At 54.9% G+C, this 57,671-nt stretch carries 46 protein-coding genes (1 of these 46 running past the window's edge); 17 read left to right on the top strand and 29 right to left on the bottom strand.

Annotation, left to right across the window (positions count from 1 at the left end; all coding sequences use genetic code 11):
- The 4 genes from nrfA to JIN87_RS07380 all read left to right on the top strand — a co-directional run.
- Window positions 1-504, top strand: partial view of an ammonia-forming cytochrome c nitrite reductase gene (gene nrfA, locus JIN87_RS07395; protein ID WP_200354904.1) — the final stretch only. It extends 1,008 nt beyond the left edge of the window; the window shows 504 of its 1,512 coding nt (coding positions 1,009-1,512); its start codon lies beyond the left edge, outside the window; its stop codon occupies window positions 502-504.
- A gap of 292 nt (window positions 505-796) precedes the next feature.
- Entirely contained in the window at window positions 797-2,056 is a 1,260-nt protein-coding gene (locus JIN87_RS07390) for a cytochrome c biogenesis ResB family protein (RefSeq protein ID WP_200354903.1), read from the top strand.
- Window positions 2,057-2,167: 111 nt separating this feature from the next.
- Complete coding sequence (gene ccsA, locus JIN87_RS07385) at window positions 2,168-2,953, top strand: cytochrome c biogenesis protein CcsA (RefSeq protein WP_200354902.1); 786 nt, start codon at window positions 2,168-2,170, stop codon at window positions 2,951-2,953.
- A gap of 183 nt (window positions 2,954-3,136) precedes the next feature.
- The gene (locus tag JIN87_RS07380; RefSeq protein ID WP_200354901.1) at window positions 3,137-3,592 is read left to right on the top strand and encodes a bifunctional nuclease family protein; all 456 of its coding nucleotides are present in this window, start codon (window positions 3,137-3,139) and stop codon (window positions 3,590-3,592) included.
- A gap of 49 nt (window positions 3,593-3,641) precedes the next feature.
- Here the strand turns inward: JIN87_RS07380 and acuI are convergent, their stop codons facing one another.
- Window positions 3,642-4,631, bottom strand: coding sequence for an acrylyl-CoA reductase (NADPH) (acuI, locus tag JIN87_RS07375; protein WP_200354900.1), 990 nt, complete (start codon window positions 4,629-4,631; stop codon window positions 3,642-3,644).
- Between the two features lie 2 nt (window positions 4,632-4,633).
- Window positions 4,634-5,302, bottom strand: a complete 669-nt coding sequence (acuR, locus tag JIN87_RS07370) for an acrylate utilization transcriptional regulator AcuR (protein ID WP_200354899.1) — start codon at window positions 5,300-5,302, stop codon at window positions 4,634-4,636.
- Between the two features lie 99 nt (window positions 5,303-5,401).
- Here acuR and JIN87_RS07365 point away from each other — a divergent pair, with 99 nt between their 5' ends.
- The 4 genes from JIN87_RS07365 to JIN87_RS07350 all read left to right on the top strand — a co-directional run bounded on the left by JIN87_RS07365 (window position 5,402) and on the right by JIN87_RS07350 (window position 8,269).
- Window positions 5,402-6,115: an alpha/beta hydrolase gene (locus JIN87_RS07365; protein ID WP_200354898.1), complete on the top strand. Its 714-nt coding sequence runs from the start codon at window positions 5,402-5,404 to the stop codon at window positions 6,113-6,115.
- Between the two features lie 187 nt (window positions 6,116-6,302).
- Window positions 6,303-7,244: a hypothetical protein gene (locus JIN87_RS07360; RefSeq protein ID WP_200354897.1), complete on the top strand. Its 942-nt coding sequence runs from the start codon at window positions 6,303-6,305 to the stop codon at window positions 7,242-7,244.
- Entirely contained in the window at window positions 7,245-7,850 is a 606-nt protein-coding gene (locus tag JIN87_RS07355; protein ID WP_200354896.1) for a TetR/AcrR family transcriptional regulator, read from the top strand.
- Entirely contained in the window at window positions 7,847-8,269 is a 423-nt protein-coding gene (locus JIN87_RS07350) for an ABA4-like family protein (protein ID WP_200354895.1), read from the top strand. Before JIN87_RS07355 ends, JIN87_RS07350 begins: the two co-directional genes overlap by 4 nt.
- Window positions 8,270-8,304: 35 nt before the next feature.
- Here the strand turns inward: JIN87_RS07350 and JIN87_RS07345 are convergent, their stop codons facing one another.
- The 6 genes from JIN87_RS07345 to JIN87_RS07320 form a co-directional block, all read right to left on the bottom strand.
- Window positions 8,305-8,487 carry a hypothetical protein gene (locus tag JIN87_RS07345; RefSeq protein WP_200354894.1) on the bottom strand — a complete coding sequence of 61 codons (183 nt, stop codon included), beginning with the start codon at window positions 8,485-8,487 and terminating at the stop codon, window positions 8,305-8,307.
- Complete coding sequence (gene nhaC / locus JIN87_RS07340) at window positions 8,480-9,886, bottom strand: Na+/H+ antiporter NhaC (protein ID WP_200354893.1); 1,407 nt, start codon at window positions 9,884-9,886, stop codon at window positions 8,480-8,482. The genes JIN87_RS07345 and nhaC overlap by 8 nt, the downstream gene beginning before the upstream one ends.
- Window positions 9,883-10,431 (bottom strand): AlkZ-related protein, encoded by a 549-nt coding sequence (locus JIN87_RS07335; protein WP_200354892.1) that lies wholly within the window; start codon window positions 10,429-10,431, stop codon window positions 9,883-9,885. Before JIN87_RS07335 ends, nhaC begins: the two co-directional genes overlap by 4 nt.
- Before the next feature lie 118 nt (window positions 10,432-10,549).
- Entirely contained in the window at window positions 10,550-11,146 is a 597-nt protein-coding gene (locus JIN87_RS07330) for an LURP-one-related family protein (protein ID WP_200354891.1), read from the bottom strand.
- A 100-nt stretch (window positions 11,147-11,246) separates the two neighbouring features.
- Entirely contained in the window at window positions 11,247-13,649 is a 2,403-nt protein-coding gene (locus JIN87_RS07325) for an ABC transporter permease (protein WP_200354890.1), read from the bottom strand.
- 202 nt (window positions 13,650-13,851) lie between these two features.
- Window positions 13,852-14,748 (bottom strand): LysR family transcriptional regulator, encoded by an 897-nt coding sequence (locus tag JIN87_RS07320; protein ID WP_200354889.1) that lies wholly within the window; start codon window positions 14,746-14,748, stop codon window positions 13,852-13,854.
- Between the two features lie 151 nt (window positions 14,749-14,899).
- Here JIN87_RS07320 and JIN87_RS07315 point away from each other — a divergent pair, with 151 nt between their 5' ends.
- Window positions 14,900-15,595, top strand: coding sequence for a pirin family protein (locus tag JIN87_RS07315; RefSeq protein WP_200354888.1), 696 nt, complete (start codon window positions 14,900-14,902; stop codon window positions 15,593-15,595).
- A gap of 67 nt (window positions 15,596-15,662) precedes the next feature.
- A complete protein-coding gene (locus JIN87_RS07310; protein ID WP_200354887.1) occupies window positions 15,663-16,121 on the top strand; it encodes a DoxX family protein in 459 nt (152 codons plus the stop codon).
- 122 nt (window positions 16,122-16,243) lie between these two features.
- Here JIN87_RS07310 and JIN87_RS07305 read toward each other — a convergent pair whose 3' ends face one another.
- Both JIN87_RS07305 and JIN87_RS07300 read right to left on the bottom strand, forming a co-directional pair.
- Window positions 16,244-17,404 carry an ADP-ribosylglycohydrolase family protein gene (locus JIN87_RS07305; protein ID WP_200354886.1) on the bottom strand — a complete coding sequence of 387 codons (1,161 nt, stop codon included), beginning with the start codon at window positions 17,402-17,404 and terminating at the stop codon, window positions 16,244-16,246.
- Between the two features lie 129 nt (window positions 17,405-17,533).
- Window positions 17,534-21,337 (bottom strand): hydantoinase B/oxoprolinase family protein, encoded by a 3,804-nt coding sequence (locus JIN87_RS07300; protein ID WP_200354885.1) that lies wholly within the window; start codon window positions 21,335-21,337, stop codon window positions 17,534-17,536.
- A gap of 123 nt (window positions 21,338-21,460) precedes the next feature.
- On the opposite strand from JIN87_RS07300, the gene JIN87_RS07295 reads away from it, so the two are divergent.
- On the top strand, window positions 21,461-22,207 hold the full coding sequence (locus tag JIN87_RS07295; protein WP_200354884.1) for an SDR family oxidoreductase: 747 nt from the start codon (window positions 21,461-21,463) through the stop codon (window positions 22,205-22,207).
- A 115-nt stretch (window positions 22,208-22,322) separates the two neighbouring features.
- Window positions 22,323-23,369, top strand: a complete 1,047-nt coding sequence (locus tag JIN87_RS07290; RefSeq protein ID WP_200354883.1) for a lactonase family protein — start codon at window positions 22,323-22,325, stop codon at window positions 23,367-23,369.
- A gap of 171 nt (window positions 23,370-23,540) precedes the next feature.
- Here JIN87_RS07290 and JIN87_RS07285 read toward each other — a convergent pair whose 3' ends face one another.
- Genes JIN87_RS07285 through JIN87_RS07250 form a run of 8 tightly spaced genes read right to left on the bottom strand, consistent with a single transcriptional unit; the run spans window position 23,541 to window position 33,677 of the window.
- On the bottom strand, window positions 23,541-24,371 hold the full coding sequence (locus JIN87_RS07285) for a sugar phosphate isomerase/epimerase family protein (RefSeq protein WP_200354882.1): 831 nt from the start codon (window positions 24,369-24,371) through the stop codon (window positions 23,541-23,543).
- Window positions 24,368-26,653 (bottom strand): heparinase II/III domain-containing protein, encoded by a 2,286-nt coding sequence (locus JIN87_RS07280; protein ID WP_200354881.1) that lies wholly within the window; start codon window positions 26,651-26,653, stop codon window positions 24,368-24,370. Before JIN87_RS07280 ends, JIN87_RS07285 begins: the two co-directional genes overlap by 4 nt.
- The gene (locus JIN87_RS07275) at window positions 26,643-27,410 is read right to left on the bottom strand and encodes an SDR family NAD(P)-dependent oxidoreductase (RefSeq protein WP_200354880.1); all 768 of its coding nucleotides are present in this window, start codon (window positions 27,408-27,410) and stop codon (window positions 26,643-26,645) included. Before JIN87_RS07275 ends, JIN87_RS07280 begins: the two co-directional genes overlap by 11 nt.
- 17 nt (window positions 27,411-27,427) lie before the next feature.
- Window positions 27,428-29,374 (bottom strand): DUF2264 domain-containing protein, encoded by a 1,947-nt coding sequence (locus JIN87_RS07270; protein WP_200354879.1) that lies wholly within the window; start codon window positions 29,372-29,374, stop codon window positions 27,428-27,430.
- A 12-nt stretch (window positions 29,375-29,386) separates the two neighbouring features.
- Window positions 29,387-30,373, bottom strand: a complete 987-nt coding sequence (locus JIN87_RS07265) for an NAD(P)-dependent oxidoreductase (protein ID WP_200354878.1) — start codon at window positions 30,371-30,373, stop codon at window positions 29,387-29,389.
- Between the two features lie 34 nt (window positions 30,374-30,407).
- On the bottom strand, window positions 30,408-31,484 hold the full coding sequence (locus JIN87_RS07260; protein ID WP_200354877.1) for a class I mannose-6-phosphate isomerase: 1,077 nt from the start codon (window positions 31,482-31,484) through the stop codon (window positions 30,408-30,410).
- Window positions 31,481-33,238: a sodium:solute symporter family protein gene (locus JIN87_RS07255; protein WP_200354876.1), complete on the bottom strand. Its 1,758-nt coding sequence runs from the start codon at window positions 33,236-33,238 to the stop codon at window positions 31,481-31,483. Before JIN87_RS07255 ends, JIN87_RS07260 begins: the two co-directional genes overlap by 4 nt.
- Window positions 33,239-33,263: 25 nt before the next feature.
- Window positions 33,264-33,677 (bottom strand): hypothetical protein, encoded by a 414-nt coding sequence (locus JIN87_RS07250; protein WP_200354875.1) that lies wholly within the window; start codon window positions 33,675-33,677, stop codon window positions 33,264-33,266.
- A 247-nt stretch (window positions 33,678-33,924) separates the two neighbouring features.
- Between JIN87_RS07250 and JIN87_RS07245 the strand changes: the two genes are divergently transcribed.
- Window positions 33,925-34,998: a LacI family DNA-binding transcriptional regulator gene (locus JIN87_RS07245; RefSeq protein WP_200354874.1), complete on the top strand. Its 1,074-nt coding sequence runs from the start codon at window positions 33,925-33,927 to the stop codon at window positions 34,996-34,998.
- 244 nt (window positions 34,999-35,242) lie between these two features.
- On the opposite strand, the gene JIN87_RS07240 is transcribed toward JIN87_RS07245, so the two are convergent.
- The 4 genes from JIN87_RS07240 to JIN87_RS07225 all read right to left on the bottom strand — a co-directional run bounded on the left by JIN87_RS07240 (window position 35,243) and on the right by JIN87_RS07225 (window position 43,008).
- Entirely contained in the window at window positions 35,243-38,392 is a 3,150-nt protein-coding gene (locus JIN87_RS07240) for a TonB-dependent receptor (protein ID WP_200354873.1), read from the bottom strand.
- Window positions 38,393-38,609: 217 nt separating this feature from the next.
- Window positions 38,610-39,146 carry an iron-sulfur cluster assembly protein gene (locus JIN87_RS07235; RefSeq protein WP_200354872.1) on the bottom strand — a complete coding sequence of 179 codons (537 nt, stop codon included), beginning with the start codon at window positions 39,144-39,146 and terminating at the stop codon, window positions 38,610-38,612.
- An 18-nt stretch (window positions 39,147-39,164) separates the two neighbouring features.
- Complete coding sequence (gene sppA / locus JIN87_RS07230) at window positions 39,165-40,961, bottom strand: signal peptide peptidase SppA (RefSeq protein WP_200354871.1); 1,797 nt, start codon at window positions 40,959-40,961, stop codon at window positions 39,165-39,167.
- Between the two features lie 154 nt (window positions 40,962-41,115).
- Window positions 41,116-43,008 carry a carbon starvation CstA family protein gene (locus tag JIN87_RS07225; RefSeq protein ID WP_200354870.1) on the bottom strand — a complete coding sequence of 631 codons (1,893 nt, stop codon included), beginning with the start codon at window positions 43,006-43,008 and terminating at the stop codon, window positions 41,116-41,118.
- 247 nt (window positions 43,009-43,255) lie between these two features.
- Between JIN87_RS07225 and JIN87_RS07220 the strand changes: the two genes are divergently transcribed.
- Window positions 43,256-44,764 (top strand): TonB-dependent receptor, encoded by a 1,509-nt coding sequence (locus JIN87_RS07220; protein WP_200354869.1) that lies wholly within the window; start codon window positions 43,256-43,258, stop codon window positions 44,762-44,764.
- A 71-nt stretch (window positions 44,765-44,835) separates the two neighbouring features.
- Window positions 44,836-46,341, top strand: coding sequence for a hypothetical protein (locus JIN87_RS07215; RefSeq protein ID WP_200354868.1), 1,506 nt, complete (start codon window positions 44,836-44,838; stop codon window positions 46,339-46,341).
- A gap of 275 nt (window positions 46,342-46,616) precedes the next feature.
- On the opposite strand, the gene JIN87_RS07210 is transcribed toward JIN87_RS07215, so the two are convergent.
- Window positions 46,617-47,276, bottom strand: coding sequence for a ribbon-helix-helix domain-containing protein (locus tag JIN87_RS07210; protein WP_200354867.1), 660 nt, complete (start codon window positions 47,274-47,276; stop codon window positions 46,617-46,619).
- A gap of 462 nt (window positions 47,277-47,738) precedes the next feature.
- Here JIN87_RS07210 and JIN87_RS07205 point away from each other — a divergent pair, with 462 nt between their 5' ends.
- The gene (locus JIN87_RS07205) at window positions 47,739-48,863 is read left to right on the top strand and encodes an ABC transporter ATP-binding protein (protein WP_200354866.1); all 1,125 of its coding nucleotides are present in this window, start codon (window positions 47,739-47,741) and stop codon (window positions 48,861-48,863) included.
- Here the strand turns inward: JIN87_RS07205 and JIN87_RS07200 are convergent.
- A complete protein-coding gene (locus JIN87_RS07200) occupies window positions 48,853-52,293 on the bottom strand; it encodes an MFS transporter (protein ID WP_200354865.1) in 3,441 nt (1,146 codons plus the stop codon). The genes JIN87_RS07205 and JIN87_RS07200 overlap by 11 nt on opposite strands.
- Window positions 52,294-52,442: 149 nt before the next feature.
- On the bottom strand, window positions 52,443-53,969 hold the full coding sequence (locus JIN87_RS07195; protein WP_200354864.1) for a sigma-54-dependent transcriptional regulator: 1,527 nt from the start codon (window positions 53,967-53,969) through the stop codon (window positions 52,443-52,445).
- Between the two features lie 155 nt (window positions 53,970-54,124).
- On the opposite strand from JIN87_RS07195, the gene JIN87_RS07190 reads away from it, so the two are divergent.
- On the top strand, window positions 54,125-54,337 hold the full coding sequence (locus JIN87_RS07190; RefSeq protein WP_200354863.1) for a hypothetical protein: 213 nt from the start codon (window positions 54,125-54,127) through the stop codon (window positions 54,335-54,337).
- 110 nt (window positions 54,338-54,447) lie between these two features.
- Here JIN87_RS07190 and JIN87_RS07185 read toward each other — a convergent pair whose 3' ends face one another.
- The 4 genes from JIN87_RS07185 to JIN87_RS07170 all read right to left on the bottom strand — a co-directional run bounded on the left by JIN87_RS07185 (window position 54,448) and on the right by JIN87_RS07170 (window position 57,612).
- Window positions 54,448-55,383 (bottom strand): outer membrane lipoprotein-sorting protein, encoded by a 936-nt coding sequence (locus JIN87_RS07185; RefSeq protein WP_200354862.1) that lies wholly within the window; start codon window positions 55,381-55,383, stop codon window positions 54,448-54,450.
- A gap of 47 nt (window positions 55,384-55,430) precedes the next feature.
- Entirely contained in the window at window positions 55,431-55,871 is a 441-nt protein-coding gene (gene secG / locus JIN87_RS07180; RefSeq protein WP_200354861.1) for a preprotein translocase subunit SecG, read from the bottom strand.
- 142 nt (window positions 55,872-56,013) lie between these two features.
- Window positions 56,014-56,982: a ParB/RepB/Spo0J family partition protein gene (locus tag JIN87_RS07175; protein WP_200354860.1), complete on the bottom strand. Its 969-nt coding sequence runs from the start codon at window positions 56,980-56,982 to the stop codon at window positions 56,014-56,016.
- A gap of 18 nt (window positions 56,983-57,000) precedes the next feature.
- Entirely contained in the window at window positions 57,001-57,612 is a 612-nt protein-coding gene (locus tag JIN87_RS07170; protein ID WP_200354859.1) for a lytic transglycosylase, read from the bottom strand.
- Window positions 57,613-57,671 lie beyond the last annotated feature (59 nt).

The raw sequence follows: 57,671 nt of genomic DNA, 5'->3' as shown, positions 1-57,671 counted from the left end.
ACCGACGTCTACTCTCGCCAGGACAAGGTCATGGAACTGCGCGGCATCGTAGAAGACGCGCTCGCCAAGGCTCACATCGAAGCCAAGGCCGCCTGGGATGCCGGAGCCACCGAAGCAGAGATGAAGCAAGCCCTCACCCACATCCGCCACGCTCAATGGCGTTGGGACTGGGTTGCCGCCGCAAACGGCGCTGGCTTCCACGCTCCAAACACCGCTCTCCAAGTGCTCGGCACCTCCATCCAAAAGGCAGGCGAAGCCCGTCAGGAAATCGCCCGCGTCCTCTGGAGCCACGGCGTGACCGAGCCAATCGACTACCCAGATATCTCCACCAAGGAGAAGGCTCAGCGCTACATCGGTCTCGATCCGGAAGCGATGGAGGAAACCAAGCACAAGCACCAGACCGAGCTCTTCCCAGAATGGGACAAGAAGGCCGCGGAACGCCAGGCTGCCATGGGTCTCCCCGCAAACGTCACCGAATCCAAAGCCATCTCCTACGGCGAATAACGCCAAAACGCTAAATTTTCCCAAAGGGCCGCTCGCCAAACGCGCAAGCGGCCCTTTTTATGCCCAGTCGCAATCATCCTCTTCCTCCTAATCCTAATCTTAATCCATCAACCTACCCAAGCGACAGACAGAGGATGATTAAGATTCGATGAGCCTAATCCAAAGGTAGGACGGTCTGGCCCAGACCGCCGCACTGCCCACCCTCAACAACCACTACCCAACGGTCATCAGACCGTACACAGCGCCCCAATCAGCATTCGCGAAAATTAGCGGCCATTAGCGGTTAAAAACAATGCCTGACCAACCACCCCAAGCCACTTTCACCTTCCGCTCCGACTACCTCATCGGCGCCACCATTTGCCTAGCCACTAGCCTCGCCGCCTCCACCGTATCCATAATTCGAGACGGAGCGCCCCTCACCGCCCCGCCCTGGCCAGCCAACGCCATCGTACTCGGCCTCGTTGCCGCCTGGCTCTTCTTCATCGGCCTCAAAGGCCAGCGCTTCGCCCCGACTCGCCTGCTCGGCGGCCTCCCTTTCGCCATCTGCGTCATCGGACACTTCTTCCTGTGGGTCCTCGTCGCCGGAACCCTCCCCGCCAGCGACGGCAGCCAACTCCCCACCCTCGTCCGCAAACTCGGGCTCAGCAGCCCCATCACCTCCATCCCCTTCAACGCCGCCCTCCTGCTCTTCCTCCTCAACCTCGGCCTCGCCACCGCCGGCCGCATCACCAAGCTCAAGAAGGCTCGCCTCAAATTCTACGTCAGCCACGGCGGCATGTGGCTGCTCATCGCCGCCGGCCTGCTCTCCTCCAGCGATCTCGAACGCTGGGAGCTCATCGTTTCCGAAGGCGACGCCACCGCCGAAGTCAGCAACGCGGACGGCACCCAAACCCGCTACCTCCCCTTCGGCGTCCTGCTCGCCGACTTCGACATCGAGTTCTTCACTACCCAGCTCACCCTCGTCGACGTCGACGAAACCGAAATCATCTGGCAAAAAGGCGAACCCCTCATCGACCTCGAAAAAGGCAACATCGCACGCATCCGAGGCTGGGAGCTCGAAGTTCTGGAGAGTTACGAAGCGGCCGTTCCCCTCGGCAAAACAGCCTACCAGCCACACGACTCCCCCTTCGCTCCGCCCGCCGCCCACCTCCGCGCCACACACCTGGAAACAGGCAGGACCGTACAAGGTTGGACCACCTGCGGCAACGATCACGTCCCCACCACCACAATCCTCGCCGAAGGCAGCGACTTCCGCTTCGCCATGGCCCTCCCCCGCCCCAAACGCTTTTCCTCCCAAGTCACTATCCTCAAAAAGGGCGAAGAGCCCTTCCCGGTCAAAATCGAGGTCAACAAACCCATCACCATCGACGGCTGGAAGCTCAACCAGCTCTCCTACGACGAAACCGCTGGCAAAGCCTCCCGCTGGACCGTCCTCGAAGCCGTCCGCGACCCATGGATGCCCGCCATCTACGTCGGGCTCGCCCTCCTAGCCCTCGGAGCCCTCATGCACCTCATCGACCGAGTCACCATCGAGAAGCTTACAAAAAACTAAATTGTTCTCACCCACGAAGGACACGAATATCCAAAAAGAAAAGTATCCTGATAAGCCTTCGTGTCGCTTCGTGCAATTCGTGGGCAAAAAAGCAGTGCAGGATCACCCAATATGAACCTCATAAACATCTTCCCCTGGGTCGCCACCGTCGCCCTCGCCACCTGGACGCTCGGCTTAATCGCCTTCCCCAAAAAACGACCCGTCGGCATCGCCCTGCTCGTCCTCGGCACCCTTTCCCTCGGAGCCTGCCTCGTCACCATCTGGATCACCCTAGAACGCCCTCCCCTGCGCACCCTCGGCGAAACCCGGCTCTGGTACTCCTTCCTCCTCCCCATCGCCGCCAGCATCGTCTGCATCCGTTGGAAAATGGTCTGGCCCCTCTACTACGCCATTCCGCTCGCCGGCCTCTTCATCACCATAAATCTCACCAATCCCGAAAGCTGGGACCGCACCCTCATGCCCGCCTTGCGCAGCATATTCTTCGTGCCCCATGTTCTCGCCTACCTGCTCGCCTACGCCTTCCTTTCCGCCGCCTTTGCAGCCAGCCTACGAGGCTGGCGCGCCTTGCCCGGCAGCGAACGCAGCGAGCAAACCCTCGAATTCGCCGACCGCTCCGTACAAATCGGTTTCGGCTTCCTCACCCTAGGCCTCGTCATCGGCGCCATCTGGGCCAAAGAGGCCTGGGGACACTACTGGGCATGGGACCCCAAAGAGACTTGGGCGCTGCTCACCTGGCTCGGCTACCTCGCCTACCTGCACTTCCGCCTGCAGCATCCCCTAGCTGCCAAACCCGCTTTTGCATTCCTAGGTGCCGCCTGGATCGTTCTCCTACTATGCTGGTTTGGCCTCAACATGATGCCCATCGCCGACCAAAGCGTGCACACCTACACACGCTAGGCCTAGGAGGCGTTTAGGCTTTAGGAATTTAGGCGATAGGTTCGAAATCTGTGCAGGATCACCTAAAGCCTAAACACCTAAGTTCTAATCCCCTTTTCATCTTAATGTTTGCCCAAAACAGACGATCCTTGTTTACGCTATCTTGACTCTTCCGCCGCGACGCATTCGCTGCCCTAATCCCGCATGAATACCAGTGTAATCCCAATCTCCGTGAAAGGCGTAATGCCAACCGTAAATGGTTGCGCGATCTTTCTAGGCAACGACGACAAGGTATTCGTGATCTACGTCGACCATAGCGTCGGCAACGCCATTTCCATGGCTCTCAACGGAGTCAAAAAGGAGCGCCCGCTCACTCACGACCTCATCTCCTCCATGCTGGTCGGTCTCGAGGCCAAGATCACTCGCATAATCATAAACGATGTCGAAGAGAGCACCTTCTTTGCCCGCATCTTCCTAGAGATGAGCAACGAGGTGGATACCAAGATCATAGAGCTCGACGCTCGTCCCAGCGATTCCATCGTCCTTTCGCTACAAAACAACGTTCCGATTTTCGTAGCCGAGAAAGTCTTCAACACCACCGAAGACATGAGCTCCATCCTTGAACGCGTCCTCAAGCAGCAGGACGAAGAGAAGGAGTAGCAGGAGAGAACACGCACTCTCCCGTGATCTCTGGATACTCGCGGCCAGTTCAAACCGAGCCCGAAACGGGAACGACGGTTCGACCTCGAATCTTGCCTTCCAGCATCTCCGCCGCGGACCCGATCACGCTCTTGAGGGAGACCTCGTTGATCATGCTTTCCAGTAGCTTCAGATCCAGCTCCCGAGCAAGCTGACGCCACGCGAGCGTACGCTTCACGCGATCGCACATAACGCTATCCACTCCAATGAGCGAGACACTCCTGAGAATAAACGGGGCCACTGTCGTGGGCAAATCCATCCCTCCCGCCAGCCCACACGCGACGACTGTACCACCATACTGGATACCCGCCAAAACGTTCGCCAAGGCAACGCCTCCCACTACATCCACCGCAGCTGCCCACTGCTCCTTCTGCAGAGGACGACCCGGTTCGCTGAAGTCACTGCGCTTGACGATTCGACTCGCGCCAAGCCCTTTCAAATAGTCCTCCTCCTCAGCTCTACCTGTCACGGCCACGACCTTGTATCCACGCCCAGCGAGCAAGGCTGTAGCCACACTACCGACACCTCCAGCCGCGCCCGAAACGAGAATCTCGCCATCCCCTGGACGCACGCCTCGCTCCTCCAAAGCCATCACGCAAAGCATGGCAGTGAACCCAGCGGTCCCGATCGCCATGGCCTGCTTGAGGTCGAGTCCGTCCGGCAAGGCAACGAGACATTCGGCAGGCACTCTCGCGAGCCTGGCCATACCGCCCCAAAAACGCTCGCCCATTCCCCAGCCAGTCATCACCACGCGATCTCCTTTCTTGAACGAGGCGCTGTCACTTCTGGATACGATACCAGAGAAGTCGATTCCCGGCACCATCGGAAACTGACGCACCACCGGAGACCGGCCCGTCATCGCCAAAGCGTCTTTGTAGTTCAACGTCGTCCAAGCGACATCCACGAGGACCTCACCCTTGGGCAGTTCACTCTCGTTGAGCAGAGCCCAACGAGCGGTTTGCCGGTCGCCCGACTTTTCGATCAATATTCCTTCAAACATAGCTATGCTGTTTTCGTGTTGCGTGTAATACCCTTCAAAAACCCGTCGACGAAGGCTCTGAGCGGTGCAGCACTCCGTTCTAATTTCGCCCTGAGCACCGCCCCCTCCCAGCCAATCCAAAAAAAACGGGCCCACTCCTCCGCGCTTTCCTCATTCGAGACCTGCCCCTCGGATTGAGCCAGACGCAGGCAACCTTCCACCCGATCCTGCCAACTCGCAAGGATCTCCAGCAGTTTCGTATCAAATCCCTCCGGCAAAACAGAAGCCTCCTGGCCCAGATTCCCCACAAGACAGCCGCGACGGAACTCGTGACGTGCCATTCCCTCAGCGGCAAGCTCGGCAAAAGCGTTGAACCGATCCAACGGCGCTAACGCCTCGTCTTTAAAGCAGGCGTCCAGCTTGCCAAGAAAGTAGCGATCATACTCCTCCATCAAGGCATCCACAAAATCCGACTTGCTGCTGAAGTAGTGGTAGAACACCCCTTTCGAAATTCCAGCCGCCTTCAAAATCTCATTCACAGCTGAGCCGGAGTATCCCTTCTCCGTCAAATGCGCCAAGCCCGAGCCAATCAGTCGCTTTCTTGCTTCCGCATCCTCTAGCGGACGCGCCGGACGCCCCCGCTTACGAGCGACTCCCGAGGGTTCCTTATGGATTTCGCGTGCCATCTTCATTTAATAGACCTAACGGTCTATTAAAAGCGACGCTTTGGTTGAATAGTCAAAGACATATCGCATAAATCCTCGTTCGTTAGCAGGAACAGACCACACGGCATGCCAGAATTTCATCACACGATCACGAGCCAGAATCTCGAAAACGAGCGTTCGCTCTGGGTCCGCGTCCCAGACACCCCTCCCGCAAATCTCGATCTCCTCGTCATCCTCGACGCCGAGCTCTACCGCAACCGCGTTCAATCTCCCAAAATTCTGGATACGCTTTTCGAAGACGAAACCCTAACCAATCTCCTCGTCGTCCACGTCTCCGCCGTCAACATGGAGACCCGCTTCACGGAGTGCCCCTGCCACCCGCCTTTCGCCTATTTCATCGCCCAGGAACTCATACCTTGGATACACGATAACTATCCTGCGACCCAGCGCGCAAATCGCCGCGTCATCACCGGCCTTAGCTATACCGGACTCGCCGCATCCTTCGCCGCCCTCAAGCACGACAGCCTCTTCACCCACGTCATCTCCCAATCCGGCTCCTACTGGTCAAACGACTGCTGGCTCACCAAAGAGTTCGACGGAGTCCAACCGCCCTCACCTCCGGCCTTCTTCCTCGATGTCGGCGACCAAGAAATCCAAACCAACGTCTGGCATCGAGAAGACCTCATCCAACCCATCTCCCAAATCGAAGGAGTAGAACGCTTCCGAGACATGCTAGAGCGAAACGGCTACAACGTTCGCTTCGACATCTTTCAAGGCAACCATTCCGCCGAAGACTGGGCCCAATCCCTCCCCAACGCCCTCAAGTGGGCATTCGCATAGAGCTTGATCGTGATTCGGCCTGTCGGCCTGCATGATCGACTTCGGCGAGCAAAATAGAATTCACTCTCCAAGAATCCTGCTGCGAAGCATCATGCTCGCACAGCGATCATCATCCTAAAACACATCTCAGTCCCACATCCCCCTTTAGTGTTGACAGTGTTTACATATTAATGTTCTCACTGTTTACATGAAAACGAAATCCGCTCGCTCCCACCTCTCAACGCCTCAAAGCATCGCCTACTGGGCAGGCTTCGCCGTTATGCTCACCGGCCTCGTCCATCTGCTTGCTTACCCCTTCGTAGAGAGCGCGGTTTGGTCCGGTCCGCTCGGCTACCGCAAGCTCGTCGTCTTCGGGCTTTCGGCCGGCTTCACCCTTGTGACAATGGGTTGGCTCCTAAAATTCTACCCACCCAAACCGCGACTCCACAAAGCGATGATGTCCGCCATGAGCGCCGCCCTCGTCCTCGAAATCATCATCATAAACACCCAGCACTTCCGTGGCTTGCCTTCACATTTCAACGTCGGCACCCCACTCGACACCCTTCTCTGGTCAACCATGGGACTTTCCATCCTTTGCTTCGCCATTGTCTCTACCACCCAAGCCATCCTCGCCTTCGGAAAGCTCGTCGGCTCTCCGGCGATGAAGCTAGCCATCCGCACCAGCATGGTCCTCTTCTTCTTCAGCCAACTGTCCGGACAACTAATCGTCATCCATGGCATGAACCACGTTTTGCAAGACGGAGCCTTCCTCATCGAAAACGTGGCCAGCTCAACTACCTACGGAGAAGCCGGAAACCTCAAACTCCCTCACGCGATTTCGCTCCACTCGATCCAAGCCCTCCCGCTGCTCGCCCTCATGATCATAGGCCTTGGCCTGAACAAGCGTCAGCAAGAACTGCTCATCTGGGTCAGCTCAATTGGTTTCGCCGGAGTTACATTCTTTTCCCAAGTCCATGCCTACACCGGGCGAAGTATCTTCGATCTGGATACTTTTGGAACTCTCATCATGATAGTCAGCCTAATCGGCTTTCTAACACCTTTCATCTACGCCACCACCGCCCAAATTTTGCGACTGGCCCAACCAAGCACAAACAAACGCCCCTCATTGCATCAACCACTCTCTGCGTAAATGACCAAGACCTCCTACCACCACGGCGACCTTCGGAACTCCCTGATTTCAGCAGGGCTAAAAGTCCTACGCGAAGACGGACTCGACGCCCTTTCCCTCCGCAGAGTCGCTCGTGAAGCGGAAGTCAGCGCCGCAGCTCCGTATCGACATTTTAAAGACAAACAAGCGCTCCTCGCCGCGATCTCTGAAACAGGGTTTCGAAAGCTACGCTCGATGCTGGTCGCAGCAAACGAAGACAAACCAGGCGACCTCGACAATTCAGGAACAGCCTACCTCGCCTTCGCTCAACAACATCCCGAGCAATACCGCCTGATGTTCACTCACAACCTTATGTGCGCAGATGATGTGGACCAGGAGCTCAAGGACTCTAGCGCCAATGCATTTGGAGCGCTCGTCGAAACCATCGAGGCCGGAATCAAAAACGGCCAAATCGCAAACACCTGCAGTCCCAACCTCGCACTCGCCTCCTGGGCCCTCATTCACGGGATCGCTATGCTCCTCATCGACGGCATCCTAGGAAACGGTCCTTACGGCGAGCTAACCCCAGAAGAAATCCGAAAACTCTGCCAGTCCTACTTCCGCAACGGCTGGAAAAACGTATCATGACACCCGCCTTCCTTTTCTCCGCTTTCAGCACCATCGCCATGCTCGGTTGGCTCTACCTGATCGCTGCCGCTCGCTGGACTCCCCAAACCCTCTCCGTCGTCCGACTCGCCCTCCCCTTACTCATCTCCGTCGGCTACCTCATCTGCCTCGTCCGCTTCTCACCCGACTGGCAAGGAGGCTTCAGCAGCATCGAACAAGTCCGCCTTCTATTCGCCAACGACTGGGCCCTCACCGCCGGCTGGGTCCACTATCTCGCCTTCGACTTCTTCGTCGGTTGCTGGATCCTCGAAAAAGCCAAACAAAGCAACCTCTCCCATTTCCTAGTGATCCCCATCCTACTCGCCACCTTCATGCTGGGCCCAATCGGCTTCCTCCTCTTCTCAGCGGCCAGACGCCCCGACCTAAAGGTTGCGCATTAAATCATGGTGGCGCAGCCATCATCATCCCCCAAAAACTAGCTCTGGTCCGGCGTTCCCGCCTGTCCCTGCGACTCCTTTGCTCCCTTCTCGCTGGCTTCCAACTCCTCCTGTCGCTTCATCTCTTTAATCATATTGCGACGAGCCAAAAGCACCACCACCACCAGCAGGCCCAATCCCAGCAAAGCGGAAAAGACAAACTCAACGAAATCCTCAAGCATCCCTCGACTCTGACGAGTCTTGCTCTGGAGTCGACTTCTCAATCGTCCAACCCTTGAGCCCCACAATCACAGATATCACCGGACTGAGAAGATTGAAAAACGCATAAGGCAAATATGCCATTGGGCTCACAAGTAGTACCGAAAACATGAATACCCCGCAGGAGTTCCAAGGGACAAGAGGCGACGTCACGGTCCCCCCATCCTCCAAAGCTCGCGACAAGTTCTTCGCCGCCAGCCCCTTCTTCGCATACGCTTCCTGATACATCTTTCCGGGAACGATAATCGAAAGATACTGATCCGGAGCCAAGAGATTCATCCCCAAGCAAGTCCCCACTGTCGCCGCCACGAGCTGCCCACCTGACTTGGCCGCTGAGAGAAGCCGTTCCGCGATCACCCGCAACATCCCGCTCGACTCCATCACTCCCCCAAACGCCATCGAGCAAACGATTAAGGAGATCGTCCAAAACATGCTTTCCAAACCGCCTCGCGACAACAGCTCATCGATCTCCGCCACTCCTGACTCCATGACAAAACCGCTCTGAGCCGCCACCAGCATATCGACCAAGGCTCGATCCTGTATCCACACGCCTAGCACAATTCCAATCAGCCCGCCACCCAGCACCGCTGGTAATGCCGGTACGCGCAACAAGATCAAGGCCAACACGCCCACCGGAGCCAGAAGCAACCAAGGCGAAAACTGATACAACTCGTCCAGCTTGCTCGCCAAGCCCTCAATCCCCTGCCCCTCTCCCGTCCCGACCTCTACGCTCAGACCAATAACGGTGTATAAAACCAAGGAGATCAAAATACTCGGACCACTCGTCCACGCCATATGCCGAATATGCTCGATCAACTTCGCCCCCGCCACCGCCGGCGCTAAGTTCGTGGTTTCCGAAAGCGGCGACATCTTATCCCCGAAGTAAGCCCCCGAAATCACAGCCCCAGCAACCATCGGCAACGAAAAGCCGAGCCCTTGCCCCACGCCGATCAGCGCCACACCCACCGTTCCCGCAGTCGACCAAGAGCTCCCCGTCGAAAGCGAAACGATGATGCAAATCACACAGCACGCCGGTAAAAAGACGGACGGCGACAATAGCTCTAACCCCAGAGCGATCAGATAAGGCACCACACCACTCGAAGTCCAAGTACCGATCAGAATCCCGATCGCCATCAAAATCAGAATCGAAGGCATCGCCACCGAAATCCCTCGCACCACCCCCTTCTCCAGCTCCGCATAGCTCGCCCCAAAGCCAACCGCAATACCTGCCGCCACTACCGCCGCTGTGATCAGCGAAATGTGAGGCGATATATCAAAAATTCGAATACTGAAATAGAGAGAGACGACCAAGGCCACAACCGGCACAAGCGCCAACCACAAGCTCGGCCTCACTTGCTTCATTGCGCCGGAGCCTCCAACTCAAGCTCACCGTAAACTTCCTCAAACGGAACCCACGTATCGTTCTTCAAATCCGGTTCGTTCAGACGCACCACATTCAAGCTAATTTGCAACTCCTTCAACGCGGTCTCAAAGCGACTCTTGCTACAACCAAATCGATCCATCGCCTCCCGCCTTACCTCCGCTGTAGTGCCAGGGCTGAGACGCACAATTTCATAGACCTGCTGAGCGAGCTCCCGACACGAAGATACCGGTCGAGCATGCTTCGGATAATGCGTCTCCCGAAAGTACTCCATGCTCATCAGCACCGCATGCCCTCCCTTGATCTTCCCATAGAAAATGTCGTCCGGGTAAAAGGTAGGAAGCTCCGTCTTCCACGCCCAAACCGCTTCCACTCGCTGCCCCCACTTCGTCTGTCCATCACTGTCCGGCAAGTCCACCGCATCCCACAGCGACTGCACATCCCGCGCCTTTCCGCTGAAGATGGTACAGATTCCCACCTCCTGCACAAAATCGAACGCATCCTCGATCGTCTTCAAATCCGCCATGACCAATTCACCCCAAACTTAAAATAAATTCGCCCACAAAGGACACTACGAATCTCGAAGCGACTCGCTTGATATAGAAAACATTCGTGCTTCTTCGTGTCCTTCGTGGGCAAAAAAATCACTCCTTGAGCACCATATCGATGCACATCACCGCCGCCACGATCAGCTTACGCAGCGGATGATCCGCCTCCAGAGAGGGATCGATGCTCAACATGTAATTGTCGGCGGAAGTGAAAAACTCCTTCCCCAAGCCCGACCACTGCTTGTTCACACGCCCAAACTCCACACCGTCGCGACCAAACGAAAAGTCCCATCCCGTCCAGCTGCCGCTCAAGGAACAAAGCACACTGCCGTCCGCCGCGTAGACATCGAACTTCCCGCCAATCGAGAAAAACTTCTGCTTGAAGCGCCCAAGCAACTGCCCCTCGCCATCCAGCACTTCCACATCCGACAAAAACAGAGAAACGCCACGCTTAATCTCGATCAAGGTGCGCCCGCCCGGCTCCCGAATCTCGATATGAAACGGCGTCATCCGCTTGTAGTCCGTAAACCGGAGCATCTTGGTAAAAACGCCCAGCTGGTCTTCCCGGCACTCCAAGACCTGCTCGCCCGACTCCGGATCGAACATATCGAAATTATTCGCGGCCTTAAACAAGCCCACGTGCTCCTTAACGACAAACGCGTTCTTCGAAAGCGGATTAGAAAGGGATTCCATCCCTCAAACAAAACCGCCCCCCGCATCCCCCTTCAACCAGAAAAGACCGCCGCCACTCCGCAAAAATAGTCGCGGCCGTTGTCCCCAACAGCCACAACGTTCACGCGTTCAACGCCACTAGTGGATCTAGCCGAGCCGCCCGCGTCGCCGGGACCCAGCAAGCCACAATCGCTGCCGCTCCGATCACCGCGACCGCCAGAACGAGCGGCGTCAGGCTCAAGCCCTCCATGCCAAAGACCATCGACTCCAGCACCTTGGCCAAGGCGAACGCCCCACCGAGCCCGATCGTTAACCCGATGGCCACCCAGACCGCGCCCTGACGCAAAACCAGTCGCGAGATCTCGCCTCCAGAGGCCCCCAAAGCTCTCCGCACTCCGATCTCCCGTGTCCGTAGCAAGATCGTGTACGACAGCGTTCCGTAAAGCCCGACCGCTACCAATCCGAGGGCAATTCCCATAAAGCTGTTCACCAGCCCTGCCATGGTCCGCTCCCCCTTCGTCGCGTCACCCACGACCTGGTCCATCGTCCGGATATTTTCCAATGCCAACTCTGGATCAACCCCATCGATAACCTCACGAAGCAAAGGAATGAGACTGTTTGCCGGTTGCGAAGTCCGTACCAAGACGTTGATGCGCCTCCCCCAGTGGCCCTTCGGCATGGTGAACATCTCAGGCTGCACCTCCGCATCCGCCCCCCACTGACGCGTGTCTTCCACCACGCCGACCACTGTCGCGGTGTACCAAGGGTCCTCGGGCACATTCGCCCGAATAACCTTTCCCAGCGGATTCTCGTCGGGCCAAGCCCGATCCGCGAGCGTCTGGTTAATCACCACTCCACGCAGTCCATCCTCTGTTGCGATATCCGATTTATCGAGATTCCGCCCCTGCAGCAGCTTGATGCCAAGGGATTCGAAATAGCCTTCAGTGACCGATGAAAACTCGATCTGGATTCGCCGCTGGCTCGGATCGTACACCTCATCGTTGATCAAGCCGTTTGTATTACTGCCCCCTTCGAGCGGCAGCTTGGTCGTGATACCCGCCGAGTTCACCCCCGGCATCGCCGCCAGCTTCTGCTCGATCTCCTCCCAAGCCTGGATCCGCGTACTCTCTTCCTTGTAGCGATCGCCTTGGAACGTAATGCGAGCAGTCAAAACGCGATCCGTTGTGATGATCTTGTTCTTGTCCAAAATCTCGTAATAACTCCCAGAGAAGATCACCGCGCAATTCGCCAAAACGAAGGCCAGCGCGATCTGGGCGATCACCAGACAACGCAGCAGATAGTTACGCGAGCGCGAGCCAATCGCCCCTCTGGCATCGTTGCGTAAGATAGTGGCGACCGAAGTTTTCATCGTCACAAACACAGGCGGCAGTCCCGCCGCCAATGCCACCAACCCGGTCGCTCCGAGAGCGAACAACAGCACAGGACCATCAAGCGCCATCGCCTCCTTGCGGGCGACACTTACCGGCGCGATCGACTTGATAATCTCAATCCCTCCGTACGCAAGAAACACCCCGAAGAACGCGCCTGCCAAGGCCAGAGCCAAACTCTCCGCAAACGCGAGGCGCAACAAATTCCCTTTGGTCGCCCCCAAGGCGACTCGTACCCCAAATTCTCCCTGCCGCTGCGCTCCCCTCGATAGCAGCATACTCGCTACATTCGAACACGCCACCAGCAAAATCACTCCCACCGAGGCGAACAAGAGCCAAACATACTCCCCGATGTCCTTAGTCATTTCGAAGTGCAAGGAACGCACGAGGAATTTCTTTCGATAGTTGGTGTTTGGATACAGCTCCGAGAGCTCCTTCCCGATAGTCTTGATCTCCGTATCCGCCCGCTCAGGAGTCAGTCCATCCTTCAAACGCGCTACCCCGCTTAGCCAATGGCTGCCGCGCCGATCCTTATCATTCTCCAACGACATCGGCATCCAAACATCACACTCGTCCGCACGGATCCACGGGCCAGCGAATTCGAAGCCCTTCGGCATGATACCGACCACAGTTACATTCCCTCCGTTTAAACGAATCGTATCTCCGAGCAAATCTTCACGGCCGCCAAAAAGACGCTGCCACAGACCATAGCTCACAACGGCGACAGGTTCGGCTCCCTCCATCGCATCCCCTTCTTCGAGCCAGCGCCCATTCATCGGCTTGATAGCGAAAGCCGGCAAAACGCCATGCGTAGCTGTCACCCCGCGAATAGCCTGAGCGTTTTCCGCTCCCACGTTAAAAGTCTGCGGATTGTAGACCCCAAAACTCTCAAACGACTCCGCCTTCGCATGCAAATCCAAGAAATCCGCTGGCGACAACGGCCACCCATCACCCGACCAAACCTGCACCATCTCGTGAGAATCCGGATAATCGAACGGCTCCAGAACCAAGGCGCGCAAGGCAGCAAAGATCGAGACCACCGCGGCGATCCCAACGGCGAGCGTTAATACGGCGACAATCGAAAACCCAGGCGTCTTCTTGAGATTGCGGAAGGAGAAAAACAAGTCGGACAACATCTTAACCAGTGCCTACCTCTCTCCCTAAGCCCGGTTACCAAAAAAAGCGAATTTTCCTCCCCCGTAGCGCGGTGCTTCAGCCCGCGACCACCGCCACCCCCGAATTGCTCTTAAAAGAAAACGAGCCCCCTAAGCAAAACAGGAGGGCAACGCTCCGTCGTTGCCAACAACCAAATCCATAAACGCGGGCTAAAGCACCGCGCTACAAACTCCTCTCACACGCCCCCAAGGCTTTCGCTACAAACGCAGTTTCCTCCCTCGTAAGTTCCCGCTCTTTCCAAGCGATCCCCACCACGACCGCCTCACCCGGCGGATCAAGCGGCACGATCTTAACTCTGCCACCGGCGACACACTGTATCGACTCCGTTACTACCGAAACTCCCATCCCGGCTTCAACCGCAGCCACCAAGCTACTCACGCTCTCGTGTTCCTCGGCTAGCTTCTTGCGAATCCCCGCAGGTTTAAGCGTCTTGGTGAACAATTCCCCGTACTCCGGATATTCCTTCAGGTTAAAACCAATCAGCTTCTCCCCCTTCAGCTTTTGAATAGGCACCTTCTCCAAGGCCGCAAACGGGTGCTCCAGCCCTACTGCCAATCGCAGGTCCTCTGTCTTCAGAGCCTCAAAGCGACAGTTGCTCGCAGTCCTAATCTTGCTCTCTGGCATCAGGACAAAATCCAAACTCCCGTCCCTGAAGCCCTCGAGCATCTCCTCCGACGACAGATCGTGAAGCTTCACCTTCACGTTTGGAAACTCCGCCTGAAACGCACGTATCGTCGGCGGCAAGATTCGCACCGTCAATGAAGGGGCATAACCGATGTGCAGTTCTCCGCCGCCTCCCTCTGCGGCAGCACGCGCCTTAACGACTCCCTCCTCCAAACGTTCCAGCACTTCGCTCGCTTCATCCAGAAAAACGCGGCCCGCCTCCGTCAGCGATACCGACTTAGCCGTTCGCACCAGCAGAGAAAATCCCAGCTCCTCCTCCAGATCCTTCACCTGGCGACTCAAAGCCGGTTGCGACACATGCAACTTCTCCGCCGCTCGCGTCACATTCTCCTCCAACGCCACCTCAATAAAATACCGCAAATGCCTTAGCTCCATACCTCAAATTCGCTTCCCTATTCAGTTGAAAGGTAGGGTCCGACCGCCGGGCGGACCGTTATACAAACCCTTTTTAGCATGCGCACAAGTTATGCTCAGGCAAGAATCATAGTCTTTCACGAATGCAAGGGTTTCATGGCATACTCTGGCCATGATCAAAATACGTAGAGCAAACGAACGCGGCCACGCCAACCACGGCTGGCTCGAGACCTACCACACTTTCAGCTTCGCCCATTACTACGATCCAGAGTGGATGGGCTACCGCTCCCTCCGAGTCATCAATGACGACATCGTCATGCCGGGAAAAGGCTTCGGCACCCACCCGCATAACGACATGGAGATTATAACTTACATCCTGAGCGGTCAGCTCGAGCACAAGGACTCCATGGGCAATGGCCGAGTGATCCAAACCGGCGATTTCCAATACATGGCAGCCGGCACCGGCATCATGCACAGCGAGTTCAATCCTTCCTCTGACGAAGCGGTCCATCTTCTACAAATCTGGATACAGCCGGATGAGCAAGGAGTCACGCCACGCTACGCCGAACGAGCGCTCGCCAACGCCGAAACGGGCACCTGGCACCTAGCAGCCTCTAAATCCGGTCGCGATGATTCGATGGCCATTCATCAAGACGCCAATCTCTATCTCGGTAGACTCGATCCGTCACAATCCATTGAATACACGCTCGAAGCAGAACGCCACGCTTGGCTGCACCTCGCCGAAGGACAGATCGAGCTAAACGGCGAAACGCTAAACGCAGGCGACGCAGCCTATCTCACCGGAAAAGAGCAGCTGCAACTGACCGCTAGCGCTGCATCACAGATCCTTCTCTTCGACCTCGGCTAGCGGGCATCGTCTTCGATGGCCAATTCCCAGAACCAATCACCCACAACCAATTACCAATAATAGAAAAATGAAATACATCCAACAGCTCCTCGCGACCAACAACAACGTCGCTCCTCTCATCGCACGCATTGCCCTCGCAGTCGTCATCTTCCCGCACGGTGCCCAAAAGCTCCTCGGCTGGTTCGGAGGCTACGGCTTCAGCGGAACTATGGGATTCTTCACCGAATCTATGGGCATCCCAGCCGTCCTCGCCTTCCTCGTCATCATTGCCGAGTCAATCGGCGCCATTGCTCTCTTCATCGGTGCTCTTAGTCGAGTCGCAGCATTCGGTATCGGAATAACCATGACAGTCGCGATGTTCATGGCGACCCTACCAAACGGCTTCTTCATGAACTGGTACGGCAACCAAGCAGGTGAAGGCATCGAGTATCACCTACTCACCATCGGCCTCGCTCTCATCGGAGTCATCTCCGGCGGAGGCAAGTTCTCCGTAGACGGTGCCCTCTCCAAGCCCGCCGCCGCATAAGTTCTTATTGAACGATGATTGCCTTCGGCAAGCGATGATGGCTTCGCCAACATGATAACAACATCATCGCTCGGCATAAGCCGATCATCGCTCCAGCCCCTGGCTGGATCATCGTCAATTAATCACCGTATCCGGTGCTTCCCTACCAACTCCATCCAGTCATCTACATTCTGATCGAACTGCTCCCTCATACGATCATTCACCGTTGAACGCATTTCCTCCGGGAAAACATCCTTTCCGTGAATCGCTCCCATGATCGCCCCCATCACCTGAGCGTAGGAGTCAGTATCGTGGCCAAACTCCATCATCAACTGCATCGACGCCATCGGGTCGTAGTCGACAATCTCCGCACAGGCAAACACGACCACGATCGGGACCCATGCTTCCCACCAGTAAATGGTGTCGCTTTCGCTTTCCAACAGCTCAAACAAGCGAGCAATATTCCCTTCCGAACGCTCCACTAAATCATGAGCTACATCCAACCAATGCGTCAGCTCCCGCCGCACATAAAGCACCTCATTGTAGCGATACGGATCCACCTCACGCATGGCTCTCTCCACACTACCCCAGCTACCATCCGATTGCAGCCCTGCGGCTAATCCAGCGACTAACGCTGAGTTCATGTCCTTGGCCACCCCGATATCGAAATAGCCCAACTCGTAGCACTTCCGGTAGCACCACTCGGGATTATCTGGATTCAATGCAGCAATCGGCAAAAAGGGCATCTGTCCTTCCATCGTAGCAATCCCGCCCCAAATCCGTTCAACCGGTAGCGCTTTTCCGCCGCGCTCTCCGAGTGCCCAACGGGTCGCGTACTCGATCTCAGGAATCCAGGTGTCATAGTGCTCCTGATACGCCGGACTCAAGGTTGAGCGAAAGTCCATGACCGCTTGGGCAAAGTGCTTCTGATCCAACTCCGCCCCGTGTTCCTTTAAGGCATTAAAGAAGATCAGCTTAAAACGCGTATCATCCGTCACCGTCCCTTCCGGACCATAAGCTTCCCACTGAGCAAACGGTTCCACGTCTTTGGGATAAGCACGCAGCTTGAAGAGTTTCCCCAACTCGCGAATCGCTTCGTCATCAACAGGCTCTGACCGCGTCGACCAAACACTTCGCTCCGGCGGAACAACGAACTCGACCGGACCTCCCGCCGCATCTCCAATCGCCGACCCAATCAAGAGCCCCTCGATCTTATCCTCGAGCGATGGGCTCGCCACAACACTCCCAACACAAACGATTGCTAACAGAACAACTCCCTCGATCCGCTTCATCATCTTGTTCATAATCAATAAAACACCAATCCTAGCGCTCTCCATTCAAACGAAGAGGCGACACTGAGACAAACCACCAATAACTGAGTGCCAAAAAAAGTGCACCCAACCCGCCGAGCCCCAAACTCCACACTCCACACTTCACACTCCCCCCTCGCCCCAGCCACCACCTCCCGGCGTGCGAATCTCCAAAACCTCTCCAGTCTCCAATTCCCAACTCCCGTTTCCGTCGAGGGCAGTCACAGAACCATCCGCCTTCACCAGAATCTGCTCACCGCAAGCTCCAGCGCCTCCGCCTTCCACACCAAAAGGCTGCTCGATCCGTCTTTGCGTCAGCAGGGACAAGGTTACCGGCTTGAGAAACTTAACACGCTTCACCACGCCATCCCCACCACGACGCAGTCCTGAACCGCCGGAATTCTCTCTAAGACCAAAGATCTCCACCTTCACCGGATAACGCAATTCCATCACCTCCGGATCCGTCATCGCAGTGTTCGTCATATGCGTATGCACCCCACTCGCGCCGTCACGTTCCGGCGTCGCACCCTCGCCTCCCGCTATCGTCTCGTAATAGCCAAAGGATTCCGTCCCAAAAATCAGATTGTTCATCGTCGACTGGCTGCAGGCGGCCAAACCGAACGCCTTCAATAAAACCGAAACAACCAACTGACTCACCTCCACATTCCCGGCCACCACTGCAGGACAAGCTTCTGGGTTCGAATCAAAAACCGGATTCAACATTCCTTCCGGTATCCGAATATCGACGACATCCAGAAAACCTTCATTCAAGGGCACATCCACCGAGGCAACCAATCTCAGCACATAAATCACCGCACTCGTCACAATCGCAGGAGTCGCATTGTAATTATTAGGCTGCACTCCCGAACTCCCCTCAAAATCAATCAACCACTTCCCGGAGACCTGCTTCGAGACCTGAACCTGCACAGCAGCTCCATCATCCAGACATTCTAGGTAGCGGCCGTTGTCCCAACGGCCACTCTTCAACGCCTCCCTCAACGCCGTCGCCGCTCTCTTCCGAAGCAGCCCCATAAACTTCGCGACCCTTTTCTCCCCCTCAGCTTCAGCCAATTCCTGCAACGCACGCTGCCCCCGTCGGATCGAAGCCAACTGGGCCGACAAGTCCGCCACATTCTCCTCAACCGAGCGACTCGGATAAGCACAGCCCTTCAGCAAATCGAGCAAAGGCTCCCAACATGTCACGCCTGCCTCAACCAACTTCAAAGGAGCGATCACCACGCCCTCTTCCGCCAAGGATTTTGCATTGGGCGGCATGCTTCCAGGGGAAATGCCTCCCAGTTCCGCATGATGCGCCCGATTGGCTACATAGCCCAGCAACTCGTCACCATTTTCCGTATACACAGGAGCGATCAAAGTAACATCCGGTAAATGCGAACCGCCAAAGGCTGGGTGATTCGTGACCACCACATCTCCCGGCCCCAATTCCCTAGATTGCAAAACCGTGCGCAGACAAACACCCAAAGCACCCAAGTGCACTGGAATGTGAGGAGCATTCGCTAACAGATAGCCATCTGCATCCAACAAAGCACAGGAAAAATCCTTCCGATCCTTAACATTGGTCGAAAACGCAGCCCGCTCCAACAGAGCTCCCATCTCTCCGACCAAGGCCAGAAAACGATTCGTGAAAAGCTCCAGTTCAACGACCTCAGCCAGTTCACTTTTCTCAATTGAAACCTCAGTGGATTCCATTCTCAAGGTACCCTCAGTTCCGACCTGAGCCTTCCATCCAGCATCCACATAAATCGTACTATACGGATCTTGGATCACCACCGGCCCCTCAATGGTATCCCCCTCCTCCAAACCGTTTCGATCAACAAATGCCTTAGTGGGAGCGTGCTTGTCACGCGATTCCCCGCGGAACTCTTCCAGCTTGGTCCCCACCACCTGACTCCGCGCAACCACACGAATAGCGACCAACTCGATAGCCAACCCACGCGGCACGAAACCAAACTGCGACTCATAGGCATCCCCGAAGCGTTCGCCCAGAGATTCGACCTCTCCCCCCTCCAGAACAATAATCGACTCCTGCCCTCGGTAGCGTAATTCGAAACGAGCAGGACAAAGCTCAGACGATCCCCTGGATACCCCATCCTCTTCCAGTTGCCTCAAAGCCTGTGCTTCCAACGCGCTCAGCCACTCTGCCACTTGCGATTCGCAGTCCACCAAAAGCTCTAGAACCTGCCGCTCTGCAAACTGCTCAACCTGGGCATGCTTTAAGCCATAGGCACTCAGTAGCCCAGCATCTGCTGGGAACACGATCGTATCCATGCCTAAGATACCGGCAATCGCGCAAGCATGCAGTCCTCCCGCTCCACCAAAAGCCACCAACGCATAATCCGCTGGATCAAAGCCCTCACTCGTCGAAATCTTACGAATCGCCTCCGCCATCGTCTCATTTGCAATCGCGAGCAGACCTTCCAAGGTTTCTTGCTCCGAAAGGCATTGTCCAGTCGTGCGCTCGATCTCGTCAATCAGCTCCGTCAAACGCTCCTTCGCAGCCTCCGGAAAGACAGGGATCCCAAACTTCGACGCATCCAGGCGTCCCAACAACAGATTAACATCCGTAACTGCCAACGGCCCACCAGCCCCATAACAGGCCGGTCCTGGGTTCGCCCCCGCGCTCTCTGGACCAACTCGCAAAGCGGTACCATCAAACCAACAAATCGAGCCTCCACCTGCAGCCACAGTCTCGATTCTCAAGCTCGGAGCGTAAACGCGGGCAGCTCCGATTTTTTGCTCAAACTTATAATCCAGCTGCCCGTCGAAACGAGACACGTCAGTACTCGTTCCACCCATATCAAAAGCGATCGATTTACCGATCCCAACCTGCAAGCCCGACCGCGACGAACCAACCACACCGCCAGCTGGACCACTCAACAAAGAGTCTTTCGGCCGATAATGCGAACGACTCACCAACCCACCCGCACTCGTCATCACTCTCAATGTAGGAGCCTGTAGGAGCGTGCTTCGCAAGTCCTCCACAGCTCCGGGAGCGACGGATGGGGTCACGCGATTTCCCCCACCCACAACCTCTCCCACCGAATCCAAGTACGCCTCCATGATCGGAGCGAGGTAGCCGTCCACCACCGTCGTCTCAGCACGCGGGAGGATTTTCGCAAAGGCAGCCAGTTCGCTCGAGACAGATACAAATGTGGCTCCCTCTTCCCTTAGGATTTCAGCCACCCGTCTCTCATGGACAGGATTCACATAAGAGTGCATCAAGGCCACAGAGAAGGCTTCCACACCCTGAGCCAACGCCTCCTTCGCAAACGCTCGCACCCCCACTTCATCCAAGGCTTCCAATTCATTCCCAGCCGCATCGATTCGTCCGGAAACTTCGAATACACTTTCAGGCAAAGGGTCGTCCTTCTGGATTCCCAACTCGAACAAGTCCGGTCTCTGCTGATTTCCGATCTTCAGCAAATCTCCGAATCCCTCGGTAACCAAAAACGCCAACGTCGCCCCCTTTCGCTCGAGCAGAGCATTCGTGCCCCGAGTCGTCGCCAAACGCATCTCAAGCGGCGGCAAGGTCTCTTCCAATCCAGTTTCTGTCAGTATCCGAACCGCCAGTACTGGAGGTTCCTCCGGCGATTGGAGTTCACACAGCCCACTCTCCAAGGATCCCTCCAAATCCTCCGCCAAAGTCAGAATACCTTCACTCGAATCCCAGCCAATAACCTCATTCCGATTCCCAATACCCAGCACCAAGAACCCATACCCCACATAAAACCCATCCTTCTCGCCAAAAGGCACATCGACTTTCACCCGCCGAGCATCGATTCGCTCCACGACATGCCCTCGAATGGCCGAAGAAGACAAACACTTTACCCGCCGGGTCTCACCATCCGGCCCTTCCGCGATGCAATCCGTAAACGTCCCCCCCGTATCGATCCAAAATTTCCACATAAACAAATGAACTCTGCAGCGAACTCTCTGCGGTATTCAAAGAAAAAAGAGAGTACTGCAGCCACGCCTCGTTTTTGAACGTTCATTCATCAACTCACACAAATCAAAAACGAGAAACGAACAATGAGCAACAAGATCGAAAACCAAGTCGCCTTCGTAACCGGTAGCAACCGAGGCATCGGACGAGCAATCGTCGAAACTCTTCTAGCCCGCGGGGCATCGAAAGTCTATGCAGCCGCCCGAGACATCGGGAAACTTGGAGAACTTAAAGACAAGCACGGAGATCGCCTGATTCCCGTTCAACTTGATGTCACCAATCCTCAACAAATAGCTGAAGCTGGAGAGGTCGCCCAAGACGCCACTATCCTAATCAACAACGCCGGCTACTTCGCAAACACGAGCCTCCCTGATGGCGATTTGGAAACCATCCGGGCCGAATTCGAGATCAACTACTTTGGCCCCCTCCAGCTAACCCAGACCTTCGCTCCGATCCTGAAAAACCAGAACGGAGGCACGATCGTAAACATCAGTAGTGTGGCTGGACTCTCCAACTTCCCAGCCTTCCCAACTTACAGCGACTCTAAAGCCGCCGTGCATTCGCTTACTTCCGCGACACGCCTCCTGCTTTCCGCTCAAGGCACCCAAGTCATCGGCGTGTATCCAGGACCTGTTGACACCGACATGGCCAAAGATGTCGATATGCCCAAAGCAACTCCTGAAAGTGTCGCCATTCAAATTCTCGACGGCATCGAACAAGGTACAGACGAAGTATTTCCCGACGAATTTGCCGAGAATTATAGAGCCCCCTACGAAGCTGGACAGAAGACTCTGGAGTCTCGGATCGCACAAATGCTTCAGCAACCTGCTTAAGTAGTTAGACTGTTATTCTAATCACACGCTCGGCTAGAAGGAGCCGAATCTCGGGCAATCGCCAAAACTTTTAGGTGGATCTCAGGGCTCAAACTCTTTGAGTTCCCCACCACCTATGAAGACCTTCGTATATTTTGGATCGCGCGCAAAAGAAGAAAAAGGAGGCATCTACTGCTACTCCCTCGACCTTGAGAGCGGGAAAATGGAGTTCCTCTCCCAAACTCCCTGCCCAGATGCATCCTTCATCAGCATCCATCCCAACAAAAAATTTCTATACAGCCTGACCAAGTCAGACCAAGCCAAAGGCCTCTCCTCCTTCGCCCTCGACCCCAACACAAGCGCCCTCACTCACATCAATACAGTCGAGACTCCAGCCGGGGCTCCCAGTCACGTCCAGATCGACCGCATCGGGGCCAACGTATTCGGAGCCAACTACGGTGCCCAATACGCTATACTCAACCCCGTCCGCGCTGATGGTGGACTCGACGAACACAGCGACCTCCACAAATACGAAGGATCCGGCCCGAACAAAGACCGCCAAGAGGCCTCTCATCCGCACTCCGTATTCACTTCCCCTGACAACCGTTTCGCTCTCGTCTGCGACCTCGGAACCGATTCGGTCTACGTCTACGAAAACGACACGATCAACCACAAGCTCGTCCCAACCGAGTTCGGCCAAGTTAAAACCGCTCCGGGAGCTGGACCACGTCATCTCGCCTTCCACCCGAACGGCCAGCACGTCTACGTGCTAAACGAAATGGCCTCCACAGTAGGCGTCTACGACTACACGCCTGCCACCGGAGCTTTGAGCGAAGTCCAAACCATCGACACCCTTCCCGCCGACTACGACGAGATTCGCTGGGCGGCGGAAATCCTTGTCTCCCCAGATGGCCGTTTCCTCTACAGTTCTAACCGAGGTCACGAGAGCATCGCGATTTTCTCGATCGATCAATCCACCGGTAAGCTAACCTCTATCGGCCACGAGCCGACCCGCGGCAAGCAACCACGTAACTTCGGGATCGACCCAACCGGCCGCTGGCTCATCGCCGCCAACATGGACAGCGACAACTGCGAACTCTTCCGCATCGATCCAGTCACCGGCACCCTCACCCACACCCGCAGCCTAGAAATCCCCGGCTGCGCCCGAGTCGCCTTTCTGTGATAGATACGGCCGTGTTGCTCGCCACGCCGAAGCTCAACGCGAAGGCGGGTCCCCAACGGCCACAAACCGAGAGCACTTTTCTTTTGAACAGTCGCACTTCACTTCAGGCATCTTAAAGTGGGAAGCGGCCTTGTGCCGCGATTCTCAGCGCCTAAACAAAAGAAAATTGCTCTAAACCTCAGCCACAAAGGCCTTCATCCACTTCACGTAAGCGGCTAAGGCCTCGTCCGGCTCTTCCAGATCCGCGTGCCAGCGTTTCTCGTGCTCGAACACATACCATCCATCGAACTCCCGTTCGATCAATGCCTTCACCGCTCCATCAAGAGGCAGCTCTCCGGTGCCAGGCAAAACGTAACGCCAGCCATCCTTCATCGCATGGGCATGCGACTTATCGAAAACCGCGTCCTTCAAATGCACACAGGGAATGATGTCCCCTAGAACCGAAAGCGTATGTTCGGCCGATTCACCGCCGACGCGCGTCGTGTGCCCAATATCCCACAAGATTTGAAAATTCGGACTCCCCACCGCATCGACTAGCTTCTTGCACACCTCTGCTTCCATCCAATGGTCATGCATTTCGAGCAGCCAATTGATCTGGTCCGCGCCATCGAGCTTCAGAATAGCTTCCATGCAACGGCGACCATACTCAATCGATTGATCGCGGTCCATTGCTGGATCTCCGTATCCAAATACTCTGACCTGCTCAGCACCTAGAGCTCGGGCAACAGGAATCGTACGACGAGCTTCTTCCAGGTTCGTCTCGAACAGGCCGACATCACAAATTCGCAAACTTGAGCTTACGCCACTGACCACCAATCCGTGTTCATCGATCAGGCTTCGAGTCACGTCGATGCCGCTCGTGAATTCCGGCTGAGTCGTGATATCCAGCCCGGATCCGGTCCCTCGAAAGTCGAGGCCATCAAAACCGTATTCGGAAGCTTTCTTCACAATTGTCCGGACATCCCATTCCGGACAGGCCAATGTCGTAAAAGATAGTTTCATCGTAAGATCAGCATTCCACTGTTGTTTAAATCGAGTCGATACACACGGCCATTGTAGCGGGCAACGCCTTGAACCGGATTCTCGACAGTAAAGTAGAGTTCCAAACCGTTCTCGCCGTTTCGCAACGCCAGCGTTGTCGAACCGTTTAATTCAAACTCCATGTCCTTGCCGATACGCAGCTTCGAGCAATCTACCGCCGCTGCTTGAATACCGTTCGCGCCCGCATTGAAGTACGAGAAAAGAGCATCGGTCTTCCAGACCGACTCCCCGATTTCCGCGCCGTTCGTATTGACAGAAATCCACTCAGCTCCGTCCTCGCTTTTGACGACAACCGCAGATTCAGACTTTCGCTCGTACGCATACTCAACTCCTGTTTCCTCATCAGAAACGGGATCGAGCAAGCTTAAGCCAAGCGCGTTCGCTCCTTGCAGAGAGTGCTTCAGATAAGGGAATGGAGCATAATCGCCTTTGATGTACGTCAACTCCCCTTCGTATTCCTTGGCTTTGAAGCCCTTGCCCCAAAACCACTGCCTCAGCCCTGCGGCCGGACCGTAGTCATCGTTCGAATACCTCCACTCGTGCAGAGCATCGCTCGAAGTCAACGTTGCTCGACCTCCATGCATGACGACCTCGATTTCTCCAGCCTTTGGCAGAGCGACGAAATCAGCTATCGCATACTTGTCGCCATCTAACATCGCAACCAAACGGCGATGCTTGCCGCCTTCCGCGTAAGGAGCCTCCTTTATCTCGCAAGAGAAGAATGGAGTCACAAATCGATGAGAGGAATACGGTGCGAGATTCGGAGCGACATCCACCGGAGCTTTCCCGTTCGCAAGCACTACATTGTGGGCCTCGTCAGTAAGATACCATTCCCTCCGCATTGGCTCACCATAACTCTTCCGCGTATAACCAGCATCCGACGACATCATCTGGTTCTCCGCATGCAGAACAAAACTCAAGTGATCATAGTGCTCGTGATTGTCCGCTTCCGCGACTCCGTGAAAGATAAGAGTGCGCGATTTGGGATCATTGAAATCCCAATCACTACGGAATACGCTCTGACCGGATTTCATAAACTGTACCGGCGAGACATCCGGTTTCGCCGCTGCGATACTCGGATCGTAACATAGGTACTCTACCAAAGCCTTTGCATAATCCCAGCTCGCTCCGGTGTAGTTGAATCCTGACTTCGCTTCCGATGCATCAAAGGCGGAGTAATCAGTTGCTTGATAGTTCCACTGCAACACTTCCGAAAGCGGCGCCTTGCTGTGAAGAAGAGTCGGCGTATCCAAGAACGCTTTTGCGACTAAGTGCGATGGATAAGGACGGATAAAGCTGTCCTCGAAATTCCACATCCAGCCCTTGCCATTTCGAGTAACAATCGGCCACTCGAACGCTGATTGATAATAGCTAAACGCATCGAACCCGGTCGTATTCTCGTAGTGGTAGAGAAAGGGTACAAAATTGATAAACGAGAAGATGTAGTAGTGAGACCCTTCACGGTACATGCCGTCACCAGCAAAGAAGTAACGAGTCGTCGCGTTCGCTGCCTTCACCGCGCGCGTCAGCCAATCCTTTGCTTCAGGGTGGTCCGATAGCACCAGAGCAGTACTCCCGAGCCCCCAGGCTGGCTTTGACAGGTGGTTGTGAGGACTGCCCGCCCAGGACCAGAGATTTTCATAGGTGTAGCGGGCATGCTCGATCAAATGTCCTCGGATGATCTCATCATCTTGCTTCGAAAGCCCTGGCTGCACCCAGTCGTAAGCGGCAGCAAAGTTCTGCGCCCAAACTCCTTGGTAAATCTCGTCAACCGCACTCCCCTTGATTATCGGATCGAGCTGATAGAGCGGTCCCGCGTATCCTCGCTTCAGGGCTTCAGTCGCTTTCGCGAGGTAGGCCTTCTTCTTGGCGTCATCCGAAAGCTGATACATCAGGCCATTGTAAGCTGCGACTTGAGTCAGCGTGCCGTAATACTTGTGAACGATCTTCTTGTCGTCCTCGAGCTTCGGCACCGGAGGCAGATCGGCGAGCAGGAATTCGCTCTCGTTCAGATTCTGCCAATACTCTTTCGCCGTCGCGTCGGCATCTTTCTTGGCCAGCACCTGCTTCACTTCTGAAGCGTCAAACCAAAGCGATGGATGCACTTCCTTCTCAGGCATCTGAACTTCCGTCGGTAGGGCGAATCCATCGTAAGTGTGATAGAATTCACGCTCATCAATCGCCAACAAACTGCCGACGATTCCGACGCTTGCTACTAGAACCGATGCAAACTTAGCACGCATAAACGCCTCCATTGATATCTAGAGTCGCTCCTGAGATGAATCCATCGTATTCGGAAGCGAGATACAGAACAGCACGAGCAACGTCATCAGGACTTCCCGCCCTTCCAACCGGTAAGCCCTTGATCGTCTCATCTGCCGACTCTTTGGTTGTATGCGTATTGTGGAACGACGTTCCGAGAATGAGCCCAGGAGCGATCGCATTCACTCGCACCCCCTGTGGGCCGAGCTCCGACGCCAATGACCGTGTCCAAGTAAGAATGCCACCCTTCGCCGCAGAATAGACAATCGATCCCGCATGGCCACCCTTTCGTCCAGCCAGAGAAGAGAGATTCACGATACTGCTTCCTTCGTTCGCAGTCAGCAATGGCAGAACCGCCTGAGTAACCAGAAAGTTAGAGGTCACATTGACGTCCCAAACGGTTTTCCAAAACTCGTCCTCGATATCGCCAAGAGAACGGCGGCCAATCAAGGAGCCTGCATTGTTAACCAGAATGTCGAGGCCACCGAGCTCTTGCTCGATCTCCTTCGACATCTTCTCAGCATCAGCACGGTTAGTAAGGTCACCTTGCAGAGCAACCGCTTTCACTCCTTTTGAGTCGGCATACGCTACCAGCTCCTTGGCAATCGTATCGCTGGAGAAATAGTGGACAGCAACACTCGCCCCTGCATCGATAAAGCGTCGCGAAATCGCCTCTCCAATTCCTTGCGCGCCCGCTGTTACGAGGACGCGTTTTCCTGAAAGTTTTTCTGAAATCATCTGAATATTCGTATCTGTTATCTGGACACTTCCGGGAGGGCTTCATCTTCAATTACCCAGCTTCCATTCTTTTCGTGACTTAATTCCCAACGCCCTTCGGCGAGCGAAACGAGTTCCCAGGCAGCGGAATCCGCTTCGTTCGTACCGGCCCAACTCAAACAAGCGAGATCGCGCGTTTCATCCGCGCTCACCTTCGTTTCGAGTAAGGCGGTCGAGTGATAGGCGGCCTGAATGTGGCGACGTGGTCCATCTTCAGCTGAGAGGCGGCTATCATACCCAGTAGAGTCAAAACCGCAAATGGCCTGCAGAGATGCTCCGTATTCACCAGAGCTAACAGTGACAAGCGGCATACCGCCCTTGTTCTGGATCTTCGCGCCGTCTAAGTCCGAAACGGAGTAACCTCCATGTCTCAAGGTCGCTGCATCCTTCGCGATCACGCGGTGCACGATGAGTTGCCAGTTCCCTTTCCACCAAACCCGCGTTTCCACAGAAACCTGAAACTGCTCAAGCTTGCCGCCTAGGCTATACAAGCAGCCCATGTGGTGCGGTTCGATAGCGAACGGAGCGGTGTAGTGACGTCCATAAACGACCTCGGATCCTTCCTTCTGCGCCGTCAAACCACCATCAAAGGGATAGGATGCGGGATCACTTGAAAGAGCAAAACCGAAAGCGCTCTTGTAGCTCAGGCGGCCCCACTTGTGCGGACCGAAACGCGTATTCGTCGATGCGATCTGAGAACCTGCATTGATGATTTCCACTTCGCCATCAACGCTTCTCGCAATGAGACAAGGTGCTTTCATAGCGATCGCACGGTCCTGGTTGTCAGGTTTGGCAGGAATCTCCTCCCCTTCCCAGAACGGGTCTTCTGGGGCCAATAGAAGCGGCGAGAAGGCCTTTGCCGCCCAATATGGGGATCCGCCGGTCGAGTACACCTCTACCATTGGCAAAAACTCATCGTACCAACCGAGCGAGAGACAGCCCTGCCCTTGCGAAATGGGCTTGTTCAAAAAGAATTCCAAGCTGCGCTGACAAATGGAACGAGCCTCTCCTGCAGGGACAGGGGACGCCCCCAACGCATGAGCTAAACCAAAGGGAGCCGTCGAATTGAAGCGATAGGAAATCGAGCGACCAAAGGCAGGATGTTCCCCGCTTTCGGCGAAGAAAATCGGATAGTCCTTCATGAAACGATTAGTCCGCTCCTTGAAGCGCTCGCAACGTCCCGGATTAGCTTCTCCATACAATGCCACCCACCACATGCTGTAGTAGTGCCACGCATACGCATTGTAGAAATCGAAGGCCTGATTCATACCATCCATGTACCAGCCTTCGTCAGCGTACATCCCTTCCAATTCCTCGAACCAACGATCCACCACACCGCGATACGCAGTGCGCAAGCGTCCTTCACGCTGGAGAAATTCCAGAACGAAAATACCGAAGAACATATGGTTGTTCCAGTGATGTCCGTTTCCGACATCCGACTCGAGCCACGACAAGACACGGGCTTGCTCAACCTCATTCAGGTCGTCCCAAAGCCAATCACGACTCAGTTCGAGCCCAATCACAAAGAGCCCCATCTCCACAGAATGTTGATGAAAGTTAGCGGAGTATCCAAAAAATTGATCCGACTCCGGGTCGCTTCCTAGCAGCAAGGCTTGGCGGAACCAGGCTTTGCACTTTCCAAGCAGCTCCTCGTCTCGCTCATCGCGGAAGAGATTCGTCGAACGCTCCCAATGGCAGAAAAGCACAAAAGGACGAGCCAGCGCTTCGAGTCGATCAGCGTTCTCATCATGGTCACTCGCCATCCCCTCGATATCGAGGTTCGCACGTCCCTCTTCCATCAAGTCGGCCAATGGTTCGATTAACGCACGGGCATAATTCTGCCACTTGCGGTAGGATGCAGGAACGTTCTCGCGAACGGGGCCCGCGTGATCAAAAAAGCGAGGGGTAATTTCTTTCGTATCCATTTTCTAAATCTTTCAGGTAGAGCGGTCGTAAACGTCCAATGTGATTGGCTCGGTAACAGGTTGGTTGTTCTGGAAGAGGCGAAGATTCTCCAAACTATGATCCGCCGCATCGCGGCGACGATCTGTAGAGGGACCTCCAAGGTGCGGCAAAAGAACAATGTTGCGGCATCCGCGAAATGCATGGTCTTCCGGAAGGGGCTCGATCGTGTAAACATCAAGCCCAACCTGGATGTCTCCTCGTTCCGCGATCGCCAGGAGTGCTTCTTCATCGACCAGAGCGCCGCGAGCGACATTGACGAATGAACCACCCTTCGGGATCAACCCGAGAAGCTTTTCTCCCACGATTTTCTCTCTCTCAGGCGTCAATGCTTCGGCTTCGATCACCACGTCGTTCTCGGAGAACAACTTCTCGAGATCCTTCTCCTGACGCACTCCGTAAGCTTCGAACACTTCTTCTGGAACGCCCTCCGTATACGTTGAGATCTTGTCGGTGAAGGGCCTCAACAATGGCAACAACGCTTTCGCCACCGCGCCAAATCCGTGGATACCGATCCTGCGATCAAAGAGAGACTGCGTAACCGTGGTCCCATTTTTCCAGCCTCCTTGATCGTGCATCTGATGCGACCAATACGCTACCCGTCTCATACAAGCGAGGCTTAGCAGTAGCGCGCACTCCGCCACCGTACGGCTGATTGACGAACTCCAGTTCGTCACAAGCAAGCCCTGCTCGATCAGTTCTCGCGGAACTAGTTTGCGAACGGAGCCTGGCATGTAGCACACGTAGTCGAGCGCAGGAGCGATCTCTGTTCGAGTGTTCGCTGGCAGTGGTTTGGTCTTCCATCCCGCCACGAGAATCCTTGGATTCGTTTCCTTCAACAGCTCGACCCAAGACTCTTCGGTACAGGACTCCGCGTCAACGACTCGGCAAGGAGCGATCAGTTCTTTCAACGCTTCGAGCCGGTCCTCCACTAGGAAGGTCTCGATCTCGAGCTGCGACATTACAATTAGGTTTGTCGATTGCATTTCTACAGTCTCACAATGCGGGTCCAGCGAGCTCTAGGAACTCTAGGCCTTCCCCTGTTTCAAAAGTCACATCGCCTGCCTCAGCGGCGATAAATACCCGATCAAAGCGATTCAATTGATAGCTTTGATCACCAACTTTTAGCGAACCCGATCCATCGGTCACGACGAGAATGTAAAAGCCATCCTCCCGCTTTGTAACTGATTTTTCGATACGGGTTGAGCGAGCTTGAAAACAATTGGTACGATCCGATCCGATCAAAAGCTTTTGCTCGGATCCGTCCTCAAACACGCGCACCACTCTGGGTTCGCAAACAAAACTCTCTGCGGATTTCGGCTCCAGGTCGAAAACCTGCAAGCAGAACTCCAAATCACGCCCCATATAGCGCGATTCCTCCGGCAGCACGAAACCGCCTCTCTCAAATTCAAAACGTACTACGAGGTCGCTCGCCTCCATCAGCTCGACCATCAGAATTCCTTCGCCCAAAGCATGCGGACAGGCTCCCGGAATCAGGAAAACATCACCCACCTTTACGGGGATCTTATCGAAACAATCTTCCAAAGCAGAGATATTCTGAGTCTCTATCCATTGCTTCAGCTCTTCCTTTGAAGGTGGACGTTGAAAGCCCGCATAAATGTAGGGCTCCTTAACATCCTCCCGGATTGCCAAAATGATGTAGGCCTCAGTCTTCCCCTTGTTCGTTCCCAAGTGCTTCGCAGAGAACGCAGCAGTCGGATGCACCTGAAAGTGCAAGCGAATCGCGGAATCCAAATACTTGGCCAAAATTCGCATATCCAAGCCGAAGCGTTCCACGTGAGCCTTGCCCAAATAAAACTCTGGATCCTCCTTCACCAAGTCCAACATCAGTAAAGAGTCACCGGACTCCGTCGTGATCTTCGACAGCCCTTCGTCCGCATCTTGCTGGTCCGGGTTGTTCGCAGTTGTCAGCGAACCCAACCAATCTTCGGGAAAATGGCTATCCGCAGGATCTTCAATTCCGGAAATTGTATCCAGAACCTTACCGCCTGTATAGGTACGCCAAACGCGATTCGGCGGGAGCGGTAAAACGCACTGTTTCGAAGCAATCACGCGGTCGCCTTCTCCTTTCCAGCCTTCGCGAGAGCATAACCGATTCCGAGCAATACAAGGCCACAGAACATGAATGCAAAACGTCCAAGCAATGGATTCGGTATGAGGGCGAGCAGGAAGACGAAGCCACCGTAAATCATGGAGAGAATTCCCAAAGCCTTCCCCTGCGAAGAGTCCTTCTCGACTGTTCCGGTCTCATCCGCCGTCACCGGCGTCTCTAGATTCTTGAAGAAACCATCTACTTCCTCCTTACGCTCGCCAGTTGGTTCCTTGTAGAAGAGGCCAGAACCGAGATAGACGATCGATCCGACGGTCAGGTTGATCACAACCCCGTAGATTAGCGAGAGATCACTCGCCTCACGTCCCGAGAACTCCGTATCCAGTCCGAGTATACTGTGAGTCCACTCGGGAGTCATCCAAGTCTTAACTGCGAACGATACGCAAAGTCCAATGATGATCGTGACCCAACTCGCCCAGTCCGGCACCCGCTTAACTACAAGTCCCCAAATCAAAGGCACTTGCATCGGAATGGCGATGTATCCACCAAACTTCAGCATCAAGTCGAAGAGACCGATTTCCTTCATCTGGCTGAACAAGATACCAGCTGCGATGATGCCCAATCCAAAGACAATCGTGGAGATCTTGCTCACCATGAGCAGCTCCTTTTCAGTCGCCTTCGGGCGCAGCAACGGCAGATAGAAATTCCGCACAAAGATACCAGCGTTACGATTAAGGCCGCTGTCCATGGATGACATTGTGGCAGCGAAAATTCCGGACATCAACAGACCGAGCATCCCCGCCGGAAGCGTCATAATACAGATCGCCACATAGGAGGCCTCCTCAGGTTTTTTCAGCTGAGGAAACATGCTACCGAGATCTGGATACAAGATCGCCGATACCATGGGAGGGACGAACCAAACCACAGGTCCGATGATAAAGAGAGCCGATGCGAGCAAAGCGCCTTTTCGAGCTTCATTCGTATCGCGAGCGCACAAATAGCGTGACGCATCCATCATGTTGTTGGTCGACGCAAACTGCTTAATCAGAATTACAACCACCCAAATCCAAATGAGAGCAGAGTAATTCGTATCGCCCCCGAACATTCGATCGGCAGGGAAACGCTCTATCATTTCGCCGACGCCGCCAACTTCCTTCAAAGCAAAGAACGCTGCAACAACGCTAATTGGCATCAATACCAAGACTTGCATGAAGTCTGACGCGACGACCGCCCAGCTACCCCCAGTCACCGAGAGAATGAGCACTACCAAACCCGTCACCAGGACGGTCGTCTTGATATCAAACCCAAACACCGCGGAGAAGAACACTCCGAGGCCGTTCAACCAGATCCCAGCATACAAGGTCCCGATCGGGAGCTGCAGCCAGGTAAATACTTGCTCCGCTGTCTTGCCAAAGCGGATACGCATCGCTTCGACCGCCGTCACCACACGAGACTGACGACACTTCGCGGCGAAGTACCAATAGTTCGCTACGAACCCAAGAGCGTTACCAAAGAAGATAACCAGCACAAGCAGACCGTCGTTGTAGGCCTTGCTCGCCGCTCCTGTAAATGTCCACGCGCTAAACTGAACCATGAAGGCGCTACTCCCAGCCATCCACCAGGACATCTGGCCTCCACCACGGAAGAAGTCGCTCGTGTTACCGATGAAATTTCGGAACAAGAGGCCGATCGCCACCATGAACAGGAAATAGAATCCGATGACTCCATAGTCAAAATTGGTCAATGATACATCCATACGACAGATAGTATTTGAGAAATGATTACGTGATTGAGGTCCCTTTCAGCGTGCCGAAAACCGGAACGGCACCTTTCATTCGAGAGCTCGCTCCCACATTAGAAATGCTCGAAGAGCGAAGAGTAAGTGGTTCGGTTTCCCCAGATACTGAATCCAACAAATACTCTCCGCCTTCAAATTCGATGGCTGTTTCACCATTCACCCCGGAGAGAACAGACGGCACTTCGACCAGACGTTCCCCCTCGAGATCTCGAGCTCCGGAACCGCAAGCGCGGTCGCACGAAGCAGAAAATTTAACCTCCCCTAATCCCTTTTCTCCGACACTAAGAAAATCTTCGCAATCGGCATCCAACTCTACGGCAACGCTCGGTCCGACAAACGAAGCGGCGCCGAAAACGATGGTCCGAAAAGACTGAAAATCCTGGGAGTAAAGTGACATAAGAGGGGTTTGCTCAGCCGGGTTGATCTTCGCTTTCCAGATCCGCCGCAGCAGGTCATTTCAAACAGAAACGATTTCCCGACTGTGACTAAACTTATAATTATTAGTTTTCATAAGTGTCAACCTATTTGCCCTTGGCTAGGGAAAGAAAATGCGGTTTTGAGAAAATTTTAGTCGTTTCTTTCCAGATAATCCTAATATATATAAGGAAGAAACTGATAATGCGGTTTCACTCCCTCACCTAGGTATGACCCAATCAAAACCCAAACGAATTTCACAAGCGCAGATCGCCAAGGAGATCGGCTGCTCCCAAGCCCTTGTATCGATGGCATTGAACGGCCGCACCAAGGGCATTTCCGAGAAAACTTACAACGCGATCCGCGAGCTCGCCGCCCGCGAAGGTTACACGCCGAAAGGCATGAAGATCGAAAGCGACCCTGCCGATAGCAGCCAGAAGACAATCGGCTACATTCTTCGCTCCCCTCTTCGACTGGCCAACAAGAGCAACTTCTTTAGCCACATCCACCAGGGACTGCACGAGCACCTTAAGGAGCACAAACTCAAGACGGTGTATCTGGGCTCTGAAGACGATCTCAACGAATCCGAAAACTCCTTCTCCTCCCACTTTCAGAATTCCGTGAAAGGAATCGCCATTATGGGAGAGGTTCAGCCGGCCTTTTTGAAGAAAGTAAGAGCCACGGGTCGACCCATCGTCTACATCTCTTCGAAGGCCACAGGCCAGTGCCATTCAGTTCTATCCAACGAGTTCGAATCGGCCGAGCTTCTCGTCGACCACCTCTACGAACTTGGCCATCGCGAATTCGCCTGGCTTGGCGGCGGCAACCCGCGAGGCCGACACGACGAGCGACTCGATTCCCTGGAAAAGGCCCTGCAAAGCAAGGGACTTGCCCTCGATCCGAAGGCAAAATCAACACGCGACGGATCCGATCGCAAAGAAGGATACGAAGCCGCCCAGGAAATCTTGGACAATGTGGATACAATTCCAAGCGCCTGGATTTGCCTCAACGCCTTAATGGCTCGCGGTGCCATCAACTATTTGCTGCAGCAACAGATCTCCATCCCGCAAGAAGTGAGCGTCGCCGCATTTGACATGACTCGAATCTGCGAAGAAGAACACCCGACCCTCACCTCCGCCGGAGCTAACCCCGAGACAATGGGACGTGAAGCTGGCAAAATCCTAACCCGCGCCATCGAAGAAGATTCAGCTGGACTCACGGACATAACCTTACCTGCCGGGCTCAAAATTCGCGAGTCAACCAACACCGCTCCCCGCAGTAAAAAGAAGCTCGTTCGAACCTAGTAGCTACAAGTATCCACAATTTCATAACAAAAGGCCGCACAAAAAAGTGCGGCCTTTACTTTTGCCCCCAAAAAACAGTAGGGCCGGCGCTCGCCGCCGCGCCGCACCACAGTAGAAAACTCCAACAAAACACAACTCCCACCAAACACAAAAAAGCGCGCGGCCCTACCTAAAGCCGCGCGCTATTGTCATTCTACAGTCCGCTGCCCTACAGAACCAGAACAGCGAACCTTTCTAAAACGGTCTAGAACTTACCCTTCACGCCGATCGCGTACTGCACACCGTATTCTTCGATACGCTCTGGAACCGCGATGCTGTGATCAGCGTTACGAGCGAACTGGCGTTGCTCTTGATTGAAGATGTTTCGTCCGCTGATGAAGATCTGAGTCTTATCGTTGATATCGAAGTCGATATTGATATCTACCGTTTCGAGAGCATCACGATAGAGCTTGAAGTAAGCGATACGATCGCCGTCAGAATTATAAGTTCTCAAGTCAGTGAAGTTGCCAACGAGTTGCTCGCCCTTGCTATTGAACTTAAGCTGAACCTTCCAAGGATCGCGATCGTAGGTCAGACCCAAATTGTAAGTCTCTTCAACCATGTCTTCCAACTCGTTGATGGTGTTACCATTGATCTTCTGCTTAACGTCGATGAAGGTTGCGTTCGCCAAGAAGCTGAAGCTGCTCAACCAATCCGGCATATTGCTGCCCTTGAGAGAACGGAAGTAGCTCAACTCGATACCATCAACCGTCGCAGTTCCTCCATTCTCATCGGTTTCAAACGCATACTGTGGCGTCTCGAGGAGGATGGTAGGCAGGCCATAAGCCTCGAACTCAGCAGGCGAGAGATCGCCGATCACTCCGTCATGACTTACGATATAGTCGCTTATCTTCTTGCGGAAGATTCCAGCCGAAATCGATCCGCCCATTTCCGGATAGTACTCGAGAGTGAAGTCGAAATTATCCGCATCCTGCGGAAGGAGACCCGTGTTGTTGAACTCAACCAAACCATCCGACTCCATTTCGTCTTCTGACGGTTGGTCGATTTCGATCTGCGGTACAACCGCGCTGAAGTTCTGACGACCAATTGTATTTGCGTAAGCGAAGCGCATCAGCAAACGGTCATTGATGTCGTAAGCGAAGTGAATGCTTGGGTAGAAGTCATCGTATGACGCAGTGGATACCTTACGCTGACTCCACTGAGCCTGCAGCTTTTCAACTGGGTCATCGATTCCATCACCAAGCGACTCATCATAGTAGCCACCTTCACCGGTAAGCGTTGTTTCTTCGTAGCGAACACCTGCTGTTACCTTGAGGCGGGAGTCCATGAACTTGAGCTGAGCCATCATGTAGGCTGCGTTGATTTCTTCCTCAGCCTTGAACACATCATTGGCTTCACCCGTGATGTTGGATACATAGCGAGACGGGTGGTTGAAATCGAAGTTGTCCTGGTTCGCAGCGAAGTAGTCGTAGATATCCTCGTAGTCAGGCCACTGAATGATTCCAGATCCGATGTATAGAGCATCTTGTCCAGAGTAGTACTGCTCTGCTGGGAGACCAGTGTCGTCGTAATGGCTATCCACGTGACGAATACGAGTACGATTACGATCCGCATCACGCTCTTGCTTCTGGTAACGCACTCCCATCTTGAAGTAACCTGGAGACTCACCAACACGGATGTTGCGCTTCATGTCGAAGTTCAAACCGGTGAATTGATCCTCAGCGTCCTGCTCGCGAGTCTGCACCTCATCGAGGTCAAAGGTTGCCAAACTGGATACACCGTAAGTTGGGTCAACGTTGCCATTCTCATCATAAAGCGTCAGAGTTGGCGTGAATGACATTACACCAGCGTAAGGATCACCGATATCGCTGAACTCGAAGCGTCCACGGTAATCGTCATCGCCAATTACCGCCATGATCATTCCACGAGAGAAATCATCGTAGTAGTTCGTCGCAGTAGAAGAGAAACCACCAACCTCATAGGTCCAAACATCACCATAATGCGTGACCTTGAAATCTCCGTGCCAAGTGTCGCCGTATTTGTTTCTCCATGACCCGCCAAGGTCGATGTCACCACGACCAGGGTCACCGAGCATGTAGGTTGGAGAAATGACCGAGTCATCCTCATTGCCGTCGCTATCCGTAGTGGATGTGATGTTAGAGTCCCAAGTTATGTTACGATTACGGAATTCAGAACGGTAGTCGTTGAACTGAACACTACCGGAAACAACCGTGTTCTCGCCCCACTTGTAGTCAGCCTTCAGATGGAAAGAATCGCGATTCGTGAACTTTGGACCATCCTGGATGTAGTAACGACGCATGATCGGAGTGCCGAGACCTTCGCCCGAATTATCCGTTACCCAACGGGTACGCACACGGTGCTGTTCGTTGTACTGGTTCGAGTTCGTGTAGTTGAACATCACTCCCAGTGTTCCATCTTTGAATACATCAGCATAGCTGAAGTCGAAACCTGGCTTGATCTTCGAAGTCGTATTGTCTCCCCAGCCCGGCGTAGAACCTAAATCCAAGTTCTCGTCATTCGCGCTGATGTACACGCGATACTTGATCTCGCGACCATCTCGCTCGAACGCGTTCTTACTGACGAGATTAACAGCGCCTCCAAGCGAGTCCGCCGCCATGTCAGCAGTGGGAACCTTTGCCACCTCAACACGCTCGATGTTGTTGATGGAAAGCTGCTCCAGCTCGAAGTCACGGGCCTTGTTACCCGAGGCCGCACTCGCCATACGATTACCGTCAACGGTAACTGGAGTGAAGTTATCAGCCATACCACGCACCGTAATCGTACGAGCATCCGCCGCGACGTAGTTGATGTTAACACCAGGGAGGAACTTAACGAACTCACCTACGTTACCTTCAGTCACATCACCAAAAGTTCCGGAGTCCACTACGTTCACATTGTAGTCAGAGACGCGCTGCTTGTTGATCGCACGACTGAACGCATCCACCTCGTTGCGTACCTCAAACGCATCCAGCTCGAAGATTTCGTCATCATCGTCGAAGTTGTTCTGACTCTTCATCTGAACGGTGTCGACGACTGCGAGTTGTCCCGCTTGAACCTCCACCATGACGTTCTTTTCGAAGTAGCCGACGTGCTCGACTGTAAGTGAATAGGTTCCGGCAGATAGCCCTGTGATACGGTAGGTACCGTCTCCCACGGTTTGGACCGAATCTCCAGTCTCAGACACAGTTACAGTTACATCCTCCATGTAGCGACCGCTGATCGCATCCTGAACGCGGCCCTGCACTCGGCCATTGTCCTGACCAAAAGCAGAAATACCAGATGCCATAAAGGCTACTAGTAGAGTTAGATAGCGAGCGACCGATCTGCCTCCTGCAGAGCCTCGCAACATTCTCGTAAGAGAACTAAGTTTCATAAGTCGATAGGGTTAGGGTTCTTGGGGAAACCGAATCGCCGCCAATTGCACACAGGCGGCTACGGTTACGAGAAAACCACTCACCCCCACCTAGAGTCAATCACAAAACTTATAACTATTAGTTTTTAATAATAGTCATAACCTATTTACAGCTCTCCAAAAACAAAAAAGCCCCGCTGTAAAGCGGGGCTGAAAAGGATATAATTATCAGCTTTGATCAGGAGATGCCCATAATCTTGCGACCTTCCTCGGAAATCATCTGCGGATTCCACACCGGATCCCAAACGATGTCCACGGTCGCCTCGGAAACCGCATCAAGCAACTTCACCCGCGTCCGGGCGTCTTCGGCGATGACAGGCCCCATACCGCAGCCTTGGGCCGTCAGGGTCATCTTAATGAAAACCTCGCTCTGCCCGTCTTTGGCAGATTCAATCCGCAAATCATAGACCAACCCCAGATCCACTATATTAATAGGGATTTCCGGGTCGAAACAGCCCTTCAGAGCTTCCCAGACCTGTTCCTCCAATGAAGCGTCTCCATCCGTCGCCGGAACGGCCGCAGATTCGCCCAGATCAACTTCTTCCAGAGCGTCTACATCCGCGCTCGCGATCCGAAACAAGCCCCTATCCGTGCGCACAGTCACATTTCCGCCCAGCGTCTGAGCAATAAAAACCGGGGTCCCCTTCGCCAGCGTAACCGAATCCCCAGCTGGAATCACAGTCGCGCCGCAATCTCTAATCAGTACCGTTTCCATTCCACTAATAGATATAAGTTATTCAATTGTGATCGTATAGGGCAAAACCGTGTAAACCCCTTTCGGATCATTAAATCGCGATGTCATCTCGCTCGCTTCGCGATACAAGTCAACCAAGGGCTTCAGGGCAATATTCGTCGACGCATCCGCCGCTTGCTGCGACACGTCGGAAAGCAGCTCGTCGAGGAAATTGCTTGCCGCCGGCAACTCCTTGATCGCAGGCGAATCGCCAAGCCCAGCTTCCTGCCCCGCATAGGCGATCGCCTCACCCAAACCGCCAAGCTCGTCGACCAAGCCAAGATCAAGAGCGTCCACCCCCGACCAGATACGCCCTTCGGCTAGCGCCTTCACAGCATCCAGCTCCAGCCCACGCCCCTCTGATACCTTCTCCAAAAACGCGTCGTAGACAAAGTCCACCTGACGCTGCACCAAATCCATCTCGCGGTCCGTCTTCGCCCGGAACATTCCCATGAAGTCCGCGTGCTCCGTCGTCTTAACCGTATCGAAATTCACACCGTGCTCGGCCGCCAACTCCTCGTAGTTGAAGAAAACCCCGATCACGCCGATCGAGCCCGTTAGCGTATTCGGCTGAGCATAGATCTTGTCGGCGTATGCAGAAATCCAATACCCACCCGAAGCAGCCATCGTCCCCATAGACACGACTACTGGCATCTTCTCTTTCGCCAATCGAATCTCACGCTGGATCACTTCGCTCGCCAAAGCGCTGCCACCAGGAGAGTTCACACGCAACACCAGAGCCTTCACCTTATCGTCCTGGCGGATCTTCCGAATTTCACGAGCAAGCTTGTCTCCACCAATCTGCCCCTCTTTCCCCTCTCCATTAACGATAGACCCTTCCGCGTAAACAACCGCCACGAATCCATCGCTTGAATACTCAGGCTTAACCGCGTCCAACAAATAGTCGGAAAGGCTCGTCTGCACAAAAGACTTCGTCGCAGCATCCTTGCTCGATACTTCCTGCATCTTCGCAATCAGCTCGTCCGTGTAGAGCAGCCCGTCAACCAGGCCGATCGACTCCGCGTCAGACGCCGCCAGCATGCCAAACTCATTGAGTTTCTCCTCGTAAAGCGACGGTTCGATGTCCGCCCCAGCAGCCACAACCTGCAGATACTCCGCCCAAAAATCCTCCAACACCGCCAGATTCGCCTCTCTCGAAGGATCGCTCATCCCCTCCAGCACAAAATTCTCAGCCGCCGCCTTGTACTCGCCCGCTCGCGTTACCTGAACGCCCAAGCCATACTTCTCCATAAACCCGCCAAGATACGGATAGCTCATCGACATGCCCGCATCCGAAACCAAACCGTCCGGGTTCATGTAAACCGTATCCGCCGCAGCGATCACGTACATGTCACGAGAACTCGGATACACTGCGTAAGCGACAACCGGCTTGCCCGACTCCTTAAACGCCTCGATCGCCTCACGCACCTCCTTCAGAGCGGCAAAGCCAGACGCGCCTCCCTCCGTTGAAAACGACCCCGTAAGCAACAAGCCCTCGATACGGTCGTCCTCTCCCGCCGCTCGAATCCCACGCGTCAAAGTCCGCAGCGATACCTTCGCCTGCCGACTCCCACCGATCGCCTCGTCGATAAACGCGTCCCGAGTCATGCCTACGGGCCGATCCTGCACCGCCGTCGACATGTTAAACACCAGCACGCTCCCATCCGCAACCTGCGGAACCGGCTGGCTCATCGACGACAAAACGCCGATCAAAACCAGGATAAATACAAACAAACCACCCGCCGCGAACAGTATCGCCAGCAAGGACGCGAAAAACGTCTTCAAAAATCCCTTCATAACATTTGCTAGATAACTACCTCTAACCTCCCTCATCGGCCAAGAGTCGCAAACCTAAACCGACACCTCCCCAACTCCCTTGGCGAAAGCACAACAAAACGGCGACCAGACAAATCCAGCCGCCGACAACAAATCCGGAGTCCCCCAAAACCAGCTAGCAGGAACGCCCGCCTTCCGTGGAGGCGGCCCCCTTGTCCAAAGGCTCAAGCGCCTGCTCCAACACTCCCTTCGCCTTGGGCCAGCACAAAAACGCCTCGATCACCATCCAGACCTCCAAGGCCATAGTCGCGATCGCGATAAAAATGAGCGCCCAGTTCTTGTTCTCAGCCGCGAGCCAACCGCCCTCGCTGAAAAGCTGAAAGCTCATCGCCCAAGCCGGCATCACCAACATGAAAATCGTAGGGATCACCACGAACCACACCGGCAAACGGCGACGCCACATCCAAAAAGAGATCACCAAAAACGCCAACCCGCCGAGCAGCTGGTTAGTCGCTCCAAACATCGGCCAAAGCAGCATCCCCCCCTTGCCCACGTTCTTCCACTCCCAGCCCAATCCCTCAGGAGGAATCGCCGCCATCCAGAAAGCGATCGCGATCGCGAAAATCGTCGCCCCATGCTTGTTCGTCAGCCAAGAAAACGGATTCGCGGAAACCTGCACGCGACCGGAAGGCTGCTTCTTCACAAACGTAGCCGCCAACTCCTGGATCACATAACGCTGCAAACGGCAGGCCGTATCCAAAGTCGTAGCCGCAAAAGAAGCGACCAATACGCCCATCAACGCCACCGCGAACTGAGCCGGCAAACCGAGCGATTTCAGAAAATTCGCCGCCCCATCCACAAACGCGCCCACCTTGGCAGCCAAGCCGCCCGCCGCAGCCCAAGAAGAGTAGCGAGCCTCGTAAGCCTCCGAGCCAAGCAGCAATTGACCTTCGCTTCCCTGAATCCCCAAGCCCAGCCCAGCCACGCAAGCCAGGATCACCAAAGTTGCCAAGAACCCCTCCAGCAACATCGAGCCAAACCCCACAAACTGCGCGTCCGTCTCGCAACGGAGCTGCTTGCTCGAAGTCCCACTCGAAACGAGACAATGGAAGCCGCTTATCGCCCCGCAAGCGATCGTGATAAACAAAAACGGAAACATCACCGGCGCCCCCGCCGCATCAAGGCGAAACGCCGGAGCTGCGATCTCCAAACTCGGCCTCAACTCCGAATCCCCAATCGGCGCCCCGCCCACAAAGGCCGACACCAGCAAGCCCACGACCACGAGCGCAAGCGCAGTAACCAGCTGCAAGCTGTTAATAAAGTCGCGCGGCTGCAACAGCGTCCAAACCGGCAGCACGGACGCGATATACGAATAGACCAGCAAAAACGCCACCCAGTTCGCGATCGGCCAAGCCGCCAAAGACGCGTTGAAGCTATGAATGAATCCAGCCTGGTCTCCAAAAACCACCGACAAATACATCAACGCCAAAGCAATCAGCGAAGGCACCATCAGCCCCATACCCTTGCGATGCAGCCAAAGCCCGATCGCCACCGCCAGCGGGATCTGGACCAGACACGGGAAGATCGCCCCCGGGTAGCTCTTGAATACAACCGCGATCACCAAGCCAAAAATCGCTAGCACGATCGTCAGAGCCAAAAACAGGATAAACAGAAACAGAAAACGTATTCTCGGATTCAATACGCGACCCGAAACCTCCCCCACCGTCTGGCCTCGATTCCTCATCGACACCACCAGCGACCCAAAATCATGCACCGCCCCCATCAGCACCGAGCCGAACAAAACCCAAAGCAAAGCCGGCACCCAGCCCCAGATCACCGCAATAGCCGGCCCCACGATCGGCCCCGTTCCCGCAATCGAAGTAAAATGATGACCAAACACCACGAACTTGTCCGTCGGCACGAAATCCGCGTCGTCGTTGAGCGCCACGCTCGGCACCTCGGCGTTCCGATCGAGCTTGAAGATCTTCTGGGCCAAAAACCGGCCGTACGTGTGATAAGCGAGTAGATAGAGCGCACCCGCTCCTAGAGCGATCAGTAGGGTAGACATAGGGGAAAGTTTGCAAACGGTAGCGGCTATCGTCCCCGATAGCCAATTCAAGGCCCAGCGCCGGACGCAGCGCCAAGCCCAATATCCAAGGAGCCCCACGCCCCTAGGCAACCCCTTTCTCCCAAGTCAACGCCGGTCAACGCCACGAATTCGCCCCAATCGCGTATCCCAGTTTGACCTATCACTCCGCGGACCTACAACGTGGACCCCGAAAACTTCGACCCGAACAACCTTTCCATCAGGAACCATGGACACCAACCAGGAACCAAGCGAATTCCTCACCACCAACCGCAAAGCCCTCACCGTAAACCTAGACGCGATGAGATACGGCACCTTCGCCGAAATTGGAGCCGGACAAGAAACCTGCCGTAACTTCTTCCAGGCCGGAGGCGCCGCCGGAACCATCGCCAAAACCATGTCGGCCTACGACATGACCTTCAGCGACTCCATCTACGGCAAAGTCGGACGCTACGTATCCATGGAACGCGTCGTCAAGATGATCGAGCACGAGTACGCCCTGCTCGAAGAACGCCTCAAGGACGAGGTCGGCGACGAAAAAACCTTCTTCGCCTACGCCAACACCATGAAGGCGAAAAGCTACCAAGGCGGAGACGACACCCACGGCTGGATGGGCATCCGCTTCCAGACCACCCCAGGCGGCGAGCCCAGCGAAATCTACCTCCACTGCCGCATGTGGGATCCCGAAAACGTCCAGCAGCAACACGCCGTCGGCATCCTCGGAACCAACCTCATCTACGGCGCCTTCTACCTCTACGAAAACGTAGAGCAGTTCATCGAGTCGCTCGTCGACAACGTCGGAAACGAACGCATCGAAGTCGACCTCATCCACTTCAAAGGCCCCGCCTTCGACGGCGTCGACGAACGCATCGCCAACCTCCACCTCGTCCGCCGCGGCCTAACCAACGCCGTGCTCTTCTCGCCCGAAGGCGAAATCACCCAGCCCTCCGAAGCCCTTTACAAAAAGGCCATCCTCGTCGAACGCGGCAGCTTCCGCCCCGTCACCCAGGTCAACATCGACATGCTCAAGTGCTCCGGAGCCCAGTTCATCCAAGAGCCCTCCGTGCAAGGCAAAGACGTCATCGTCCTAGCCGAGATCACCATGAACAACCTGCTCGCGTCCGGAAAACTCGACTACGAGGACTACCTCGCCCGCATCGACCTGCTCGGCGCCACCGGAAACTGGGTACTCATCTCGAACTACTTCGAATTCTACCGCCTCACCTCCTACTTCCGCCGCTACACGAAAGAGATGATCGGCGTCTGCATGGGCATCAACACCCTGCTCGAAGTCTTCAACGAAAAGTACTACTCCCACCTCGCCGGCGGCATCCTCGAATCCTTCGGACGCCTTCTCAAAAACTCGGTTCGCCTCTACATCTACCCGATGAAGCAAAAGGCCTACCGCCGCTACCTCGAAATCCAAAAGGCCGAAGCCGCAGGAGAGCCCGTCGGAGCGCCCGTCGACTACACCGGAAAAAGCGGCGGCATCGCCGACGACCTGCTCATCACCTGCAACAACCTCCGCGTCACGCCGCAGCTCACCAACCTCTACCTCCACCTACTGGAAAACGGATACATCGAGCACATCCGCGGCATCGACGAGCAACTGCTCAACATCTTCTCGCGCGACATTCTCAGCGCGATCGCCGAAAACGATCCGATCTGGGAATCCATGATTCCCGCCGCCGCCGCCGACCTCATCAAAGAGAATCAGCTCTACGGCTACAAAGCCTAGAGCTCGACTCAAGTTTTCCACATTGAGCCCAAGCGACTTGGCAAGATCAAGTTGCCGACTACCTTTGCCCTATGCCAGACGCCGCCGATCCCTCGACCACACCTAGCTCCCCCAAGTCCGTCCTCAAAGCCCTCGCCCAAAAACTAGGCGTCGTGCAACGCGAAGCGGGCCGGCTCGGCATCCCCACCCTGGTCATCATCGAAGGACTCGACGCATCCAACAAAGGCAAGCTGCTCAACCAGGTCCTGCTCGAAATCGACAGCCGCTCCTTCAAAGTCTACTCCACCCACGCCGGCCAAAAGGAGCCCCGACGCTACCCGCTACTGCACCGCTTCTGGAACAACACACCCGCTCGCGGCAAAATCCAGTTCTACGACCGAGGGCCCTACTACCTCGTGCTCGACGCTTGGGCCGAAGGCAAAATCCACGAGGAAGAGCTCCCCGGCTACTGGGACGACATCATCAACTTCGAGCGACAGCTCCACGACGGCGAAGTCGAGATCATCAAAATCTTCCTCAACGTATCCAAAAAGACCCAAGCCAGACGCTTCCGAAAGCTAGAGGAAAATCCCAAGACATCCTGGCGCGTCACAGCTAAGGACTGGCGCCGACACCGCCAGTACAAGTCCTACCTCGAGCTCGCGGAAAAAGGCATGAAGTACACCAATCGCGAGTACGCCCGCTGGCACACTATCGATACCGAAAGCTTCAAAGGCGCCCTCATCGAAGTCTACAACCGCATCATCGACCACCTCGAAACCGCGATCGGGAAGAAAAAGCAGCAAGAAGACGCCCCCCAGACCCAAACCAAACGCGAAAACGAGTGGATCCCGTATCAAGGGCATAACTACCTTGCCGACACAGAATTCGATGTCCCCATGGATCGCCAGCTCTACAAGGCGACCCTCAAAGTACGGCAAGAAAAGATCCACGAGCTCGCCCACGAGATCCATACTCACCAGCTACCCATCGTGCTCGTTTTCTGCGGATGGGACGCCGCCGGCAAAGGCGGCTGCATCAAACGCCTCGTGCAAAGCATCGACCCGCGCGGCTACGATGTCATCCCCGTGGCCGCCCCCACCCGTATCGAATTTTCCCACCACTACCTCTGGCGCTTCTGGAAAGAAATGCCGCCACGCGGCAAGTTCGCCATCTTCGACCGCTCCTGGTACGGACGCGTCTTGGTCGAACGCGTGGAATCGCTCTGCTCGAACCAAGACTGGCAAAACGCTTTCCACGAAATCAACGAGATGGAAGAGCACCTCGCCAAATTCGGCACCTCCATCATCAAATTCTGGCTCCACGTCGACAAGGACACGCAACTCGAACGCTTCGAAGCCCGCCAGAACGATCCCCTAAAAAACTGGAAGATCACCGACGAGGACTGGCGCAACCGCGAGAAGTGGGAGCTCTACGAGGAATCCATCAACGAGATGATCGCAAAAACCGATACAGATTACGCTCCTTGGAAGATTATCCCCGCCAACTGTAAAATGCGGGCCCGCATCAAAGTTCTCGATACGGTCATCAAAACCCTCAAAAAAGCGATCAAGCACGCCCGCAAAGCCCCGCTTTGATCCCCAGATCAGGTGGGCAATGTGTCTTCACTTACGCTCGAGTGTCGTCATTGCCAATAGGAGAGAGCCGAAGCAACCCCGCCTCGGCTTCATCCATAAAACGTAGCGCGGCGCTTTAGCCCGCGTAAAAGCAGCAGGACGCGGGCTGAAGCACCGGCGCTACCTCCATTCCAGACATACCACCGCAAAGCTTCTTCCACTGCTTTTGCGGATGAACCAAAAAAAGCCGAGACGCGAACGTCTCGGCTTTAGTGTATTGAAAATGGTAGAAGCGATTACTTCTTCTTTTTCTTTGCAGCCTTCTTAGCGACCTTCTTAGCAGCCTTCTTAGCTACTTTCTTGGCAGCCTTCTTAGCTGGCTTCTTAGCAGCAGCCTTCTTAGCTGGCGCTTTCTTAGCAGGTGCCTTCTTAGCTGGCGCTTTCTTAGCAGGTGCCTTCTTCGCAGCTGGCTTCTTAGCCGCTACCTTCTTTGCAACCTTCTTAGCCGCTTTCTTAACTACCTTCTTGGCAGCCTTCTTAGCAGCTTTCTTAGCAGCCTTCTTAGCAGGAGCCTTCTTGGCAGCCTTCTTGGCCGCTTTCTTGGCAGCCTTCTTAGCTGGCTTTGGCTTAGGAGCAGCCTTTTCGATGCCTGAGTTCTTAGGAGCAGCAGGAAGCTTTTCGAGAGCTGCGCGGAGCAGTTCGCCGATGCTTACCTTCTTGCTCTTAGCAAGCTTCACGAGGCTCTTCTTTTGAGCGAGAGGAAGACGAACCGAAATTTGACGGTGGTCTTCAGATGCTGGTGCAAAACCAGCGTAGTCAAAGCCGGCGATCGCGTGGCGAATAATTTCGCTCTTGGATACGCCAAGCTGCTTTTGATACTTATCGAGGACAGCGATTAGGTCTGCCTTCAGATCGAATGTGAGAGGTGAACTCTCAACGCCTTTTTTAGCGGCCATAACTTATTATGGTTAGGATTAACGGTTTATTCGGTGGGAATTTTAAACCTGAAGTAGCGTTCATTTACCTAAAAACCTTAGTTTTTCAAACTAAAACGCGTTAGTATTTTTTGGGTACAGCCAGTTTTTACAATTAATTACGCTATTTTCGGCCTGTATTCAGAATTTCGGCATTGCTCAGAGCAACTTGAGCAAATCGCGTATCCAGATCATAAAACCGGATACGTGGGCAATACTCCCCAGAAACAAATGCACGATTTCATGAACCAAACAGGTACGAAATTCTTCGATACGACAACCTCGTATCCATTTGTAAGAACCTCAAGCCACGCATTTCGTTTAACAATTCGGACCCGATCCACCACCTTAGTCCGCTAAATACTAAGCGTTTGACAGCGCTTCGTTCGCGACCCCCAATCACTGCGAAGCCCGCACCTAATCCCCAACCAAGCCTTACTTGCCATGGCCACAGTCAATCTCGCCCAACTCGTCAAAGTCTACCCAACCCGGAAAGGCGAAGACGTAACCGCCGTAAACAAGATCGACCTCGAAATCAAAGACCGCGAATTCATGGTACTGGTCGGTCCTTCAGGATGTGGAAAATCCACTACACTGCGCATGATCGCCGGATTGGAGGACATAACGGATGGCGAAATCTCCATCGACGATAAGGTCATCAACCACGTCCAGCCCAAGGATCGTGACATCGCTATGGTCTTTCAAAACTACGCCCTGTATCCACACATGAGCGTCTACGAAAACATGGCTTTCGGCCTAAAGCTCCGGAAATACAAGAAAGCGGAAATCGAAAAGCGGGTAAACGAAGCGGCGCAAATCCTAGGTATCGAGGATCTCTTACAACGAAAACCCGCTGCCCTATCCGGCGGACAACGCCAGCGCGTCGCAGTCGGCCGAGCCATCGTTCGCAAGCCGAAAGTCTTCCTCTTCGACGAACCGCTTTCGAACTTGGACGCCAAAATGCGCGTATCCACTCGCACCGAAATCTCCAAACTGCACGCACGCCTCGCCTCCACCATGATCTACGTCACCCACGACCAAGTGGAAGCGATGACCATGGGCGACCGGATCTGCGTGATGAACGGAGGCGACATCATGCAGGTCGACGAACCGCTCGAAATCTACAACCACCCAGCAAACATGTTCGTCGCGAGCTTCATCGGCAGCCCGCCAATGAACCTGCTACACGGCAAAATCGAAAACACCAACGGCTCCCTCTTTTTCCAAGCCAACGATTCTCCGCTGCGCGTAAAGCTGAACAATCGCCTCGCCGAGTCGGCCTCTGGATACGCCGGCAAAAGCATCGTGTTCGGTATCCGCCCGGAAAACATCCATAGCGCCCAAAAGCTGGACACCTTCGACCAGGAACAAAGCGCAGAAGTCAGCATCGACGTCGCCGAACCAATGGGCAACGAAACCATCCTCTACCTCTCGAGCGGCCAACAAAGCCTGATCGGACGCGTAAGCAGCGATACTCCAAACAAGATAAACCAATCCCTCACGGTTTGGCTCGATCTCGAAAAAGCGCACCTCTTCGATCCCGAAACCGAGCTCAACATCACGCGCTAGCGCAGCTCGCCAAAGGCTGTTGCTCCGACGTCGAACAAAGCGAAGAGCAAGCCTTCAAATCGAGTTTGCCTGTACCCAAAACCGGCAGACGCTCCACTTCAACAATCCGCTGAGGCACCCAAAGGTTCGGGAGTCCAGCCTCTCTCAAGCGAGCTCCAACCTCCCCAAGCTCGCTCGCGCACGTCGTCAGCAGCACCAGCGCCTCCCCCTTCTTTGGACAAGGACGAGCCCCAACAAAGATCGCGCACTCCTCTCTCGAGCAAAGCTCTGGATACGCCTCAATGATCGCCGCTTCGACGCTCGCGTGCGAAACCATTTCACCTCCGATTTTGGAAAATCGAGACAAACGCCCCTCGATCACAAGAAACCCATCCTCATCCAGGCGCCCAATGTCTCCAGTGTTCAACCACTGATCCTCCACAAAACGGTTCTCCTGAACGCAATCCAAGTATCCGCGAAACACATTAGCCCCCTTCACCAGTATCACACCGGATTCACCCGAGGGCTTCAGGAGCGACGTATCCATCTCGTCAACGATTCGAATCGCGACTCCCGGCATCGGACGCCCCACGCTACCTACCTTCGCCCCCACTTGCTTGAGTGCGTACCGCCCGATCCGCTCACGGCTTTGCAAACAATTCGCCGCGATCACCGGCGAGCACTCAGTCATCCCGTACCCCTCCAGAATCGGTAGTCCAAATTTGGATTCCCACTCCCGCGCCATCGCAGCAGGCAGTTTTTCCGCGCCCGCGACCACCAGCCTCAAAGTCGCAAACGCTTCGACCGTGGCTCGTTTCAGATAAGAGCGAAGAAAGGTTGGCGTTCCCAACATCACGCTCACCGACTCATCCTTAACCGCTTCTATATTCTGCTTCGCCTGCAACGGAGAAGCTACGGACACGATTCTCATCCCTTTCAACAACGGCAGCCAAAGACCGCCAGTCAGTCCGAAACTGTGAAATAAAGGCAAGTTCGCTAGCAATACGTCCGTCGAACGCATGAGATAGCACTCCGAAAGCTGAGTCGCGTTCGCCACGAGATTTCGGTGCGAGATCGGGATCGCTTTGGGTTCAGCCGAACTCCCGCTCGAGAAAAGCAAGGTCGCCTCGCGGTCGCCGCCTGCCCCAGAAATCGAATACACGCTCGCCAGCAACCGACTTGGCAAGACGCAGCTTGCCAATACATCCCGCCACACCCTCGGCCCTCGAAAAATTGAAGCGATATCTTCGACGCAGACCAGTCGAGCTTCCGAAAACTCGAGCTCCGGAAACCGAGACAACAGCTTTCTCGAACTCAAAACCAAGTCGACATCCGCCTTCGCCAACATGCTGGAAAAACCGCTAGAACTCACTGTCGGGTTCAGGTTCACGCTCGATTTCCCAGACCAGATAGCCCCGAGATTGGCAGCAAAGCCAGGCAAGCCCGGAGGAAGCAAAATCCCAACACGCCCCTTGCTCGTCCCTGACTTTAAAAAACGACTCATGGCAAGCCCGGCCACCAAAAGCTCGAACCCGCGAATACGCTTTCCGCCCAATGAACGATCGACCAACGTTTCCGAAAACGACGCTCGCTTCAAAGCCCGAAGCGCCATCCCGCCAAGAGACGCGTTCAATTCTCTCCGCGCGCTAAACGACCGTTCGCTCAACTCCATCACCGACCCTCGAATCGTTTCCGTGGAAACACGGTCGCAGTCGATTTTCTCTCCAAAAGAAATCGTCAAAGGACGACGCAACGGCATACCCGCTCGGTAGCGAAACGGCTTGTCAGAAAAGCTGAATACCGAGCCCCACATGCCATCGATATAGGCAGGCAACACGGGACATTTGGACATGCGGCTGATCAACTCAGCCCCCTTCTTGAAAGGCATCAACATACCTGTTCGGGTCAACGCGCCTTCAGGGAACACACAAACCACGTTCCCCTCCTTCAAAGAAGCGACCGTCTTCGAAATAGCCTCTTTCGCCCGCTTCGGCGCTACCGGGATGACGTTGAACTTCCGATACGCCCAACGCATCCAAGGATAACGAAGCATCTCATCCGTCCCAATGAAACGAACCGGTCTCGGTGAAGCCACCCAAAGCAAAACAGCATCCGCATAGCTCACGTGATTCGCCACCAGCAGCACACCACCGTCTTTCGGCATATTTTCGATGCCACGCAGTTTCATTGGATACACGATCTTGGCGATCGCCAGCAAGGCCAGGCGAACCAAACTCTCCGGCACCAGCCAAAGCATAAACCCAAGCACCACAAAACTCGTCGCCGCCACGACCCAAAGCTGAAGCTGAGGCAGCCATTCCAAATACCCCATCCCAGCCGCCAACAAAACGAAAACGCCTGAAACCAAATTGATCACCAAGTTATTGGCAGCAATCGAACCAACCCGAACCTCATCTCGAGCCGAAGCAACAAACAACGCGTTCAACGGAGCCGAAAAGAGGCCTCCCGAAACACCGAGCAGAAAGATACCGGCCACAGCCCAATCCCCTGCGTTCCACAGCAAGGCGGTCGCCGGAACCAAAACCGCCAACAGGATCGAGCCCAGAAACGAAAGCCCCACCTCGATACGCTTTCGGCACACGAAGGCCGCTACCCCACTGCCCAAGGCGACCCCCAAACCAAGCAACGCAGCCATCAAGCCCCCCTGGCTCGCCGATCCCACGCTTTGCCCATGATCCAAGCGGCTGTCTTGCAACAAGATCATCACCAGCATCGCGCCCACGCCATAAAACCAGGCAAGTCCAAGCGACGACCAACGCAATACCGGACGAGAGCCCAACTCTCTCAAAATCGCCCCAAAGGCGACTTCATCTTCGCGTTCGCTCTCCTCCTCCCGACGTATCCCGTTTGTAACTACAAACGCGAGCGCCGCAATTGAGGCGGACACTCCGCCCAGCACACTAGCAGCCAACCAAGGAGACCCCACAAACTCCCAGACCCGATCAAACGACCAGCCTCCGATCGCCAACCCTGCCAAAGTCGCGCCCACTCCTGCCAGCCCAAGCAATCCCATCATTTGCCCGATCCTTTGCACCCCGCACAAATCCTTGAGCAACGCATTGCGCGAAGGAGCCAAGAAGCTCGACTGGCAAGCAACCATCCCCAGCGAAACGATCACCCCCACAAAAGAGTGCAACCAAGCGCTAAAGGCCAAGCCCGCCATAGCCACCGTCTGCAAGAGCAAGCTTCCCTTCACCACAGACAGCTTCGAGAAACGACTCGTCAAACGACCCGCAATCGGAGCCAAGAAAATGTACGGCAAAACGTAGAGAGCGGAAACCACTCCCACCCAGATCGCCGCTTGCTTCTCCGGAAAGGTCGCCGCCACCAAAGCGGAAGCGGTTATTTTCGCCGCATGATCGCCGAAAGCGTTCAGTCCTTGAGTAACGACCAATCGGTAGGAGGAGGAAAGAGGTACGTTTGCATTCATACCTTTCCCCTTTGCTCACCTCGCGCCAAGCATAACCAATCAAGAGCGGGCTACTGAATATCAGTCACTTACACAACAACACGTTCAATCAAACAACTCAGAGAGCATTTCCCGTACATCCACTTCGTACATTTTCTCCCCTCAGTTTCCTAATCTACACCCACAACGTAACGCTTGGCCGTACGCCGATCCACCTGCATCAACCGAGCTGTCTCCTCGTAGCTGCCACAACGCCGATAGAGTTCCTGAGCATAGCGACTGAGCATCTGGTTCGCCGTCAACGCCCTCTCCGCAGCCTCTTGCACGCGCTCCGCATCACCCCGGCTCATCCCCAAATCCTCCGCCTCGTAGCCTCCGTGTATCATGATGTTTCGTACACACTGCTCGAGCTCCCTGAAATTTCCCGGCCAACGATAGGCGTGCCCCAGATTTTTTCCGATCCAGGCAACCGCCTCCTCAGCCAACAACTCCCCATCCGCCGGCCCCGCGATCTTTTGGGAGATATGCTGCACCAACAGCTCCAGCTCCCTTCCTTTCCCTGAAAGAACCTCTCGCAAAGAAGGCGTCCGGATCCGGTCCGCGCACAAGCGGAAGTAAAAGTCTTCACGAAACGTCCCCGCCGCTATCTCCTCCGGCAAATCGCGATTCGTCGCCGCCATCACCTTTCCAACGAAAGGCCGCAAATTCGTATCGCCCAACCTCTGGAACTGCCGCGTTTGCAAAACCCGCAAAAGCTTCACCTGAATCGCCGCATCAGTCTCGCCGATCTCATCCAGAAACACCGTGCCAAACTGCCCGCACTCCTCCAGATACCCCTCGCGATCTTGCAGAGCCCCGGTAAACGCGCCCTTCCGATGCCCGAACAATTCAGACTCGATCAATGTCGGCGAGAGGGCCGAGAGATTCAGCGGGTAAAACGCCGCCCCAAAATCCACCGCGAATTTCCCAGCCTTCAAATCAAAGGGCACGAAGCGAGACATCCCAACCGCTCGGGCCACCAACTCCTTGCCCGTCCCGGATGGTCCCGTAATCAACGTCACGCTATCCCCCATTCGATTGTATAGGGATCTTTGATACCGCCGCATGTCATGCGTGAAGCAGCTATTCCAAATTCGAGCCCGCAACGCGCAGATCGCCTCAGACCCGCCTACCAAGTAGCGATAGATATTCAGCCAAGCCCGCCTCAGTTGAAAATAGAGAGCGAAATACAAACTCTCCTGCTCCGGAGAAAAACGAGTCGCCGCATGAGCCGAGAAAAAGTACCGCTGCCGATCTCTGTATTCATAATAAAACGACACGCCTCCCGGTAGCGGTTTTCCAGATAGCGAAGCTTCAATCAGCTGATCGAACCTCGCCATAAACTCATGATAGACCAAAAAATGAGTCAGGTTTTCGTACACGATCCGCTCCGCCTCAACCACTTCGTTCACTTTCGCCAAACGGGCGCGAGCCGCCTCCATCAACTCCAAGGCCATCCCCAAACGACGTTTCAGATTGGGAGCCAAGAGTTCCTCAGCTTCTCCCGGAACCACATAACGCGAACGCTCTTGGTAATCCTTGCCAAGTACCTCCCGCTCCAACGCCCAACGCTCATCCTCGAAAGGATTGCTGTAAACGATCGCCGCCAACTTCTGAGCCAACGGCCATTGATCCCGAGAAAATATCTTTTGAGGCATTCGTGTACATTATTTGTACAGCAGTATCCGTCAATCACTGCCAACTCTGAAACCGCCCCACTCTCCTGAAAAATCCCACTCAACCTAACCTATTGCTAATCTGCCCCTTACCAAATCAACTACCCAGTTGGCACCGCCCCTGCGAATAAGCAGACATGAACAGACTAAAACGCAGCCATCGCCAAACCTCGCTCCGCCTGACCAAAATCTGCCTCAGCTGCTTCGGCATCGCCGGAACAACCTTTCTCGCTTCCGGAGCCTTGAAACTGAGCGTTCTCAACAACGACCGAAAAATCGATCACGCCTTCCGCTTCCTCACCCCCATCAACGAAACACTCCAACAAATCGTCGAACAGGCTCTGTATTGATCAGAGGTAGGGTCCGACCGCCGGGCGGACCGTATGCAAGATCAACGCAGGTACTGTCAGTCCTCTGAGAACTCCGCGGCTCGCCGGGCCGTCGAGCCCTACCTCGGAGCTTACTCAGTCTCCACCTTCTGCAGCTGAGCCACTTGAGTCCCGTACACGCTACGGTCCATACCCCCGATCTCAAAAACCCAATCCGGCGCATCGATTCCAATCGAGGCATCTTTGATACGTAGCAACGCCTTATCCTTGGTAACCATATTCTTCACATGCACCAAGCTCGGCACCGCCTGCCCGTCGACGAGCTTAAACGCGTCCACCCAAACCGCCCTCACCAGCGTCTCCTCAGCATCGAACACCTCGAACCGGTCGATGTACTTGAACTCTACATCAAGAAAGAGACGCACTTTGGAGATTTGCTCGACCAGCTTTCCTGAGTCCTTCGGCGGATGCAGGCTAAACACATGCATTGGCCGCCCACGCCTTGTGGTCCGCCCTTCGTACACCGAATTCTGCCAAAAGGTGAAAGGCATCAGCAAGTCGAAGACGCTGAAATCGCTTCCGACCACCCCATCCAGATAATGCTCCGGCTCTATCAGCCGCGCCTCCTTGCCCTCTTCGGTCCAGCTATCCGACTCAACCGCATTCGCGAACAAGCCATTTTGCAAAAGCAAACGCTTCACTTTCGCCGGGATCAGCTCGCCCTTGTCCGTCACATCAGATGGCTCGACCGCGATATCCACTCGCGACAAAGGGCCATACTCGGACTGGGTCCCAATCAACACTCCCGGCACACGCCAGCTTTTGCCCGATCTCGGCCGAACCTCCAAGTTGAAGCCTAGCCGGTATTCTCCCGCGATCCCAAGCCGACGAAACTCGTTCAGAATCTCGAGCCCCTCAGCCTGACTCACCTTCTTCCCAAGCGTATCGAGCGGACTATCGCCCAGGCGCCGCTGCGCCTCAAGCGTCGCCAACCCCAATCCCAAAACGGAGGCGACAAGCAATACTCGGCTAAAAGAAGACACAAAAAAGGCCGGGCGTTTTCCCATGCATTGGGTAGACCCGGCCATTTGAAATTGTTTCCGTTCGCGACCGCCTATTCGGCAGGAGCTGGAGCTGGGGCAGATTCAGCCGCTTCTTCAACTGCCGCTTCCGCTGACTCAGCAGCTTCAGTCGCGTCCGACTCAACTTCTTCCGCTTGGCTCATCAGCTGTTGCAGCGCGTCACTAGCTGCGTTCGGATCGCTTGACTCGATTGTGGGCAAGGCGCTTTCCGCTTCGGCCTTCGAAAGCTCGTGCTGGCGTAGCTTGGACAAGTAGAGGCCAAAAGTCAGAACGAAGAAAACGATAGCGGTGTTACGGGTCCACTTGGAGAGCACGCTGGTTGTCTCCGCGCCCAAGGCCGATTCAGCCATGCCGCCACCCATCGCAGCACCAAGGCCGCCATTCGCGTTGCCGCGCTGCATCAGGACCAAAAGGATCATGAAAAGCGACAGAAGGACGAGTACTACAGTTAGAAAGCCGTTGAGAAAATCCATAATTAGAGCCGAGGACAGTCGAAAAAGGAATTTGCCTTGTCAAGGACGGAAACGAGCGAGTCGAAAGGTAGGGTCCGACCGCCGGGCGGACTGAGCGGATCGTAACCTGCGGTTTGGCGTGCCCGGCGGTCACGCCCTACCATTACCCCTCTTCGAGCCCTATCTTCTCCAAGATCCGTTGCAGGTCGTCGTTACCCGTGTACTCGATCACGATCTTCCCCTTCTTGGGAGCGTGCTTGAGAGCTACCTTCGCGTTCAGAAAAGTGACCATCCGCTTCTCGATGTCCTCGATGGCCGCCGCCTCCGCCGGCGAAACAGCTCGCCCGCTGCTTTGCTTGCCCTTGCCGGAACGCTTCATCGAGTCGATCAAGCTCTCAGTCCCGCGAACACTGACCCCCTCTTCTATAATGCGGCGCGCGATGAGCGTTTGCTCGGGCTTCGCTTCCAAACCGAGCAACACCTTCGCGTGCCCCGTCGAGAGCAAACCCGTGGAAAGATAACCGCGCACTTCCTCCGGAAGCGTCAGCAAGCGAAGCGAATTTGCAATCGTCGCACGCCCCTTGCCCACGCGTTCAGCCACCTGCTCCTGAGTCAGGTCGAAGTCCCGCAGCAGACTCGCGAAACCCATCGACTCTTCGATCGGGTTGAGGTTCTCGCGCTGCAAGTTCTCGATCAAGGCCATCGAAGCCGACGACGAATCGCCCGCCTTGATGATGCGGGCCGGAATCTTGCCTAGCTTGAGATGCTTAAACGCGCGCCAACGACGCTCGCCAGCGATCAGCTGATAACGCCCGTCCACCTCGCGGACCACGATCGGCTGGATCAGCCCCTCGCTGCGGATGCTCTCCGCCAAATCGTGCAGCTGGCTTTCCTCGAACTCGCGTCGAGGCTGAAACGGGTTAGGCTGAACCTTAGAAACAGGGAGTTCCAAGAAGCTAGGATTGCCCACTGCCTCTTCAGCGCTCGGCTTCGCTTTCGCAGCCGCTTTTTTCGCAACCGCCTTCTTCGCCGGAGCAGCTTTCTTCGCGGCTGGGGAGGCCGACTTTTTTGCTGTGTTGCCGGAAATGAGGCCGGCTAGCCCTTTACCCAAACGGGGTTTCGCTTTCGCCATGTGGTGTGGATGAAGTTCTTATTCTTGAGGAACGAAAATCGTTTGCCCGACCTGGAGGAGACGCGGGTCGGAGATCTTGTTGATGTTTTGGATCCAATCCGGACGGGAATTTAGCTTTTTGGCAATACTCGAGATGCTCTCGCCCGGCTGGACCGTGTAGGGGATTCCGTTCTCGGGAACCCCAGACGTGTCGAACACCGTCTTCACATTCTTATCAATCTTCGGCGCCGCAGTGATACTGCCCAACGACTTCTGCACCTCCTTGGCGAACTTCGACAACTCGCGATTCACCATCGCGGTCACTTCCTTTTGCACCACCTCGTCTCGCGCCTCGAGCGAAGCGACTGTCTTGCGAACCAACTCGTTCACCTGAGCGACGGTTGCATAATTGCCGGATTGGCGGCGAGCATCGGATTCGAAATCCTCGACCAACGCACGTAGACGAGCGTTTTCGCGGCGCATCTCGTCCATCTCCGCGAGCAAGCCTCTCATCTGCTCCATCATCAAACGCTGGTCCTCCACCATGTTGGCCACCTGGTACTGAAGGTTCGAAGACTGGGCATTGAGCGATGCGACGAATGCCACAAGCGCGAAGAAGAGAGTGACGACATAACCTGAGAAGCGAATCATGATAGTAAGCTGGGTAATTCTGTTTTCGAAAACAAGAGTTTAGACGCAGTGGGAGCGTG

This window comes from Pelagicoccus mobilis (genome assembly GCF_016595505.1).
GTDB lineage: Bacteria > Verrucomicrobiota > Verrucomicrobiia > Opitutales > Opitutaceae > Pelagicoccus > Pelagicoccus mobilis.
The sequence above is the reverse complement of the archived record's forward strand: the minus strand, read 5'-3'. Positions and strand labels throughout refer to the sequence as shown.

What these genes read in the sequence shown, in the direction of transcription:
- JIN87_RS07390 (WP_200354903.1), top strand. Translation starts at nt 797, where the DNA reads ATGCCTGACCAACCACCCCAAGCCACTTTCACCTTCCGCTCCGACTAC.
- ccsA (WP_200354902.1), top strand. Translation starts at nt 2,168, where the DNA reads ATGAACCTCATAAACATCTTCCCCTGGGTCGCCACCGTCGCCCTCGCC.
- JIN87_RS07380 (WP_200354901.1), top strand. Translation starts at nt 3,137, where the DNA reads ATGAATACCAGTGTAATCCCAATCTCCGTGAAAGGCGTAATGCCAACC.
- acuI (WP_200354900.1), bottom strand. Translation starts at nt 4,631, where the DNA reads ATGTTTGAAGGAATATTGATCGAAAAGTCGGGCGACCGGCAAACCGCT.
- acuR (WP_200354899.1), bottom strand. Translation starts at nt 5,302, where the DNA reads ATGAAGATGGCACGCGAAATCCATAAGGAACCCTCGGGAGTCGCTCGT.
- JIN87_RS07365 (WP_200354898.1), top strand. Translation starts at nt 5,402, where the DNA reads ATGCCAGAATTTCATCACACGATCACGAGCCAGAATCTCGAAAACGAG.
- JIN87_RS07360 (WP_200354897.1), top strand. Translation starts at nt 6,303, where the DNA reads ATGAAAACGAAATCCGCTCGCTCCCACCTCTCAACGCCTCAAAGCATC.
- JIN87_RS07355 (WP_200354896.1), top strand. Translation starts at nt 7,245, where the DNA reads ATGACCAAGACCTCCTACCACCACGGCGACCTTCGGAACTCCCTGATT.
- JIN87_RS07350 (WP_200354895.1), top strand. Translation starts at nt 7,847, where the DNA reads ATGACACCCGCCTTCCTTTTCTCCGCTTTCAGCACCATCGCCATGCTC.
- JIN87_RS07345 (WP_200354894.1), bottom strand. Translation starts at nt 8,487, where the DNA reads ATGCTTGAGGATTTCGTTGAGTTTGTCTTTTCCGCTTTGCTGGGATTG.
- nhaC (WP_200354893.1), bottom strand. Translation starts at nt 9,886, where the DNA reads ATGAAGCAAGTGAGGCCGAGCTTGTGGTTGGCGCTTGTGCCGGTTGTG.
- JIN87_RS07335 (WP_200354892.1), bottom strand. Translation starts at nt 10,431, where the DNA reads ATGGCGGATTTGAAGACGATCGAGGATGCGTTCGATTTTGTGCAGGAG.
- JIN87_RS07330 (WP_200354891.1), bottom strand. Translation starts at nt 11,146, where the DNA reads ATGGAATCCCTTTCTAATCCGCTTTCGAAGAACGCGTTTGTCGTTAAG.
- JIN87_RS07325 (WP_200354890.1), bottom strand. Translation starts at nt 13,649, where the DNA reads ATGTTGTCCGACTTGTTTTTCTCCTTCCGCAATCTCAAGAAGACGCCT.
- JIN87_RS07320 (WP_200354889.1), bottom strand. Translation starts at nt 14,748, where the DNA reads ATGGAGCTAAGGCATTTGCGGTATTTTATTGAGGTGGCGTTGGAGGAG.
- JIN87_RS07315 (WP_200354888.1), top strand. Translation starts at nt 14,900, where the DNA reads ATGATCAAAATACGTAGAGCAAACGAACGCGGCCACGCCAACCACGGC.
- JIN87_RS07310 (WP_200354887.1), top strand. Translation starts at nt 15,663, where the DNA reads ATGAAATACATCCAACAGCTCCTCGCGACCAACAACAACGTCGCTCCT.
- JIN87_RS07305 (WP_200354886.1), bottom strand. Translation starts at nt 17,404, where the DNA reads ATGAACAAGATGATGAAGCGGATCGAGGGAGTTGTTCTGTTAGCAATC.
- JIN87_RS07300 (WP_200354885.1), bottom strand. Translation starts at nt 21,337, where the DNA reads ATGTGGAAATTTTGGATCGATACGGGGGGGACGTTTACGGATTGCATC.
- JIN87_RS07295 (WP_200354884.1), top strand. Translation starts at nt 21,461, where the DNA reads ATGAGCAACAAGATCGAAAACCAAGTCGCCTTCGTAACCGGTAGCAAC.
- JIN87_RS07290 (WP_200354883.1), top strand. Translation starts at nt 22,323, where the DNA reads ATGAAGACCTTCGTATATTTTGGATCGCGCGCAAAAGAAGAAAAAGGA.
- JIN87_RS07285 (WP_200354882.1), bottom strand. Translation starts at nt 24,371, where the DNA reads ATGAAACTATCTTTTACGACATTGGCCTGTCCGGAATGGGATGTCCGG.
- JIN87_RS07280 (WP_200354881.1), bottom strand. Translation starts at nt 26,653, where the DNA reads ATGCGTGCTAAGTTTGCATCGGTTCTAGTAGCAAGCGTCGGAATCGTC.
- JIN87_RS07275 (WP_200354880.1), bottom strand. Translation starts at nt 27,410, where the DNA reads ATGATTTCAGAAAAACTTTCAGGAAAACGCGTCCTCGTAACAGCGGGC.
- JIN87_RS07270 (WP_200354879.1), bottom strand. Translation starts at nt 29,374, where the DNA reads ATGGATACGAAAGAAATTACCCCTCGCTTTTTTGATCACGCGGGCCCC.
- JIN87_RS07265 (WP_200354878.1), bottom strand. Translation starts at nt 30,373, where the DNA reads ATGTCGCAGCTCGAGATCGAGACCTTCCTAGTGGAGGACCGGCTCGAA.
- JIN87_RS07255 (WP_200354876.1), bottom strand. Translation starts at nt 33,238, where the DNA reads ATGGATGTATCATTGACCAATTTTGACTATGGAGTCATCGGATTCTAT.
- JIN87_RS07250 (WP_200354875.1), bottom strand. Translation starts at nt 33,677, where the DNA reads ATGTCACTTTACTCCCAGGATTTTCAGTCTTTTCGGACCATCGTTTTC.
- JIN87_RS07245 (WP_200354874.1), top strand. Translation starts at nt 33,925, where the DNA reads ATGACCCAATCAAAACCCAAACGAATTTCACAAGCGCAGATCGCCAAG.
- JIN87_RS07240 (WP_200354873.1), bottom strand. Translation starts at nt 38,392, where the DNA reads ATGAAACTTAGTTCTCTTACGAGAATGTTGCGAGGCTCTGCAGGAGGC.
- JIN87_RS07235 (WP_200354872.1), bottom strand. Translation starts at nt 39,146, where the DNA reads ATGGAAACGGTACTGATTAGAGATTGCGGCGCGACTGTGATTCCAGCT.
- sppA (WP_200354871.1), bottom strand. Translation starts at nt 40,961, where the DNA reads ATGAAGGGATTTTTGAAGACGTTTTTCGCGTCCTTGCTGGCGATACTG.
- JIN87_RS07225 (WP_200354870.1), bottom strand. Translation starts at nt 43,008, where the DNA reads ATGTCTACCCTACTGATCGCTCTAGGAGCGGGTGCGCTCTATCTACTC.
- JIN87_RS07220 (WP_200354869.1), top strand. Translation starts at nt 43,256, where the DNA reads ATGGACACCAACCAGGAACCAAGCGAATTCCTCACCACCAACCGCAAA.
- JIN87_RS07215 (WP_200354868.1), top strand. Translation starts at nt 44,836, where the DNA reads ATGCCAGACGCCGCCGATCCCTCGACCACACCTAGCTCCCCCAAGTCC.
- JIN87_RS07210 (WP_200354867.1), bottom strand. Translation starts at nt 47,276, where the DNA reads ATGGCCGCTAAAAAAGGCGTTGAGAGTTCACCTCTCACATTCGATCTG.
- JIN87_RS07205 (WP_200354866.1), top strand. Translation starts at nt 47,739, where the DNA reads ATGGCCACAGTCAATCTCGCCCAACTCGTCAAAGTCTACCCAACCCGG.
- JIN87_RS07200 (WP_200354865.1), bottom strand. Translation starts at nt 52,293, where the DNA reads ATGAATGCAAACGTACCTCTTTCCTCCTCCTACCGATTGGTCGTTACT.
- JIN87_RS07195 (WP_200354864.1), bottom strand. Translation starts at nt 53,969, where the DNA reads ATGCCTCAAAAGATATTTTCTCGGGATCAATGGCCGTTGGCTCAGAAG.
- JIN87_RS07190 (WP_200354863.1), top strand. Translation starts at nt 54,125, where the DNA reads ATGAACAGACTAAAACGCAGCCATCGCCAAACCTCGCTCCGCCTGACC.
- JIN87_RS07185 (WP_200354862.1), bottom strand. Translation starts at nt 55,383, where the DNA reads ATGGGAAAACGCCCGGCCTTTTTTGTGTCTTCTTTTAGCCGAGTATTG.
- secG (WP_200354861.1), bottom strand. Translation starts at nt 55,871, where the DNA reads ATGGATTTTCTCAACGGCTTTCTAACTGTAGTACTCGTCCTTCTGTCG.
- JIN87_RS07175 (WP_200354860.1), bottom strand. Translation starts at nt 56,982, where the DNA reads ATGGCGAAAGCGAAACCCCGTTTGGGTAAAGGGCTAGCCGGCCTCATT.
- JIN87_RS07170 (WP_200354859.1), bottom strand. Translation starts at nt 57,612, where the DNA reads ATGATTCGCTTCTCAGGTTATGTCGTCACTCTCTTCTTCGCGCTTGTG.